Origin of the sequence: Mucilaginibacter sp. CAU 1740 (genome assembly GCF_039839285.1) — a bacterium.
Classification (GTDB): domain Bacteria; phylum Bacteroidota; class Bacteroidia; order Sphingobacteriales; family Sphingobacteriaceae; genus Mucilaginibacter.
On the sequence record NZ_JBDOQS010000015.1, the window covers coordinates 57672 to 115342 of the forward strand.

53 protein-coding genes, 1 tRNA gene and 1 riboswitch (2 of these 55 cut by a window edge) are annotated in these 57671 nt (G+C 42.5%); of the genes, 36 read left to right on the forward strand and 18 right to left on the reverse strand.

From position 1 onward, the window contains the following. Nucleotides 1–1768 carry the 5' portion of a glycoside hydrolase family 15 protein gene (locus AAFN85_RS26325; protein ID WP_347530850.1) on the reverse strand. Its footprint begins 62 nt before the window's first position, so 1768 of the gene's 1830 nt are visible here — the first part of the coding sequence; the start codon lies at nucleotides 1766–1768; its stop codon lies off the left edge, out of view. A 116-nt stretch (nucleotides 1769–1884) separates the two neighbouring features. Here AAFN85_RS26325 and AAFN85_RS26330 point away from each other — a divergent pair, with 116 nt between their 5' ends. After that, entirely contained in the window at nucleotides 1885–2217 is a 333-nt protein-coding gene (locus AAFN85_RS26330; protein ID WP_347530852.1) for a DUF2185 domain-containing protein, read from the forward strand. A 6-nt stretch (nucleotides 2218–2223) separates the two neighbouring features. On the opposite strand, the gene AAFN85_RS26335 is transcribed toward AAFN85_RS26330, so the two are convergent. Together AAFN85_RS26335 and metE are read right to left on the reverse strand one after the other, a co-directional pair. Next, nucleotides 2224–2469: a cysteine-rich CWC family protein gene (locus tag AAFN85_RS26335; RefSeq protein WP_347530854.1), complete on the reverse strand. Its 246-nt coding sequence runs from the start codon at nucleotides 2467–2469 to the stop codon at nucleotides 2224–2226. A 54-nt stretch (nucleotides 2470–2523) separates the two neighbouring features. Beyond that, entirely contained in the window at nucleotides 2524–4848 is a 2325-nt protein-coding gene (gene metE / locus AAFN85_RS26340; protein ID WP_347530856.1) for a 5-methyltetrahydropteroyltriglutamate--homocysteine S-methyltransferase, read from the reverse strand. Between the two features lie 180 nt (nucleotides 4849–5028). After that, a riboswitch (cobalamin riboswitch) is annotated at nucleotides 5029–5221 on the reverse strand. A gap of 798 nt (nucleotides 5222–6019) precedes the next feature. Here metE and AAFN85_RS26345 point away from each other — a divergent pair. Further along, nucleotides 6020–6298 (forward strand): hypothetical protein, encoded by a 279-nt coding sequence (locus AAFN85_RS26345; RefSeq protein WP_347530857.1) that lies wholly within the window; start codon nucleotides 6020–6022, stop codon nucleotides 6296–6298. 12 nt (nucleotides 6299–6310) lie between these two features. Here AAFN85_RS26345 and AAFN85_RS26350 read toward each other — a convergent pair whose 3' ends face one another. After that, the gene (locus AAFN85_RS26350) at nucleotides 6311–6703 is read right to left on the reverse strand and encodes a hypothetical protein (RefSeq protein ID WP_347530858.1); all 393 of its coding nucleotides are present in this window, start codon (nucleotides 6701–6703) and stop codon (nucleotides 6311–6313) included. Between the two features lie 87 nt (nucleotides 6704–6790). Then, nucleotides 6791–7327, reverse strand: coding sequence for a UpxY family transcription antiterminator (locus AAFN85_RS26355; protein ID WP_347530859.1), 537 nt, complete (start codon nucleotides 7325–7327; stop codon nucleotides 6791–6793). A gap of 743 nt (nucleotides 7328–8070) precedes the next feature. Here AAFN85_RS26355 and AAFN85_RS26360 point away from each other — a divergent pair. The 20 genes from AAFN85_RS26360 (at nucleotide 8071) to AAFN85_RS26455 (ending at nucleotide 31416) form a co-directional block, all read left to right on the forward strand. Beyond that, nucleotides 8071–8814 (forward strand): polysaccharide biosynthesis/export family protein, encoded by a 744-nt coding sequence (locus AAFN85_RS26360; RefSeq protein ID WP_347530860.1) that lies wholly within the window; start codon nucleotides 8071–8073, stop codon nucleotides 8812–8814. 4 nt (nucleotides 8815–8818) lie between these two features. Further along, entirely contained in the window at nucleotides 8819–11155 is a 2337-nt protein-coding gene (locus AAFN85_RS26365; protein ID WP_347530861.1) for a polysaccharide biosynthesis tyrosine autokinase, read from the forward strand. A 95-nt stretch (nucleotides 11156–11250) separates the two neighbouring features. Further along, the gene (locus tag AAFN85_RS26370) at nucleotides 11251–12549 is read left to right on the forward strand and encodes a polysaccharide biosynthesis protein (RefSeq protein WP_347530862.1); all 1299 of its coding nucleotides are present in this window, start codon (nucleotides 11251–11253) and stop codon (nucleotides 12547–12549) included. 4 nt (nucleotides 12550–12553) lie between these two features. Further along, a complete protein-coding gene (locus tag AAFN85_RS26375; RefSeq protein ID WP_347530863.1) occupies nucleotides 12554–13543 on the forward strand; it encodes a glycosyltransferase family 2 protein in 990 nt (329 codons plus the stop codon). 33 nt (nucleotides 13544–13576) lie between these two features. Next, a complete protein-coding gene (locus AAFN85_RS26380; RefSeq protein WP_347530864.1) occupies nucleotides 13577–14719 on the forward strand; it encodes a glycosyltransferase in 1143 nt (380 codons plus the stop codon). Nucleotides 14720–14769: 50 nt separating this feature from the next. Then, the gene (locus AAFN85_RS26385; protein ID WP_347530865.1) at nucleotides 14770–15873 is read left to right on the forward strand and encodes a glycosyltransferase; all 1104 of its coding nucleotides are present in this window, start codon (nucleotides 14770–14772) and stop codon (nucleotides 15871–15873) included. Further along, entirely contained in the window at nucleotides 15870–16805 is a 936-nt protein-coding gene (locus tag AAFN85_RS26390) for an NAD(P)-dependent oxidoreductase (protein ID WP_347530867.1), read from the forward strand. The genes AAFN85_RS26385 and AAFN85_RS26390 overlap by 4 nt, the downstream gene beginning before the upstream one ends. 68 nt (nucleotides 16806–16873) lie before the next feature. Next, complete coding sequence (locus tag AAFN85_RS26395) at nucleotides 16874–18046, forward strand: acyltransferase (RefSeq protein ID WP_347530868.1); 1173 nt, start codon at nucleotides 16874–16876, stop codon at nucleotides 18044–18046. A 34-nt stretch (nucleotides 18047–18080) separates the two neighbouring features. After that, on the forward strand, nucleotides 18081–19193 hold the full coding sequence (locus AAFN85_RS26400) for a hypothetical protein (RefSeq protein WP_347530869.1): 1113 nt from the start codon (nucleotides 18081–18083) through the stop codon (nucleotides 19191–19193). Between the two features lie 42 nt (nucleotides 19194–19235). After that, the gene (locus AAFN85_RS26405) at nucleotides 19236–20477 is read left to right on the forward strand and encodes a glycosyltransferase (protein WP_347530870.1); all 1242 of its coding nucleotides are present in this window, start codon (nucleotides 19236–19238) and stop codon (nucleotides 20475–20477) included. Between the two features lie 27 nt (nucleotides 20478–20504). Next, a complete protein-coding gene (locus AAFN85_RS26410) occupies nucleotides 20505–21935 on the forward strand; it encodes a hypothetical protein (protein ID WP_347530871.1) in 1431 nt (476 codons plus the stop codon). 18 nt (nucleotides 21936–21953) lie between these two features. Then, nucleotides 21954–22544, forward strand: coding sequence for an SIS domain-containing protein (locus tag AAFN85_RS26415; protein ID WP_347530872.1), 591 nt, complete (start codon nucleotides 21954–21956; stop codon nucleotides 22542–22544). 13 nt (nucleotides 22545–22557) lie between these two features. After that, entirely contained in the window at nucleotides 22558–23565 is a 1008-nt protein-coding gene (locus AAFN85_RS26420; RefSeq protein WP_347530873.1) for a PfkB family carbohydrate kinase, read from the forward strand. A 22-nt stretch (nucleotides 23566–23587) separates the two neighbouring features. Then, nucleotides 23588–24685 (forward strand): glycosyltransferase family 9 protein, encoded by a 1098-nt coding sequence (locus AAFN85_RS26425; protein WP_347530874.1) that lies wholly within the window; start codon nucleotides 23588–23590, stop codon nucleotides 24683–24685. A gap of 2 nt (nucleotides 24686–24687) precedes the next feature. After that, entirely contained in the window at nucleotides 24688–25896 is a 1209-nt protein-coding gene (locus AAFN85_RS26430) for a glycosyltransferase (protein WP_347530875.1), read from the forward strand. A 40-nt stretch (nucleotides 25897–25936) separates the two neighbouring features. Beyond that, nucleotides 25937–26548: a putative colanic acid biosynthesis acetyltransferase gene (locus tag AAFN85_RS26435; protein ID WP_347530876.1), complete on the forward strand. Its 612-nt coding sequence runs from the start codon at nucleotides 25937–25939 to the stop codon at nucleotides 26546–26548. Further along, the gene (locus tag AAFN85_RS26440; protein ID WP_347530877.1) at nucleotides 26517–28214 is read left to right on the forward strand and encodes a GMC oxidoreductase; all 1698 of its coding nucleotides are present in this window, start codon (nucleotides 26517–26519) and stop codon (nucleotides 28212–28214) included. The genes AAFN85_RS26435 and AAFN85_RS26440 overlap by 32 nt, the downstream gene beginning before the upstream one ends. A 1-nt stretch (nucleotide 28215) precedes the next feature. Further along, the gene (locus AAFN85_RS26445; RefSeq protein WP_347530879.1) at nucleotides 28216–29115 is read left to right on the forward strand and encodes a glycosyltransferase family 2 protein; all 900 of its coding nucleotides are present in this window, start codon (nucleotides 28216–28218) and stop codon (nucleotides 29113–29115) included. Nucleotides 29116–29166: 51 nt separating this feature from the next. Continuing rightward, a complete protein-coding gene (locus AAFN85_RS26450; protein WP_347530880.1) occupies nucleotides 29167–30054 on the forward strand; it encodes a class I SAM-dependent methyltransferase in 888 nt (295 codons plus the stop codon). Nucleotides 30055–30111: 57 nt separating this feature from the next. After that, nucleotides 30112–31416 carry a WcaI family glycosyltransferase gene (locus AAFN85_RS26455; RefSeq protein WP_347530881.1) on the forward strand — a complete coding sequence of 435 codons (1305 nt, stop codon included), beginning with the start codon at nucleotides 30112–30114 and terminating at the stop codon, nucleotides 31414–31416. A gap of 21 nt (nucleotides 31417–31437) precedes the next feature. On the opposite strand, the gene AAFN85_RS26460 is transcribed toward AAFN85_RS26455, so the two are convergent. Beyond that, nucleotides 31438–31698: a hypothetical protein gene (locus AAFN85_RS26460; RefSeq protein ID WP_347530883.1), complete on the reverse strand. Its 261-nt coding sequence runs from the start codon at nucleotides 31696–31698 to the stop codon at nucleotides 31438–31440. Between the two features lie 168 nt (nucleotides 31699–31866). Between AAFN85_RS26460 and gmd the strand changes: the two genes are divergently transcribed. Genes gmd through rfaE2 form a run of 3 tightly spaced genes read left to right on the forward strand, consistent with a single transcriptional unit; the run spans nucleotide 31867 to nucleotide 33939 of the window. Next, a complete protein-coding gene (gmd, locus tag AAFN85_RS26465; RefSeq protein WP_347530885.1) occupies nucleotides 31867–32982 on the forward strand; it encodes a GDP-mannose 4,6-dehydratase in 1116 nt (371 codons plus the stop codon). A gap of 36 nt (nucleotides 32983–33018) precedes the next feature. Further along, nucleotides 33019–33426 (forward strand): response regulator, encoded by a 408-nt coding sequence (locus AAFN85_RS26470; RefSeq protein WP_347530887.1) that lies wholly within the window; start codon nucleotides 33019–33021, stop codon nucleotides 33424–33426. Between the two features lie 12 nt (nucleotides 33427–33438). Further along, entirely contained in the window at nucleotides 33439–33939 is a 501-nt protein-coding gene (rfaE2, locus tag AAFN85_RS26475) for a D-glycero-beta-D-manno-heptose 1-phosphate adenylyltransferase (RefSeq protein ID WP_347530888.1), read from the forward strand. A gap of 96 nt (nucleotides 33940–34035) precedes the next feature. Here rfaE2 and AAFN85_RS26480 read toward each other — a convergent pair whose 3' ends face one another. From AAFN85_RS26480 to AAFN85_RS26495, 4 genes are read right to left on the reverse strand one after another with little or no spacing between them, the layout of a single operon-like run. Then, complete coding sequence (locus AAFN85_RS26480; RefSeq protein WP_347530890.1) at nucleotides 34036–34449, reverse strand: SRPBCC family protein; 414 nt, start codon at nucleotides 34447–34449, stop codon at nucleotides 34036–34038. Nucleotides 34450–34451: 2 nt separating this feature from the next. Next, nucleotides 34452–34955 (reverse strand): SRPBCC domain-containing protein, encoded by a 504-nt coding sequence (locus AAFN85_RS26485; RefSeq protein ID WP_347530892.1) that lies wholly within the window; start codon nucleotides 34953–34955, stop codon nucleotides 34452–34454. After that, the gene (locus tag AAFN85_RS26490; protein ID WP_347530894.1) at nucleotides 34955–35272 is read right to left on the reverse strand and encodes a metalloregulator ArsR/SmtB family transcription factor; all 318 of its coding nucleotides are present in this window, start codon (nucleotides 35270–35272) and stop codon (nucleotides 34955–34957) included. The genes AAFN85_RS26485 and AAFN85_RS26490 overlap by 1 nt, the downstream gene beginning before the upstream one ends. Before the next feature lie 53 nt (nucleotides 35273–35325). Beyond that, nucleotides 35326–35706: a DoxX family protein gene (locus AAFN85_RS26495; RefSeq protein ID WP_347530896.1), complete on the reverse strand. Its 381-nt coding sequence runs from the start codon at nucleotides 35704–35706 to the stop codon at nucleotides 35326–35328. 230 nt (nucleotides 35707–35936) lie between these two features. Here AAFN85_RS26495 and AAFN85_RS26500 point away from each other — a divergent pair, with 230 nt between their 5' ends. The 4 genes from AAFN85_RS26500 to AAFN85_RS26515 all read left to right on the forward strand — a co-directional run bounded on the left by AAFN85_RS26500 (nucleotide 35937) and on the right by AAFN85_RS26515 (nucleotide 40357). Then, nucleotides 35937–36308: a hypothetical protein gene (locus tag AAFN85_RS26500; protein ID WP_347530898.1), complete on the forward strand. Its 372-nt coding sequence runs from the start codon at nucleotides 35937–35939 to the stop codon at nucleotides 36306–36308. Nucleotides 36309–36413: 105 nt separating this feature from the next. Then, nucleotides 36414–37211 (forward strand): polysaccharide deacetylase family protein, encoded by a 798-nt coding sequence (locus AAFN85_RS26505; RefSeq protein WP_347530899.1) that lies wholly within the window; start codon nucleotides 36414–36416, stop codon nucleotides 37209–37211. 19 nt (nucleotides 37212–37230) lie between these two features. Continuing rightward, nucleotides 37231–38583, forward strand: a complete 1353-nt coding sequence (locus AAFN85_RS26510) for an alkaline phosphatase family protein (RefSeq protein WP_347530900.1) — start codon at nucleotides 37231–37233, stop codon at nucleotides 38581–38583. After that, a complete protein-coding gene (locus tag AAFN85_RS26515) occupies nucleotides 38567–40357 on the forward strand; it encodes a cytochrome c peroxidase (RefSeq protein ID WP_347530901.1) in 1791 nt (596 codons plus the stop codon). The genes AAFN85_RS26510 and AAFN85_RS26515 overlap by 17 nt, the downstream gene beginning before the upstream one ends. Before the next feature lie 91 nt (nucleotides 40358–40448). Here AAFN85_RS26515 and AAFN85_RS26520 read toward each other — a convergent pair whose 3' ends face one another. The 7 genes from AAFN85_RS26520 to AAFN85_RS26550 all read right to left on the reverse strand — a co-directional run bounded on the left by AAFN85_RS26520 (nucleotide 40449) and on the right by AAFN85_RS26550 (nucleotide 48601). After that, the gene (locus AAFN85_RS26520; protein ID WP_347530903.1) at nucleotides 40449–41330 is read right to left on the reverse strand and encodes a pirin-like C-terminal cupin domain-containing protein; all 882 of its coding nucleotides are present in this window, start codon (nucleotides 41328–41330) and stop codon (nucleotides 40449–40451) included. Further along, nucleotides 41327–41788 (reverse strand): DoxX family protein, encoded by a 462-nt coding sequence (locus AAFN85_RS26525; RefSeq protein WP_347530905.1) that lies wholly within the window; start codon nucleotides 41786–41788, stop codon nucleotides 41327–41329. The genes AAFN85_RS26520 and AAFN85_RS26525 overlap by 4 nt, the downstream gene beginning before the upstream one ends. Before the next feature lie 89 nt (nucleotides 41789–41877). Next, nucleotides 41878–42456, reverse strand: coding sequence for a Crp/Fnr family transcriptional regulator (locus AAFN85_RS26530; RefSeq protein WP_347530906.1), 579 nt, complete (start codon nucleotides 42454–42456; stop codon nucleotides 41878–41880). Nucleotides 42457–42540: 84 nt separating this feature from the next. After that, on the reverse strand, nucleotides 42541–44961 hold the full coding sequence (locus tag AAFN85_RS26535) for a TonB-dependent receptor (RefSeq protein ID WP_347530908.1): 2421 nt from the start codon (nucleotides 44959–44961) through the stop codon (nucleotides 42541–42543). After that, a complete protein-coding gene (locus tag AAFN85_RS26540) occupies nucleotides 44958–46313 on the reverse strand; it encodes an HTTM domain-containing protein (protein ID WP_347530910.1) in 1356 nt (451 codons plus the stop codon). The genes AAFN85_RS26535 and AAFN85_RS26540 overlap by 4 nt, the downstream gene beginning before the upstream one ends. A 9-nt stretch (nucleotides 46314–46322) precedes the next feature. Then, complete coding sequence (locus tag AAFN85_RS26545; protein WP_347530912.1) at nucleotides 46323–47411, reverse strand: imelysin family protein; 1089 nt, start codon at nucleotides 47409–47411, stop codon at nucleotides 46323–46325. Between the two features lie 89 nt (nucleotides 47412–47500). Beyond that, nucleotides 47501–48601, reverse strand: a complete 1101-nt coding sequence (locus AAFN85_RS26550; protein ID WP_347530914.1) for a DUF4856 domain-containing protein — start codon at nucleotides 48599–48601, stop codon at nucleotides 47501–47503. A gap of 126 nt (nucleotides 48602–48727) precedes the next feature. On the opposite strand from AAFN85_RS26550, the gene AAFN85_RS26555 reads away from it, so the two are divergent. The 6 genes from AAFN85_RS26555 (at nucleotide 48728) to AAFN85_RS26580 (ending at nucleotide 55862) form a co-directional block, all read left to right on the forward strand. Then, on the forward strand, nucleotides 48728–49402 hold the full coding sequence (locus AAFN85_RS26555) for a response regulator transcription factor (RefSeq protein ID WP_347530915.1): 675 nt from the start codon (nucleotides 48728–48730) through the stop codon (nucleotides 49400–49402). Then, nucleotides 49402–50637 (forward strand): HAMP domain-containing sensor histidine kinase, encoded by a 1236-nt coding sequence (locus AAFN85_RS26560; protein WP_347530916.1) that lies wholly within the window; start codon nucleotides 49402–49404, stop codon nucleotides 50635–50637. The genes AAFN85_RS26555 and AAFN85_RS26560 overlap by 1 nt, the downstream gene beginning before the upstream one ends. Before the next feature lie 224 nt (nucleotides 50638–50861). Then, nucleotides 50862–53468, forward strand: coding sequence for a DUF5686 family protein (locus AAFN85_RS26565; RefSeq protein ID WP_347530917.1), 2607 nt, complete (start codon nucleotides 50862–50864; stop codon nucleotides 53466–53468). 235 nt (nucleotides 53469–53703) lie between these two features. Continuing rightward, nucleotides 53704–53793 (forward strand) — tRNA-Ser (locus AAFN85_RS26570). 245 nt (nucleotides 53794–54038) lie between these two features. After that, nucleotides 54039–55250, forward strand: coding sequence for a site-specific integrase (locus AAFN85_RS26575; protein ID WP_347530919.1), 1212 nt, complete (start codon nucleotides 54039–54041; stop codon nucleotides 55248–55250). Between the two features lie 75 nt (nucleotides 55251–55325). Beyond that, entirely contained in the window at nucleotides 55326–55862 is a 537-nt protein-coding gene (locus AAFN85_RS26580; protein ID WP_347530921.1) for an ORF6N domain-containing protein, read from the forward strand. Between the two features lie 73 nt (nucleotides 55863–55935). Here the strand turns inward: AAFN85_RS26580 and AAFN85_RS26585 are convergent, their stop codons facing one another. After that, complete coding sequence (locus tag AAFN85_RS26585; RefSeq protein ID WP_347530923.1) at nucleotides 55936–56340, reverse strand: hypothetical protein; 405 nt, start codon at nucleotides 56338–56340, stop codon at nucleotides 55936–55938. Between the two features lie 272 nt (nucleotides 56341–56612). Between AAFN85_RS26585 and istA the strand changes: the two genes are divergently transcribed. Beyond that, nucleotides 56613–57671, forward strand: the 5' portion of a protein-coding gene (gene istA / locus AAFN85_RS26590; RefSeq protein ID WP_347530924.1) for an IS21 family transposase. Its footprint extends 474 nt past the window's final position; 1059 of the gene's 1533 nt are visible here — the first part of the coding sequence; the start codon lies at nucleotides 56613–56615; the stop codon falls past the right edge of the window.

The following is a 57671-nucleotide window of genomic DNA, read 5'->3' on the forward strand; positions in this document are numbered from 1 at the left end:
AAGCAAGGTGCGTAAAGGCCTGAGGAAAATTACCAAGGTGCTCTCCTTTTTTGCCAAGCTCCTCGCTAAACAGGCCAAGGTGATTGGCGTAACCCATCATTTTTTCAAAGCTTTCTACCGCCCTGTCAATCTCGCCGCTTTTGGCAAGCGCTTCGATGTACCAAAAGGAGCACATATTAAAAGTACCCTCCTCTCCTTCCAGTCCGTCTACCTTTTCTATGCTGTTTTGGTACCGGCTCACCAACACATCCAGCTTTAGCTCTTTATCTATTACTTTCATGGTTGAAAGCCACCTTGGTTCAAGGGGCGAAATGTAATGTGTTAACGGCATTAGCAAGGCGCTGGCATCAACATGACTACTGCCCTTATATTGCACCCAGGCTCCTACCTCATCGTTCCAGAAATTATTGTAGATATCTTTATAGATCTCATCACGTACCGAACGCCATTCTGCCTCCGGATATGGGAACGATCGATGTTCAGCAATTTTAATGGCCCGGTCCATAGCCACCCAACACATCAGGCGGGTATGCAGAAACTCCTTCTTCTCGTTCCTGATCTCCCAGATTCCATGATCGGGCAGTTGCCAGTCGTTAATCACACATTCAACTTGTTTGCTTATCAGCTGCCAAAATTCATAAGTTATGGGCTTGTGGGTTTTATCATATATGTATATGGTATCAATCAGCTCGCCGTAAATATCAATTTGGGTTTGCTGTGCCGCACCGTTTCCTATCCTTACAGGCCTGGATGCTTTGTAGCCCTCAAGATGCTTTAACTCAACTTCTTTTACCCCACCTGTTCCGTCAATATGGTAAAGCAACTGCAATTTGGTTTCCTGGCAAAGATTAAAGATCCAATCTAAAAAAGCGGTAGCTTCATCATTCATGCCCAGTGCCAGGAAAGCATACATGGTAAACGCGGCGTCGCGGATCCAGGTAAAGCGATAGTCCCAATTACGGTTTCCGCCAATAGTTTCGGGCAAGCCAAATGTAGGAGCCGCCACTACCGAACCAAACTGCGCCGAAGTAAGTAGCTTAAGCGTGATGGCCGAGCGATAGATATGCTCGCTGTACCGTCCTTTATAACTGGTTTTATTAAGCCATGCACGCCAAAGGTGTATAGTTTCGAGGTAGGTTTGCTTTACATAATAGTCGATATCACTAAAAGCCTGTTCGCTCTCCTCCTCCATCGATTCGAGCACAATGTGGGCTACTTCGCCTTCCTCTAAAGTAAATTCGGCGTATCCATCCGTCTTTTTTAGTTTCAGGGGGATATCGGCCATTAGCTTAAGTTTGGCATTGCCATCATTAATACTACGGAAAACGATGCCATTTTTCTTCAATTCGGCCTCGTGCTTTGCCGCTGCATAATCAAAGCGCGGTACACAATTCATTTTAAATTTAATTTTGCCGCGCACCGGCGTTACTTTCCTTACAATGGCGCATACCGAAACTCCGGCAGTGTTGGGTAAAGGCATATAATCTGTAATCTCGGCAATGCCACCGTCGGCAAAAAAACGGGTTAGTAATATGGCCGTACCAGGGATATAAAGTTGCTTGGTTGTAGCATCGTCCAGTTGAGGTTCAACAGAAAAATAGCCGCCCTTTTTCGAATCGAGCATGGAAGCGAAAATAGTAGGCGAGTCAAACCGCGGGAACGACATAAAATCGATAGATCCGGTGAGCGATACCAAGGCCACTGTTTGTAAATTACCTATAATACCATAATTTTCAATGGATTGATATTGTCGTTCCTGGTGTTTCATGTGAGGTTAACAAGCTTGGTCGAAACTTGTTTATATTCGATATACAACCCAATAATATAGGCAACCAGGAAATTTGCCATTAACATCTCTTAACTTAGTGCCATGCTAATTGGCTTATGAGTAAAAACTTCAAACTTAAACCCGAAGAAATAAAACAACTAATAAATCCTATGTGTGGCTGCCTTGCAACAGATAAAATTACAGTTGACGGCCTTGCAGTTGATTACATGTACCGCGAAGAAGCCCACAATGAACTTGATAGTGGCTGGAGATTTTTCTCGGGCACTGAAGATCAGGCTTATGTTGATGACCCGGATAATACTTCTGTTTATGATGTAAACACTATAGCCAATTATGATAAGGCGATTATTCCGTACCTACAACTACCCATAGGTGCCGAGTTGGAACGCATACGCGGAACAGATGAGTTCAACCTGATAGCAGGATAAGTTGCACTAAGTTTTCTTTTTGATCGCTCCAAGTATTGTATTCATTTTTTCCTGAACAGCACTCGTGCTTATTTCATGCTTTACTATCTGTAAACATTTACGGCATAAGCAATCATGATAATTTAAGCGGATGTAATCCCATTCATGTTCTGTAAAAGCTATGCCGTTACACTGGCATAGTAAAATACTACCCACCTTACATTCAAAAGCTGCATTGCAACGCGGGCAGTTTTTATTTTCATGATTAGCCATAACACAGATTAAAATAGCTGTGCGCCTGCTATACAGCGCACAGCTTTAAAATAATTACAAAACCACGTCGGTCGTTACGCTTTCACGGATAGCTTTGGCCGCTTCAACCATTTCGATAAGCGCGCGTTTGGTTTCGTCCCATCCACGGGTTTTTAAGCCGCAATCGGGATTTACCCAAAGCTGGGCATCAGGTATAACTGCCTGCGCTTTTTTCAACAGATGGATCATCTCTTTTCGATCGGGCACTCGTGGCGAATGGATATCGTAAACGCCTGGGCCAATCTCATTAGGATATTTAAAATCGGCAAAAACATCCAGCAGTTCCATTTGTGAGCGTGATGTTTCTATGGTGATAACATCGGCATCCATATCAGCTATATTTTTAATAATATCGTTAAACTCCGAATAGCACATATGGGTATGGATCTGCGTGGTATCCTGAACGCCGCTGGCCGAGATGCGGAAGGCTGTAACCGCCCAATTCAGGTATTTATCCCAGTCGGCGCGTCGCAGCGGAAGGCCTTCACGTATGGCTGGCTCATCTATTTGGATAATTTTAATACCTGCCGCTTCCAGATCGCAAACTTCATCACGAATAGCCAGCGCTATTTGGGTGCAGGTTTCAGAACGAGGTTGGTCATTCCTTACAAACGACCATTGCAATATAGTCACCGGCCCCGTCAACATCCCCTTCATCCATTTTTGCGTTAAAAACTGGGCATAAGCCGACCATTTAACCGTCATAGCTTCCGGGCGCGATACATCGCCATAAATAATAGGTGGCTTAACACAACGGCTGCCATAGCTTTGCACCCAACCATTGGCTGTAAAAGTAAAGCCTGCCAGTTGCTCGCCAAAGTACTCAACCATGTCGTTTCGTTCAAACTCGCCGTGAACCAGTACATCAAGGCCAATTTCTTCCTGCCATCTAACAGCTTTTTCAGTTTCGGCGGCTATCAGTTTATCATATTCCTTTTCGGTGATCGCTCCTTTTTTAAGCTGGGCGCGCCAGCTCCTTACTTCGGCTGTTTGCGGGAAAGAACCAATAGTTGTGGTAGCAAATAACGGCAGGTTAAGCACTTGTTGTTGTTGTGCTTTACGGACAGGGAAATCACTTACGCGTTTTGCATCATTTTCGGTTATGGCATTTACCCGTGCCTTTACCACCTGGTTATGGATCAGGGCCGAGGTGCGGCGGGCTTCATTGGCTTCCCTGTTTTTAGCCAACTGGTGCAAACTACCATCGCTCACATTGGCTTCGGATAGTTTGCTCAGCAATACCACTTCGCTTATTTTTTGACGGGCAAAGGCCAGCCATTGTTTAATTTCTGCGGTGAGCACATCCTCATTTGTTTCGTTCTGCAGATCGCATGGCGAGTGGATAAGCGAACATGAAGGAGCTATCCATACCCTATCCTCTCCTATTTTATCAATCGCTTTTTTGATAACGCCAAGCGAGTTTACGAAATCGTTTTTCCAAATATTACGTCCGTCAACCACTCCTAACGATAAGATGGTTGTTTTTGGCAAATGCGCTATTACCTCATCCAATTGCTGCGGCGCGCGTACCAGATCAATATGCAAAGCATCCACAGGCAATGAGGTTGCTAAAGCGGTATTATCGCCAAGCTTTTCGAAATAAGTTGCCAGTATGATCTTTATTGAAGGGAATTCTTTCTTTAAAGCCTTGTATGTATCTTTTAAAACCCGTTCCGTTTTTTCATCAATATCAAGCGCCAGAAATGGCTCATCAAATTGGATCCATTCGGCACCAAGGGCTTTTAACTTATTGAGGATATCGAAATAAACGGGCAATAAGTTTTTTATCAGATCGATACGATTAAAGCCCTCCTCTTTTTCTTTTCCTAATAACAAGTACGATACAGGGCCAATTAGCACCGGTTTACTGAGGATACCTAATTGTTTGGCCTCATAAAACTCGTCGATAATTTTGGTAGAGAAAAGTTTAAACTGCTGATCTTTATAAAATTCGGGTACTATGTAATGATAATTGGTATCAAACCATTTGGTCATCTCCATGGCTACTACATCCAGCCCCTCCTTTTGATAGCCACGTGCCATGGCGAAATAAAGGTCGAGTTCGGTGTTTCCGCTCTGATTTATCACTTCATGATAGCGTTTGGGGATAGCACCGAACATAAAAGAATGATCGAGTACCTGATCATAAAACGAAAAATCGTTTGATGGGATCAGATCGACACCGGCTTCTTTTTGCAATAACCAGTTTTCTTCCCTGATGTACTTACCTACCGTAAGCACGTTTTTTAGGCCGGTTTTGCCTGCCCAATAGTTTTCGCAAACTTTTTTTAATTCGCGTCGGCTACCAATGCGCGGGTAGCCTAAGTTTTGCGTTAGCATGTCTTTTAATTGATTAAATGAATAAATCGGTTAAAAGCCCTTTAAGGTAAGCTTCGCAATGTTTGTTAATATGAAAAGGAGAGAAAGGAATATATGGCAATACCATATCACAGGGCACGATAAACCCGGCAAAACAAGTAAAATCAAAACACCTCGACCTAAGCTTCATACCGCGAAAGCATTGTCAATTCAGTATTAGGCAGGTCTCCTGACTTGTAACATTTTTACCACCCTTCCCATTCCGACAAGCGGAACAGTGGGTATTTATTGGTAAAAACTTGTTGTGTTACTTACAGTTGCGCGACAGTTCGTGATTTACACACGATTCCCTATTAATTTACAATTAAGTAAAACCTATACCGGTTGATGAAGTAAAGTAAAGAACTATATCTGCGCAAATATAGCGATACAGGCTATCGGTTGTAGTTAGTGTTGTTTATTAATTTCCACATACATCACAAAAAGCCGTGTGTTTTAAAACTTTTCCAAGCATTCCCAACTGGACGACCCGGTGCTTTATTTTTCAAATAACACTGATAATCAATTAATTAAATTCAAGTTTCAAGCATAACATCACGCTGTTTTTAACGGGTACAAATAGTGGCATAAAATTCGTACATTTTATGTAACCAATTAATTTGCTTTATCGTATAAGGTTTAGTATCGCAAAAAGAAGTAATTTAAATAACACTGTAAGTCCAATTATTATTTTTGATTGTCCGGCATATTAATATTGCATTTTTGATTTAATTTCCGGGTAATTATTATATTAAAAACAATTTAAATAGTTGAAAATCGTGGCTGCTTGCCTTTAAAAGCCAATATTTTGCTTAACAATATTGTTACAGTGTTTAAATGTCTTTTTGCCTACACAACCTTCTGCTATAAAAAATAACCACCAACAGTGCATTTCATTCAACAGTTCGGGTATAAATATCCACAGTGGGCAAATTAATACACATTAAAATTATTAATTTTTTTAACTATAAAAAAACTTTTGTTTTGGTTTGATTCAATCTAAAACAAAAAAAAACAACCAAGTACGAAACTTTTTAAATAACTCTCCGTAAAAACAGTTCAGTAACTATTCCTAAAGGTTGTTTCCAAAAACTAACCCGCGGGCTTTACTAAATTTATTTATACAAGTAATTTAAATCACATTAGAGTGAAAATGGTAGCCGAAAGAAAACACCTTGCTGATGACAGAACTGTAACTGTAAACGGGATCAGTTTTGAATTAAATTCTGTTGAATTTAAAGAGTTCCTGGAGCACTGTGCTACCTTTATGGATATCAGTAAAGATGGATTTGGATTAATGATAGATTCGATCTCCGATTCGGTTATTGACAACGAAAACCCGGAGATGACCTTAGAGACTATACGCCCACAGCTTAAATTTATGAGAGAATTAAGCCTTTTTTTAAAAACTATATATACTTCAAATCTTTAAATAGCAACCAGGCTAAGCAGGCCCACTGCTACCTTCGCCTGGTTTTGCATCCCAACCCACAACCGCGGTTTTGATTAAAAGCTCGTTGTATTTTTCAAGCACTTCCAGGTATTTATTTTTCCAATATTCCTGCATCTGTTGTTCGCCAGCTAACTCAGCGGCCGATTTTTTTTCAGTTCTATCTTGCTCGAAATCTTCACTCTTAAATAAATGCGGAAATTCGACAGAAAAATCGTGCTTTAAGCACAATCCTATTTGATAAATAATGTCTTTTTTAAGGTATTGCTGATCAAACCAGTAATAAACAGACCGGCGGTTAACTTTAACAAACCGCGCAACTTCGCTTATGCTATACCCCTTCCGCCTTATCGTTCGTTCAATTATCTGACCGTAATGCAACTCCATATAGAGGAAAAGTTTAGTGTTTTTTTGGGATTTTATGATCACAAAGCTTTAACTCTGCAATTATAAAACGGTTAATTTTATCAAAATTTAGCTGGCTTCGTTTAAAGCAAGTTGCTCAAGACCCACTTTTATTACCAGGGCACAATCTAATGATTCGATGGTCATTAAAACCAATTTACCCATTACACGGCTTACAACACCCTCTACATTTAAAAGAGAACCTTCTTTTATCTTAACCCTATCCCCTACATTTAAATTGCTTAGTTGCACAACCTCTACTTCTGCGTAGGTTTCGGTAATTTTCCTTATGCGTTCAATTTCATGTTCGCTTACGGTTACTGGCTTTTGACAATGCGAAACAAAGCTCAAAACTCCCGAAGTACTTTTAACCTTTTGATATTCGTACTGGCTTACATTTACAAACAGATATGAGGCAAAAAGAGGTGTTTCGACTATTTTAATTCTATCAGCCCATTTGTTTTTCGACCTCATTACAGGGCAAAAAGACATAATGTTTTGATCTTTTAAATTCTTGTCGATTTTTTTCTCGAACCGGGATCGTGTATAAACCACCATCCATTGCTTGGCCGAAGTGCTTTTGATTTTTAACAATTTATTCTCCACGGTTAGGTTTTTTATAAATTGTAATACAAATTATCGTACCATTAAATTCCGCGGCTGTCATTTTTACACATTTCAAAACCACACACGCCATTCACCAAAAAACCGAGGCTGCTAAATAAATATTAATTCACATATTAAAAACACTAAAAATAAAACATATTTAATAATATAGAATAAGTAACAATATCTTATCAAATCACTACTAAACTTACGGCAACAAGCTATCCTTCGCTTTTAAAATGAAGGTGATTTTAAAAAACGTACCTCCAATCAAAAAAAGTAGTTCAAAGCTCCTTTATATAATGAGAAGAAAATAAACGAGAGCACCTAAATAAATAAAAATAACTGAAAATCAATTAATTGTAAATTAATTAATAAAAACATGATGCTTAAAATCATTCATTTTATTGAAGACACAATACAAAGTGTGAAATTTTTGCACACTGCTTCACACATTTGTAGCAGTTTTCAATTTAAATGCCAAAAACGCAATTATTCATCTACTTTTATGGCATTGTTATCGGTTAAAACAATTTAGTTGCAAACGATTATCAATAAACAGCTTGTTTTTTTATCAAAGAAACACAATTACTGTAAGTGAAATGGCGAAGCTTTATAAAGTACTCCCATTTACTCGTTAAAACCTCTCTTTTCTCCGCTTAGGCAACGTTAAACAATAACGCACCAGATTATTAAACTACTTTTTAAATACTCCAAATACATCTAATAACAAAGATTTACACATGAAAATATATTCAATGGTAAACCGTCTCCTTTTTGCATTGGCGGCAATGGTAATTTGCACTTCCTGCAACTCGTATAAAAATGTACCTTATTTTCAAGACCTGAAAAGATCAGATAAGATAAGTGATAACGTCGATAACTTTTCACCGATTACTATCCAGTCGCAAGATATACTTAGTATAAGTGTAAGCAGCCTTAATCCCGAGGCCTGGAAAGACGATAACAATAAAGGCGGCTACCTGGTTGATCTGGATGGGAATATCCAGTTACCATTAATTGGAACTGTTAAAGTAGCCGGCTTAACAACCAATGTTGTACAACAGCAGATACGAAAAAAGCTAACTACCTATTTAAAAGAGCCGACTGCAAATGTGCGGATCATGAATTTTAAAATTTCGGTTATTGGCGATGTTGCCAGGCCAAATGTTTATCCGGTTGCCAACGAGCGGATAACTGTAACTGAAGCCTTAGGTCTTGCCGGCGATCTTAATATAACCGGCATACGTAACAACGTGCTCCTGATCCGTGAAATTGACAATAAACGTCAGTACATCAACCTGGATCTTACATCGGCAGAGATTTTCAAATCGCCGTATTATTACCTTAAAAATAACGACGTGATCTATGTTCAGCCCGATAAAACCAAAACCAACTCGGGCGATAGAAGCTACCGTACTGTTAGCCTTGTACTATCAGCGCTATCAGTTATTACAATTGTCCTTACCAGTGTACTAAAAAATTAACCACATGAAAAACGAGCGCCTGTTCCTGACATCGTCTTTTGAAGACCAGGAAGAAAATCCACCAAAAGACGTCCGCGGAATATTTTACAAGTACCTGCACCGCTGGCCATTATTTGTTATCAGCTTTGCCATTGCCATTGGCATAGCCTGGTTTTATGTAAAAAACATTAAACCGGTTTATGATATTAAAGCAAAACTTGCAGTAAAGGACGATACCAAGGCAGATAACGCCAAGGAAGCCCTTGCCGAGATAGATCTGGCCGGCCAATCAAAAGATATTGAAACGGAGCTGGAAATGATCAAATCGCGCCCGCTTATACGTGAAGTGGTGAACAACTTGCAATTGTGGACAAGCTACCGCGAGACCGATGCTTATAAAAGCAGGGATATTTATGTATCTACCCCTGTTACCTTTAAACTGATCCGCTCTGGCGGGTCTGCTTTGAAAGAGCAGACATTATCAATAGTTATAAAGGATACCAGCTCGTTCACTATTAAAACCGAGAACAGCGAGTCGCAGCCATATGAGTTCAATAAAACGTTAACTAACAGCATAGGTACATGGCAATTAGTTAAAACGCCTTATTTTAAGGATTACATTGGCCGTACTGTTAACATCGGGCTTCAAAATCCCGAAGATGTGGTAACCATGTATCAAAATGGCGTTGTTGTTTCCTTAAACAAAGAGGCCCCCATTATTGAAATGGAACTGGAAGACGAGATACCAGAACGCGGCAAGCAGTTTTTAACTCAATTAATAAAAGTTTATAAAATTTCGAGTATTGAGGATAAGAACAAGGTAACTCAAAGCACCATTAAGTTTATCGACGATAGGCTTTCATCGGTTGCCGGAGAGTTGAACAGCGTTGAAAAAGATGTTGAGGGTTTTAAAAGCAGCAATGGGCTTACCGATATCTCTTCCAAATCGAAGTTTTATCTTGATAACGTTCAAAGCAACGATGTTCGCTTAAACGATGTTAACGTACAGCTTAATGTGATTGAAGGCATTGAACGCTATGTAAACTCAAGCAGCAATTCGGAAAGTGTACCGGCTACCCTTGGCATTTCTGATCCAACACTTACCAGTTTGGTTGATCAACTATCTAAACTGCAATTGCAGCGTGACAGAATGCTAGCCACTACACCTGAACAGAACCCGATATTTGAACCTTTAAACAGGCAGATCCGTTCGATAAAAACATCTATTAAAGAAACCATAGCCGGCATTAAGCAATCGCTAACCTCAGTTCAGCGCGAATTGAAAAATAACAATTCGGGCTTCGAAGCATCTATTAAAAATATTCCGGGACAGGAGCGCCAATACGTTGGCTTTAAACGCCACCAGGGTATTAAAGAAAACCTTTATATCTACCTGTTACAAAAAAGAGAGGAACTTTCATTAAGCTACGCTTCAACAATTACCAGTATCCGTACCATAGAAGAACCGTATTACGTATCGCCAAAATCAAAAAAACAGGTACCTTATGTACTTGCTTTTCTGCTGGGACTTGGTATTCCGGCTTCACTGATCTATGGTCTCGAAGTGCTTAAAAACAAGGTAATTAACCGTACCGAAATAGAAAAGGCAACCGGCGCCCAGATCATTGGCGAACTGATTCAACAAAAAGACAAAGACAATATTATTGTGGTGCTTGATAAAGAAGCATCGGCCATTGGCGAGCAGTTCAGGGCCTTACGTACCAATTTGCAAATCCTATTCAACGAGCAGCAAAGTGGTAGGGTAACCATGTTTACATCAAGCATTGCAGGCGAAGGTAAAAGCTTTGTAACCAGTAATATGGGTGTGGCATTGGCTGCGACAAGCCGCAGGGTTGTTATCCTTGAGCTGGATATGCGCCGCCCTAAAATATCAAGCATCTTCAAGCTATCGGAAACCCATCCGGGTATGAGCGAGTTTTTAAAAGGCGAAAAACAATTAAATGAAATTGTTCAGCCTTCGGGAGTACATGCCAACCTAAGTATTGTAGGTGCAGGTGCAATACCTGAAAACCCATCAGAATTGCTTGATAGCTTTATGTTGGATAAAGCAATACAACAATTACGTACAGAGTATGATGATATTTTAATTGATACCCCACCCCTGCACCTGGTTACAGATGCTATGATATTATCAAGGGTTTGTAACGTTACGCTTTACTTGGTAAAACAAGGCTATACCGATAAATCTGAACTGAAATTTATTAAGCAAACTGTCAAAGAAAACAAATTACCAAATCTCAATATCATTTTTAACGGAATACAACGCACCAAGTATGGCTACGGCTATAAGTACGATGGCAGCTACTACTCCGAACGAAAAGTTAAAAAAATAAGGGCTTAAACAAGCTTCAGTTCATAGTTTAAATAGAGCATGGCTTCGGTGATTGGGCCATGCTTTTTACAACCTAAACATAAAGCCTTCAACGGGCAAAAGCAATGGAAGCAGCAACGCAAAAAATACCATTAACAACCAAATACGCTAAAATTATTGAATGGGGTAAGCTTATCACAGTAACCGGATCAGCACAACTCATTGTACAGGTAATAGGTTTTTTAAGCGCAATTGTGGTGATCAGACACCTACCTACCGGTGAATACGCTTTATACACGCTGGCCAACACCATGCTTGGTACCATGATATTACTTGCCGATGGCGGTATCTCTACCGGTGTAATGTCGCAAGGCGGAAAGATCTGGAAAGATCGCCAGAAGCTGGGCCTTGTAATTGCCACCGGGCTTGATTTAAGGCGCAAATTTGCCGTAGGAAGCTTAATGGTTGCTATACCAATTTTATTGTACCTGTTATTACATCATGGTGCAAGCTGGTTAACATCTGTACTGATTGTGATATCGCTTATTCCGGCATTTTTCACATCGCTATCGGGTACATTGCTTGAAGTTGCGCCCAAGCTTACGCAAGATATCACCCCGCTGCAAAAAATACAGGTTGGCAACAATGCCATGCGTTTGGCCCTCATAGGCATTACCATATTTTCATTTCCATGGGCCTATGTGGCTATACTGGCTGCAGGTTTACCACAAATATGGGCAAATCTGCGTTTAAGAAAAATATCATCAAAGTATGCGGATTTTAATCAACCGGCCGATCCTGAGATCAGGAAAAACATCCTGACCTTTGTAAGGCGTATTTTACCGGGATCCATCTATTACTGCGCCTCGGGCCAGATCACTGTTTGGCTTATATCTATATTTGGCTCAACCACTGCGGTAGCACAGGTTGGGGCTTTAGGTCGCCTGGTAATGGTGTTGAATTTATTTAATGTTATATTTTCAACCCTGATATCACCAAGGTTTGCACGCCTGCCCGACAATAGAAAAACGCTTCTTGTTAATTATCTCAGGATCCAGGTATTGCTATTTATAGTAATGGGTGCAATAGTAGGCGTAGTTTGGTTGTTTCCCGCTCAAATATTGTGGGTGCTCGGTTATTCATATGCTAACTTACAACATGAGGTAGTGCTTAACATAGCCGGTAGTTGCCTCGGATTGATTGCCGGATGCTCATTCTCACTATATACACACCGCGGTTGGGCTATCAAACCTATCATACTTATTCCATTAAGCATAGCTGCCATAGCAGCCTGCGCCCTTTTCCTTGATATTTCAACTTTGCATGGTGTATTGCTGATGAATATATACGTTGCCGCCTTTGAAATGGTGATGCATATCCTTTACAGCCTTGTGATGATCAATAAAGTTAAAACAGCTCAATAAAGCTATGTCGCTACTTAAATTATTGCCCGAAGTTGCAGGTAAGCATGGTTGGCCCTGGACTGACGAAGTTGCCGAAAACAGCTATCAATCAACAACTGAATGGCCTAAAATATCTATAGTTACCCCGAGTTATAACCAAGGGCATTTTATTGAAGAAACCATCCGCTCTATCCTGTTACAAAACTATCCCAACCTTGAGTATATCATTATGGATGGTGGTAGTACCGACAATACTGTGGAGATCATAAAAAAGTACGAGCCTTGGATAACATTATGGGTAAGCGAAAAAGATAAAGGCCAGGCTAACGCGATAAACAAAGGGGTTGATAAATGCACGGGCGAGATCTTTAACTGGATAAACAGCGACGATTACCTGGCTCCGGACGCCCTGCTTCATGTAGCAAACTCCTTTACAAAAGGAGGTACCGTAGCTGGCAAGGTTTTTAATTTTTATGATGATGACGCTACTTTTAAGGATGTTGTTGAAAATAAAGATCTATCACCACAGCAATTCATCTCGCTGAAGGCTACCTTTCATCAACCGGGTGTTTGGTGCGATCTGCAAAACATCAGGACTACCGGCCAGTTTTCTGAAAATTCATCATACTATTTCGATAGAATTTTCTTTACCCGGTACTTTATGCAGTTTAGCCAAGTGGTTTACACCAACAATATCCTTGTGTATTTCAGGTATCATGAAAGTTCAAAAACCATTGTGATACGCGATAGCAAGGCTGATGAATTAATCGATTATTATTTGCTGCTGTTGAAAGATCCATTATTTGAAAGTGTAAGAAAAGAGTTAACCTCAGCATTAAAATACCAGCTTTTGCCCGAAAAGCACATAAGCGAATGGGAGTACGAAAATTCGCGCAAAGATTTCAGCAGCAGGTTAACAAGTTATTTTGCACTGATGATGAAAAAACCCGAGTTATTACAGTCGCGGCATTTTTTCACTAAGCTAAAACGAAGCGTACTACATAACATCACATAAAAACACTAAGCGCTACAGAGTACTGATCACAATATGAAAATGGTTTTTATTTGCAGCTCGCTCGAGCCCGGACGCGATGGTGTTGGCGATTATGTGAGACGCCTGGCTTGCGAACTTATTGCAAATAACCACAGGGTAATTGCAATAGCCTTACAGGATAGTTTTTTAACAGATATAAAAAACGAAGAGCAGGAATTTAACGGAATAAAATTACCCGTACTTCGCATCCCCGCGCAACAAAGCACCGCATACAGATACGGTTACCTGCAAACACGGTTAAAGTTTTTCAAGCCCAATTTTATTAGTTTACAGTATGTAGGGTTTGGCTTTAACAAATACGGTTTACCAGTTGATATGCTGCTAAACCTACGTAAGGCCACCGGCGAGGTTAAACTGCACATTATGCTGCATGAACTTTGGTGCGGCATGGCGGCAAGCGCCGGTTACAAAGAGAAAGTACTGGGCTTATCACAGAAAGTGTTTTTAAAAATGCTGATAGCCAATTTAAAGCCGCACGCAATTTTTACAAGTGTTGAACCTTATCGTTTGTATTTAAAGCAGATAGGTGTTAAAGCCTCTGTGATCCCAATTTTTGGCAATATCCCAACAACTGATACAGGCAGTGAAAAAGACTGGCAAAAACTAATTGAAACTGTCAATCTATCGGCAATAATACACTGCCCTCAAAATTGGTTAGTATTAGGTTTTTTTGGCACCACCTACAATTGTCCCGGTTTAGAAACCATGATAAACCAGGCTAATAATGCCGCTAAACAGGCTGGATTAAAATTAGGGATATTAGCTATCGGAAACAGCCGCGGTGTTGATGTAGCAGAATTAATAAAAACGTTAGATGGCGTTGTTTACTGGCAAACCGGTCCGCTTTCTGCAGGTACGCTTAATCGGGTTTTACAATTGGCAGATATCGGTGTAGTTACCAGCCCCGTTGATGGCATAAATAAAAGCGGCGCGGCAGTTGCATGGATGGAACGAGGCATCCCGGTTATCATATCCGCAGCCGATAAAACTTACCACGAAGATGAAATGATAGGGCTTGGCGTTTACCAGGCGCACTCGGCAAATGAAGTACTTAAAGCGTACAAGGCTAAAGGCAAAATAAAGCCGCAAAACAATCTCACCAAAGCGGCTATAGCCTACACCATGGACGCGGTGTAACAGGCAAATAAAATGGATGCTATCAACATCCATTAAAACAAAAATCTACCATGCCAAAAAAAATATTATTAATGGGCCATACAGATGGTTTAGGTGGAGCGCAAACCGCTTACCGCGAGCTATTTGATTTTGTGCAACAGGAAGGTCACGAACTAAAGATCATTAATATTACCGATAGAAAAGTGAGCCAGCAACCGTTTGGAAGCAGTGCCTTGCTGGGGTGTATTGAACACAAAGTTTCGGGCATATTTAAAAAAGCAAAAAAATATGTTTCGCTTTTACAAGCGGGCTCTAAAGCTAAATCATTTGATCCTGATGTATTTGTGAGTATTGGGCTATCAAACTCGGCTATATTTATCACCAAATACCTGGGCAAAAACTGTTTTAAAATAGCGCAGGATTTTATTGCCAATCGGTCGGAGCATGAAGAGATCTGGATTCAAAGTAGAGATACCTTTAATGGGATAGCAGTACAGGCTCCATCAATGCTTAAATACTGGCAATCAGTACTTTCCGATCCATCGGCTGTTAACTGGCTCCCCTGCTTTCCTCAACCACCTGTTGCAGGCGTTATCAAAGCTCCAGGCAACAGATCGGCCCCAAACATTAAACTTGGTTACTTTGGCCGCCTGGCTGGCAACAAAGGTTTACCACTGTTATTCAAAGCCCTGGCAGATTTGCCCGCTCCCGAAACCCTAACCCTCGATTTATGGGGAAAAGGCGAAAAAGAGGCCGAATTGAAAAAATTAGCTAACGAACTCAAAATAACATCGCGAGTTAATTTTTTAGGTGGATATCCTGATCAAAAGGAAGGTGCCGAACTCATGGCCTCATACGATGCATTGGTTTTAACCTCTACAGAAATGGAAGGCTTACCATTGGTGCTGCTCGAGTCGATGGCTTACGGCTTGCCATTTATGGCTACAGATATTGGTGCAATAGCAGATTGCTGTATCAACAACCCCGATACTGTATTGGTGAAGCCAACACAAGAAAACATAACAATAGGCCTGGCGGTGCTGATCCATCATATTCAAACCGGGCAATTTGATCCCGACAGGTTACATCAATATTACGAAGACAATTTTTCGGCACATGTAATGGCCTCACGATGGCGCGAATGCCTGGATAACCCTAAGATCTTTTTCTCATGAATCAGCAAAAAACAATATTAATAACAGGCGCGTCGGGCTTTTTAGGCACCTGGCTGGCCGATGAGGCCGCAAAAGCCGGGTACAAGTTGTTGGGGATTGATCTACGTGTGCCTCTTCGCCCCCATTTATGGTCGGGATTTGCTACCTCATCTCTTGAAACTGCCGATCTGGATAATTTACTTAGCGGCCACGAGATAGCAGCAGTTTGCCATTTAGCTGGCGGCGCTTCGGTAGCATCATCAGTAAGCGACCCTTTTGGCGATTTTTCGAGTCTGTTGCCCGGTACTTCCCGTTTGGCTTTACATCTCATTAAAGCACATCCGCAGGCAAGGATCTTCTTTTTCTCGAGCGCTGCTGTTTACGGTAACCCTGAAACATTGCCAATAACAGAATGCACACCACTACAACCCATATCGCCCTACGGCATCCATAAAGCAACAGCCGAAACACTGCTAACCTATTATGCAAAGGCATTTGGATTAAAAACAACCGTGTTCCGCATATTTTCGGTGTATGGGCCAGGTTTGCGCAAGCAGCTAATTTACGATGTATGCCAACGGGCCACACAGGCCGCGGCACTTGGCCAAAAAGAAATAAGGTTGTTTGGAACCGGGAACGAAAGCCGCGATTTTTTATACATAGAGGATCTTTGCCAGGCAGTTTTAGCGGTTTTGCAACACGACAGTAAAGAGCGATGCAATGTTTACAACCTTGCATCTGGCACAGAGAATACGGTAGCCCAGGTTGCAGAGTGCATTATTAAACATCTGGATATAGATGTAAAAATCACATTCGACGGTAATGTACCCAAAGGCGACCCGGCTAACTGGCGTGCCGATGTAAATAAGCTATCGCTACTAAATTTTAAAACCAAATACTCACTACATGATGGATTAAAACAAGTAGTTACCTGGGCTAAAGTAAATGCCTGATGGTATAGCCGATACAAGTGTTGTAAGATAAATAAACGTTCACCCCCTGCGTTAATCACAACAACAAAATGAAACATAACCCACAGCTCGATGCCATGCGTGCCGTTGCTGCCTTTGCCATAATTGCCCATCACTATTTACTTTTTCCAGCCGGTTGGATCGGCGTTCAGTTCTTTTTCGTGTTATCGGGCTTCCTGATCTCCGGTATCATCATTAAAGGGAAAGAACAATATAAAAAAGCCGGTATAGTCGCCTTTTTCAAAAACTTTTATCAACGTAGGATACTAAGGTTATTCCCGCTTTATTATGGTTACGTTTTTATACTCGGTCTGTTCTACATCTTTGTAAAAAAGCCCGAAGCATTTAATATCGAATGGCCCTGGATCCTTACCTATTCACTCAATTTCAGATGGCTGTTCCATAACTATTCGTTCCACATGGTATATGGCCATTTGTGGAGCCTATCTGCCGAGTGGCAATTTTATTTGGTATGGCCGCTATTTTTATGGTATCTGCCTAAAAAATATACAAACAGGTGGTTGTTATGTCTAATCCCCATAGCAATGCTGATACGGATAGCCGTTTACCTGGTATGTAACCACCTCAATTACCTGGTAGGCTTTAATGGTAGTGCCGAGTCTGAAGCACTGGCCCCTTACGTGTTGCCGTTTTCACACCTCGACGCTTTTGTTTTCGGGACGCTGTTGTGCAACTCGAAGTTTAGAAAAGCAATAAGCAGGCCGGTTGTTGTTTACTCATGCATAGCGATAACAGTAACAGCGGGCTTCACGCTTGTTTGGTTATTACCATCGTACCCAATAGCCTCATTAGGCTGGCCAAGCAACTTACCGCTGGCTTACCAGTGGGTTTGGGGTTACTCGCTACTAAATATTACAAGTGCCGCCATCATAGCGGCGTTGGTAGAAGGTAAAGGAGCACGCTTTTTTGAGTTTACCAATATTACCGGGTTGCAATACTTAGGCAAAATTTCATACGGTATATATGTTTACCATCCGCTGCTAATATTCGCAGCACTTAATTATAGAGATAAACTTCCCTCCTTCCCGGGCAAGAGCATAGTCGAATTGATTTTTATTGTGATGATCACATCAGTAATTGCCCATTTTTCCTATAAATATTGGGAGAAACCGTTTCTTAAAAAGAGTAAGAAACAAACAGCTGCGCCTGAAGACTTAATACCTGAGCCGAAACCAGACCTGAAACCAGAAATGATCCACTAACCAAATTGAGAAGCTTACAAATTTATCATGTTACATGAACAGCAGTATTAACAGGCAATTAATTATTATTGCCCCAACCTGCCCGCCCGGAGTTTGTGGAGTAAGCGACCACGCTTATAAAACAGCCCTGGCATTAGGCAAATATTATGGCTCGGTAAAAATAGGGGTCGAATATTTCCCCTCATTAATTCCGGATACACCGTTACCCATAACAACAGCCTATTGGCACCAACTATTAGATCAATTAAAAAAGAGTAACATACCGGCTGATGTTTTACTCAATTACACACCAACCAGCTACGCGCGATCGGGCTTTCCCCTTAAATTGCTCAGCGCGCTGAAAAAGTTAAAAAAAGCATCGGCAAATAACCACCTGTTTGTTTTTATTCACGAAACGTGGGATGGCAGCAGTAACCTAAAAATGCACCACAGGTTACGCAACCTCTTTATAAAAAACACCATAAAACAAATAAGTGAAATTGCTGACGGGATAACGGTAGTAACTAACGAACAAAAGCAAAAAATTGAAGCCATAACCTTCAAACCCAAAATACGGCTTAGCCTGGTGGGTGCGAATATATTGCCCTTTGATAAAGCTTACGGACTTAACAGTACCCGCACCCCTGGCGACTGGCTGATATTTGGCCTGGCACATACAAGGCTTTGGACATTACAACAACACTTAAATTTAATAAAGGAGCTACAAAGCAAAGGAGTAATTAAGCGCATTTACGCTATAGGCCCTAAAGACAACACTTTTTCAGATCAGGAACAGGCGCTGGCCAATAGCAAGTTCGGTCCGGGATTTTTAATACAGATGGGTACTCTTGTACCTGAAGAAGTATCAAAAATGATGCTTAACGCCGAGGCGGCACTGGTTGGACAAACGGCAGATAGTTTACGTAAATCTGGTACGTTCGCAGCTTTATCGGCACATGCGGTACCAGTAATATGCGAAGCGCCTATTACGCTTGATGAGCCACCTGGTTATGCCATTATCCGCCCTGATGAACTGCGTGGCAATACGGAGTTAATATCAAGTACCGAAGGCGAAAAACGCCGTCAACTTTTACACCAGTGGTTTTGGCTTACCCGCAGTTGGGAAGCAATTGCGCTGGATATGCACACCTGGATCAGGGCTAATTAAATCTACAGCTTTTTATACGGCTTAAGTTTTACAAAGGTTTCGATGAAAAAAATAATTTTATCACATCCCACCGGCAACCGCAATGTAAGAGCGGTAATGACCAGTCTTAATAATGCGGGAATGTTGGAGAAATTTAACACTACCCTTGCTGCCGATGCCGGATCCTTCTGGTTAAAGCTATTGCCTGCGGGTATCCGTGCCGAGTGGTTGAGAAGGGCCTATCCTGTTCCATCAAAAAACCTGCACACCCGCCCCTCGCTCGAGCTTGCGCGCATTGCGCTACCTAAATTAGGATTTAGCAGCTGTATTGAACATGAAAAAGGCTGGGCCTGTATAGATGCTGTTTACCATGATCTGGACAAAGCCGGTGCTAAACAGCTTAAAAGCATAAAAGGTGATATAGATGCGGTTTACGCATACGAAGATGGAGCTTTGGAAACCTTTCGCCAGGCAAAAAAAATGGGCGTTAAATGTATTTACGATCTGCCGATAGCCTACTGGCAAACCGTGCAAAAGCTGTTAGGCCATGAGGCCGAACGCATGCCGCAGTGGGCTGTTACTTTAGGTGGAGGCATAAATGATTCGGAAGCTAAGCTTGAGCGGAAAACCAAAGAACTTGAATTAGCCGATGTGGTAGTTGGCCCCGGATCATTTGTGATGGATTCTATCCCGCTTTGGTCAAACAAAGAGGTGATCATGTCGCCTTTTGGTTCACCCGAATTAAGCGCACTGCCGGTAGCTGATCAGCAAAAACAAAAAGACGCACCTCTTCGCGTACTATTTGCAGGCTCGATGGGTCAGCGCAAAGGCCTGGGCGATTTGTTCAACGCAGTAAAAATGCTGAACACGTCCAATGTTGAACTGGTGGTGATGGGCGCCTTATTAACCGATATGGATTTTTATCGTAGTCAGTTGCCCAATTTCACTTACGAACCAGGCCGTTCGCACGATAAGGTTTTAGAATTGATGCGGTCATGCGATGTATTCTGCCTGCCATCAATTGTTGAAGGCAGGGCATTGGTAATGCAAGAGGCCATGAGCCAGGGCTTACCTATCATCATTACCCCAAATACCGGCGGTGCCGATTTGATAGACGAAGGCAAAACAGGCTTTTTAGTTCCCACACAATCGCCCGAATTAATTGCCGAAAAAATAGCCTGGTTTTTAGATAACCGCAACCAAATTCCATATATGGGCGAGATGGCCCGCCAAAAAGCCGCCGGTTATACTTGGGACAACTATGGTGACCATATCGTTCAATCGCTTAACAAATATTTAAGTTAATATGCCTTATGGCTTTTAAAAATCACTATGGCTGCAAATGAACTTCCAACCATAATACAACTTGAAGCGCCGCGCCGCAAAAGAATCCATATAGCTAAGCCTGTCAAGAAAAAAGACCCTAACCTGTTGCTTAAACGTGGCATATGGGCTTATTTTCTGTTGCTCATTTTTGAGGGGGCCTTACGTAAATGGGTGCTACCGGGTTTATCAACACCACTATTGGTTGTTCGCGACCCTTTAGCATTATGGCTGGTGTTATTGGCATGGAAACGTAACCTTTTACCATCAAACCTATATGTTAATGGGATGATGATAATCGGTGCCATAGCCATTATAACGGCTTTAGCATTTGGGCATGGCAATTTCGCGGTAGCCATATACGGTGCCCGCATCCTGATGTTCCACTGGCCGCTAATGTTTGTGATAGGTAAAGTGTTTGATCGTTACGATGTAATCAAAATTGGCCAGGCAACCATGTGGATCACCATACCTATGGCCATGTTGATAACGGCTCAGTTTTACAGTCCGCAATCAGCATTTGTAAACCGGGGAGTAGGCGGCGACATGAAAGGCGGTGGTTTTGACGGTGCGATGGGCTTTTTCAGACCACCTGCAACGTTTTCGTTTACCAACGGTACAGCTTTATTTTTTGGGTTTGCAGCGGCTTATGTTTGCTACTTCTGGCTCACACCAAAAAGTATAAATAGGCTGGTACTTTTAGGCGCAACATTAGGCGTTTTGATGGCTATTCCCCTATCTATAAGCCGTAGTTTATTATCATTAGTACTGGCAGCAATACTATTTTCATTTATAGGCATCTCACGCAATCCCAAATACATTGGCAAGGTAATGGTAGCCGTGGTGGCCTTAGTTGTGATATTTGCGGTGCTAAGCCAGTTTAGCTTTTTTGCTACCCCGCTCGAGGTGTTCACGCACCGCTTCACAAGCGCCAACGAAACCGAAGGTGGTGTATCCGGCGTGTTTGTCGATCGCTTTTTAGGCGGCATGGTTGGCGCCATCATCGAATCGGCACAGAAACCATTTTTCGGCTATGGCATAGGAATGGGTACCAGCGTAGGCAGTATGCTGATAGCCGGCGACCATACGGTGTACCTGATCTCGGAAGGTGAATGGGGCCGTTTAATTGGTGAAATGGGCATTCTTATGGGCTTTGCGGTGATCATTATCCGCGTAGTATTTGTAGTGAACTTAGGCTGGAATAGTTTTAAACGGGTAGCCAAAGATGATTTTTTACCATGGATGATCTGTAGCATCGGCATTCTTGCTATTATGCAGGGCCAGTGGGCACAACCAACTTCGTTAGGCTTTGATGTTATCCTCGGCGGTATTACGCTTGCTGCATTACGCAAACCTAACCGTAAGCTGTACCTGGTAAAAACAATTGAAGAAGGCGATGAGATCCCTGCTTCCCTCAATATCAACAAATTCAATCATTAACATTTATACCCCTATTATATGTTGTTACAAAACCTGGTATCCTCGTCATTTACCGAATCGGTTGATGAGCTGATTGATGTACTGTACTCAAGCAAGCAACTTGAACATAACGTCCTGTCTGCCGGTTCGGCAATTAAGCAGGCCATTTTAAATGGAGGTAAATTACTAACCTGTGGAAACGGTGGCAGCGCTGCTGATGCCCTGCACCTTGCCGAAGAACTTGTTGGCCGCTACAAACTGGAGCGCCGCAGCTTGCCCGCCATCTGCCTCAACGCCGATGTAACAGCCATCACCTGCATAGGTAATGATTACGGGTTTGATCATATTTATTCAAGGCAGGTTCATGGCCTGGGTAAACCCGGCGATGTGCTTGTTGGGTTTAGCACCAGTGGCAACAGCCCCAATGTGATTAACGCGTTTGAGCAAGCCAATAAGCAAGGCATTACCACAATCTATCTTGGCGGTAAAGATGGCGGAAAATTAAAAGGACTTTGTAACCACGAGATCATCGTGCCAAGTAATACCACCGCGCGCATTCAGGAAATACATACCGTGGTATTGCACCAATGGCTTGAAGAGTTAGATATCACCGACTGGAGTTCACTATAAAATACCCCTTATCATGAATTTACCTTATTTACTTACCCAACTTGGCACAGTTAAAATATTGGTTTTGGGCGATCTGATGCTCGACCATTACATATGGGGCAATGTTCACCGCATTTCGCCCGAGGCACCAGTGCCTGTAGTACAGGTTGCCAGGGATACCTACACTGCCGGTGGCGCGGCAAACGTTGCGCTTAACCTAAGTAATCTTGGTGTAAGAACAAAGGTAATGGGCCATGTTACTCAGGATGATGCGGGACGGCGCTTACAGGAAATCCTTTCTGATAAACGCGTTAAATACATCTCGCCCGAGTTGCTTTTTCAGGCACCTACCATTATCAAAACACGGGTAATTGTACACTCGCAGCAACTTTGCCGTATTGACAGGGAAGAAACCCGCGAGTGCTACAGCATTGATTCATCGCCTAAGTTTGAGGTATTGTTGGAGAAAGTATTGTCGGAAGTTGACGCGGTTATTTTATCTGATTATGCCAAAGGCGTTATCACCCAAACGCTGGTTGATTCGGTTTTAAAAATAGCAAAAAAGCTTCCTAATTTATTGGTAGCTGTTGATCCGAAACCGGCCCGCAGGTTATCGTTTAAAGGGGTTGGCTTACTAACCCCCAACCGCCACGAAGCGTTGGAATTAGCAGAGTTACCAGAACCATTGGCTGGCGAAAAATATCCGCTCGAAGAAATATGCAAGCGGATCCACGAGATCTACAGCCCTGAAATTTTAATAGTAACCCTTGGTGCAGATGGTATGGCCATCAGTCATAAAGGCGAGGTTACAGAACATCTTCCTACCGTTGCGCGCCAGGTATTTGATGTGTCGGGCGCGGGCGATACGGTTATAGCAACCTTAACCGCGGCACTGGCCAGCGGCGCTACCGCTGCCGAAGCTGCACGCTTAGCAAATGCCGCCGCAGGTTGCGTAGTAGCCCATGTAGGTACAGCCCCTGTGTTATATAACGAACTTAATGATTGGCTGCAAAAAGCCGATTTGGATTATCAAAACAAGTGATCAGATCTTATCTGTTGACGATATGAGTGCTTCAAAAAACAAAAACGTTCTTATTTACAGGCTTGGTAGCCTTGGCGATACCATAATGGCATTGCCGTGCTTCCACAAAATAAAGGATTCGTTTCCCGATGCAGATATTACGCTGTTAACCAATAAACCGGTAATGGCAAAGGCTGCCGCTATCGAAGCCATTTTGGGAACAGGTTACTTTTTTGATCGCACCATTAACTACCCGGTAGGCACCCGCGATTGGAAAGTATTACTCGATCTCATTAAACAGATCCGTGCGTTGAAAATTGATACGGTAGTTAATATAACCCCGGTACGTTCAAAAAAAGCCATTCTGCGGGATAAGTTATTTTTTATGGCCGCAGGTGTGAAACGCCTGATAGGTTTTGATGTATTAGAAGAAGATATAAACGTAGTAACCGACCCGCAAACGGGTGTTAACGAATGGGAAGCGAAACGCCTTGCCCGCCGTATTAAAGTTTTAGGAGATATTGACCTTGAAGCCCCCCAAAACTGGGACATGCGCCTCACTCCTGCCGAAACCAATGCTGCCAATACATATTTCGATCTGGTAGCACAGGGAAGCCCGGTTTTGGCTATATCATTAGGCACTAAAAACCAGGCTAATGATTGGGGACTGATCAACTGGCAGGCTTTACTTATCCAACTATCGGGCATACTGCTCAACTGGAAACTCATCATCATTGGCGCACCCGACGAAACCGTATTGGCCGATGCTTGCCTGGAATCGTGGGGCCGGGAAGGTATCAACCTCTGCGGAAAAACTACTCCGCGCATATCAGCTGCATTATTAAAAAGAGTTTCCCTTTTTATTGGGCATGATAGTGGACCACTGCATCTGGCAGCTTGTTCAGGCGTTCCATGTGTGGGTATTTACTCGGCCAGGAACATGCCGGGCCAATGGTTTCCGCGCGGAAAAAACAACCAATTGCTTTATAAACTGCCTGAATGTGCAGGCTGCGGCTTGGAAACATGCATCGAAAAACAAAAAAAATGTATCCTGTCTATCTCTGTAAATAATGTTCAGCAGGCTGCACTTAAAATAATCAACTCGGGTAAACCAAAAATATCGCCGGTTTTATATAACTAAATATGAAAGTACTTCACGTTATCAGCAGTATGGATCCTAAAATGGGTGGTGTATGCGAGGCTGTGCGAATCACCGCTGTCGGCCTGCAAACCTTAGGTATTCATAACGAGGTTGTCTGCGTTGACGAAGAAACATATCATCAAGATACTACTTATACACAGCATAACCTTGGGCCATCAAAAAATCCATGGTACTATAGCAATCGGCTATTACCATGGCTTAACGAAAATATAGGCCGGTTTGATGCGGTTATTGTACATGGGCTTTGGCTTTATCATGGTTACGCGGCTAATAAAGCTTTCCAAAATCTAAAGAAAAAAGGAGGCAGTAGCTTAAAAACCAAACTATTTGTAATGCCACATGGCATGCTCGACCCATATTTTCAGCGGGCTAAAACACGCCGTTTAAAAGCTTTACGCAATGTTATTTACTGGGGACTTATCGAAAAACACATTATAAATAACGCTGATGAGCTACTGTTTACATGCCAAACAGAGCTTCAGCTTGCACGTGAGCCTTTCTGGCCGTATAAACCTAAACGTGAAACTGTTGTTGGCCTCGGGGTTGAAGCGCCCCCAGCCTACAACGCAAGCATGCTTAGCGTTTTTGAAGAAAAAATTCCTGCTGTAAAAGGCAGCCCATATTTACTTTTTTTAAGCCGTATCCACGAAAAAAAGGGTGTGGATATGCTGCTGCACTCTTATACAAAAATTATTGAGCAGCAAACTTCAGATGCAGGCCAACAGGATCTAACCAATGTTCCAAAGCTTGTTATTGCAGGACCAGGTTTAGAAAGTGATTATGGGTTACAACTTAAAGAAACAGTAGATAATTCTGAATTGCTGAGTAAGCTGGTACACTTTCCGGGGATGTTAACCGGCGAGGCTAAATGGGGAGCTTTTTACGGCTGCGAGGCATTTGTGCTGCCAAGCCATCAGGAAAACTTTGGGATAGCGGTAGTTGAAGCGCTTACCTGTAATAAACCCGTTTTAATATCAAACCAGGTAAACATATGGCCCGAAATTGAGCAAGCCGGTGGGGCCATTGTTGCCGACGATACCCTAATCGGCACCTTCGAAATGCTTGATAAATGGAGCGGCTTAGCATCAACAGATAAAGATAAAATGGCTGCCGGTGCACGCCATTGTTATGAAAAACACTTCGCGATAGATGCGGTGATCAACAATTTTTATCAAATACTTAAAAACTGAATTACAGATAGTTATCTATTAAACACATAAGTAAAATTTTATGCTTTCATACCACAGCAAGGATAGTGCAGACGGATATTTGCGCCCGGTATTTTCATTTAAAAACAAACTAAAACGAGCGTGCTGGAACGTAACCTGGCTTTTGTTATGCCGATGGACGCCAAAACCTATGCACCGCTGGCGCGCGTTTATTGTAAAAGCCTTTGGTGCCAAACTTGGTAAAAGAAATGTGATCTATCCAGATTGTATTATATGGGCACCCTGGTTGCTTGAAACTGAAGATATCGTAACCATAGGCCCCGGTGTTGAAATTTACAATCCGGGCGGTGTTTATCTGGGTCACCATTCTATACTTTCGCAAAATTCATTTTTATGTGGGGCCACGCACGATTATAACACTGCCGATTTTACCTATATCATGAAGCAGATAGTTATTGAGCCTTATGCGTGGATCTGCTCAAAAGCCATTGTACTACCCGGCGTATGCTGCATGGAAGGTAGTGTACTTGGCGCTGCTTCAGTAACATCCCGCGACCTTGCCCCCTGGACGGTATATGGCGGTCATCCGGCAAAAGCACTAAAAAAACGAACCAATTTCTTAAACCTAACTCCTGCACATCATGAATACGAACAACCTGCTGCCATTATATGATATCTGTGTTGTGGGCAGCGGCCCGGCCGGCATCATATTAGCCCTTGAATATGCGGACCTTAACCCCAACAAAAGCGTTTTACTGGTTGAGTATGGATCACCATCGCAACCTGCACAAAACAATCTCGATAACTCTATAACGGTTAACAACGCCGTTAATCATCACCTACCGGCTGATTGTACTAACAAAGGCCTTGGCGGTACATCTGCAACCTGGGGTGGCCGTTGTGTTTTGTACGATGATGTTGATTTTATTGACAGGCCGGTACTAAAGGGTGGTTGTACATGGGATGAGCGGATATTTGCAGATGTTAAAGAACATACTCCCGTTGCCGCTAAATATTTTGAATGTGGTGAGGCTGTATTTGATTTGAAAGATGCGAAAGCGGTAAAACCAATAGCCGAAGGCTTTAAGCAGGGTGTTGTTACCGATACGGCTATTGAGCGGTATAGTATGCCAACCCGGTTTGGAAAACGCTATCAGGCCGATATCGAGGCAAAAAAGAATATCACGGTATTGCAGGGATACGAAGCAAGAAGTTTTTCGGAACCGGATGAAAATGGTAAGGTTCAATTTCTGACGATAAGGGAGGTAGCTTCCCAAACAATTAAAGCAGTTGCAGCCGGTAAGTTTGTACTTGCCGCCGGAGCGCAGGAAAGCACACGTATTTTACTACGTAATAAACAAATATTTAAAAACACCGGTGCCCCCGCCGCTCTCGGTAAATTTTACCAGGGACATTTATCGGGCAAAATAGCATCGGTAAAGTTTTATGGCGATCCTAAAAAAACAGACTACTATTTTATAAAAGGTAAAGACGGCAGCTATTCAAGGAGGCGTTTTCAGTTCAGCACACAATATCTTAAGGATAACGATTTGCTGAATACGGCCATCTGGCTTGATAATCCGCTTTACTTCGATCCAAAACATAAAAGCGGTGCCATGTCTATGATGTACCTGGCCATGATCACCCCTGTACTGGGCAAAAAACTGGCACCACCGGCTATAGCGCATTCCATAACCAAGGGAAAAGTAAACAAAGTAACTACGCACCTTGGCAATATAGTTAAAGGATTGCCCGGTTCGCTCACTAAACCCGCCTCGATATTTTACAAAAGATATTGCATGGCCCGCAAACTACCGGGAATTTTCCTTTATAGTCCGCAAAATACCTACGCGCTCCATTTTCATGCCGAGCAGGTACCTTTTGAAGGTAACAGCATGCAGCTTGGAGCCGATGGCGAAAGCCTTAATATTAACTATACACTTACCGATGCCGATGTACAATCAGTAGTTAAACTTCACCACACCCTGGATAAGTGGTTGAGAGATTGCGGTTGCGGCGAGCTACAGTATTGGTTTGATGAGGACAAACTACCCGAGGCCATAAGGCAAATGAGTAAAGATGGTTTGCACCAATCTGGCACAACAAGGATAGCCGATAGCGCTGATTTGGGTGTGGTTGACAGAAACCTAAAAGTTTGGGGAACGGAGAATGTGTATGTATGCAGCAGTTCGGTGTTCCCAACATCAGGCCAGGCAAACCCAACCTTTATGTTAGGAGCTTTCGCGGTAAGGCTGGCAAATCATTTAACGTGGCCCGCCAAAAACACGCCCCCGTTACAACAACAAGAAGTTAGTACTCCTATTAATTTAACCACATAAGATGATCTCAGTTATTATTCTCACTAAAAACGAAGAAGCTGATCTTCCAAAATGCTTAAATTCTTTAAGCTGGACAGACGATGTGCATGTGCTTGATTCGTTAAGCACAGATGATACCTGCGAAATTGCGATGGCCTATGGTGCAAAAGTTACCATAAACCCCTTTGTAAGCTTTGGCAAACAACGCAATTTCGCCCTCGAAAATATTGAAACCAAATACAATTGGATCCTTTTTCTGGATGCAGATGAGGTTGCCACTCCCGAGTTTGCCGCATGCCTGCTAAGCAACGTAAAAAACGCTGACGCTAACACAGCAGGTTTTTATTGCTGCTGGAAAATGATGCTTGAAAACAGGTGGTTAAAAAATTCGGACAATTTCCCGAAATGGCAGCTACGGGTGGTTAACAAAGGAAAAGTTACTTACACCGATTTTGGGCACGGACAAAAAGAGGATGAAGTTTTAGGTAGCGTTGGATATTTGAAAGTGCCCTACCTTCATTACGGTTTTTCAAAAGGCTGGTCGCATTGGATAGAGCGCCATAACCGCTATTCAACTTTAGAGGCCATAGCCCGGCTGGATAACATCCCTCCTTTTAAAAACATTTTTAGTAAACACGGCAGCACCCGTAACCCTGCATTAAAATCGTGGCTTATTAAAGTACCGGGTTGGCCAATATTAAGGTTTATTCATGCCTATGTTTTTAACCTTGGCTTTATTGAAGGGACTCCTGGTTTAACTTACTGTATTAACCTTTCATTTTATGAGCATATGATCAAGATAAAAATGAGGGAGATCGAACTGGCCAGAAAAAATACGATCAAAGCCAACACAACTGATACTCCCCGTCTTGATCTTAATGAAAAGCAAGCCATGGGCTTGTTGCACAAAGAATTATCATAGCCGCCCCTCGGTTACCTCCAAGTACATATCAATCTAAACCAATAATATACTATGGAAACCATTTATGAACAACCAGTTAAACAATTTGTAAAAAACGGAACTCAATTCTACAAAAAAGGTAAATACATTGAATTTGCCATTGAAGATGAAACTGAAGCTATTAAAGCCAACGCTTTTTACTTTAACAACCCCGAGTGGGCCGAAGAGTATCTCACCTACTGTCACCGCAGCGATTCATTCAAAAAAAGATGGCTTGCGGCAATGGGAAGCTGGGACAATAAAGTTGTAGTAGATATTGGCTGCGGTCCGGGCAATATTTTTGCAACCCTTGGCGGCAAACCTAAAGTACTTATCGGTATTGATGTGGCGCCTACCTCGCTCGAACTGGCCGAAGCATTAGGATATACCAGCGTACTTGCCGATGCCACAAAACTTCCGTTTGTATCGGGCTTCGCGGATATCGTAACGCTGAATGCAGCATTGCACCATTGCGAAGATATGGGCGCTGTATTGGCTGAGGCCGCACGGATATTGAAACCAGGAGGCTTACTGGTAACAGATCATGATCCGCAGTTAAGCGCCTGGGATTATAAAGGTGTTGCCAAGCTTTTGTGGAACAGCCGTAAACTGATATACAGATTAACCGGACGTGGTTTTCATAAAACATCAAGTCAGCAATTTTGGGGACTTGCCTGCGAAATTCACCATAAACCCGGGCACGGCGTAACCGAGAATTTTTTCAAGGGCATACTCGAGCCACTTGGCTTTAAGGTAAATGTTTACCCCCATAACCACGAGCTTGGCGAAGAGGTTTTGGAAGGAAAAAAAGGCAAGCCTGAATTTAAATACCAAATGGGTAACCTGCTTTCGGGCCGAAACCCGTTTGCCGGCAAAAGCGCACTAACCCTAATGTGCGTAGCTACAAAAAATAATATCTGAAGTATCGATTTTAATACCCCTATTTAAATCCCCTTAACACTTTTAAGACTATTGACTATGTTAGATCCAGCTAAAAAAAGTGTACTTATCATTGGCATAAACTTTTCGCCCGAGCTTACCGGCATTGGTAAATACACTGGCGAAATGGTTGATTGGTTAACAGAAAACAACTTTAAATGTAATGTTGTAACCTCTTTTCCGTATTATCCATATTGGAAAGTGCAAAAGCCCTACAAAAACAGGTTTTACACGCGTGAAACTTTGAAAAATGGCAAACTGAACATTTATCGCTGCCCCATGTACGTGCCTAAACAACCGAGCGGTTTAAAGCGATTAATTCACGAATTTACTTTCTTTTTATCGGCTTTGGTAATGGTTACATACCTTTTGTTCAAGCCTAAAAAAGATTATATTTTTTGCATGGCCCCACCTTTCCATTTAGGTTTTTTGGGAATGTATTATCGCTTTTTTAAAGGCGGTAAAATAGTTTACCACATCCAGGATCTACAGATTGAGGCCGCACGCGATTTACAGATGATCAAATCGAAAGCCGTGTTTAAAGTGCTTTTTGGCATGGAGAAAAGAATTATGCGAAGCGTGAATTATGTTAGTACAATCTCCAGTGGCATGCTCAAAAAAATATCGAACAAAACGGATAAAAACGTATTGTTTTTTCCTAACTGGGTTGATACAACGGCTTACTGTCCTCTGTATGATAGCGCCGAGCTTAAAATACTATGGGGTTTTCACCAGGATGATAAAATTGTACTGTACTCGGGTAGTATTGGTGAAAAACAGGGGCTTGATGCTATTTTAACCGTAGCTAAGCAATTGCAGGAATCGAGCTTTATCAAATTTGTGATATGCGGCACCGGCCCTTATAAAGAAAAACTGATAGCCAGCGCCCGCGACCAAAAACTGAATAACGTACACTTTTTACCGTTGCAGGAGCCTAACATGTTCAATAACTTTTTGAATATGGCCGATGTGCACCTTATAATTCAGAAAAAAAGTGCCGGCGATTTAGTGATGCCTTCAAAGCTTACTACCATATTGGCTGTTGGAGGTTTAGCGCTCATTACCGCCGAACCAGGCACAAACCTGTTTGAAGTGGTGAATGATAACCAAATGGGGATCATCATTCCGTCAGAAAACTCGAGTTCGTTAAAAGATGCTATATATTCATGCTGTACCCGCGATAATAGCTCGGTAAAATTAAACGGAAGGATCTATGCTGAAAATCATCTTAACAAGAACAGCATTCTTAAAAAAATAATGAATATTTTGGAAAACCGCCCGCCTTCTGTTGATCTTGATGAAGAGAAGGGCGCACCGATAGATTACCTTGAATTGAAGAACTAATAACCGCCTCCTTTAACGCCGTCAAACTTTCTCGATGTGGAGTTTATTTTTAGGGCGAGACAAGGAAATCTCAGGCTCAGAAAACAAATAATTGGATGAGGAATATTCGTAAACCTTAACATCGGTTAAAGTAATCTTTAACGTATTGCCCACTTCTTCAAACACCGACACTGTTCCGGAATAAGTAAGATCATATTCCATATCAGTTACATACATATTACCTAAAGCAGATTCGGCCATTACAGAAGTGCTGTTCAAAGTTATGTGAAGGTACTGTTCCAATTTGTTTTTTCTTATTTATACGGGTCTGATTGTTAATAGTTTTACTTTTTCATCACTTATTTCATTTTTTTTATAAAAAAACTTCTACCCCAAATATCCATAACCTACAATAGTGCAGCCGCTTGCTAATACGCTGCTTTTTAAAGCAAAAACTTATTCACCATTATCATGAAAAAAATAGCCCTTATTACAGGTATCACCGGCCAGGACGGTGCTTACCTTGCCGAATTGTTGTTATCAAAAAATTATGTTGTTCATGGTATAAAAAGGCGTAGCTCGCTTTTAAACACCGAGCGTATCGATCATCTTTACCAGGATCCGCACGATGAAAACCGCAATTTTATTATGCACTATGGCGATCTTTCTGATTCAACCAACCTGATCAGGATCATACAACAGGTACAGCCTGATGAGATCTATAATCTGGGGGCCATGTCGCACGTAAAGGTTAGTTTTGACACGCCTGAGTACACAGCCAATGCCGATGGTATAGGTACCCTGCGTTTGTTAGAAGCCATAAGAATATTGCAGCTTAACAAAAAAACTAAAATATACCAGGCCTCAACCTCCGAACTTTATGGTTTGGTACAGGCTGTTCCGCAATCAGAAACTACACCTTTTTACCCGCGCTCGCCATACGCTGTTGCTAAGCTTTATGCTTATTGGATAACTGTTAACTATCGCGAAGCATACGGTATGTTTGCGTGTAATGGTATTCTTTTTAACCACGAAAGCCCTTTACGCGGTGAAACCTTTGTAACCCGTAAAATAACCCGTGGCGCTGTGAAGATAGCCCTTGGTTTGCAGGATAAATTATACCTGGGCAACCTTGATGCACGCCGCGACTGGGGCCATGCTAAAGATTATGTTGAAGCCATGTGGTTGATCCTTCAGCAGGAAAAACCCGAAGACTTTGTTATAGCAACAGGTATTACCACGCCGGTTAGGGAATTTGTAAAAATGGCCTTTGCCGAGCTGGGTATAGAGGTTGAATTTACCGGCGAAGGAATAAATGAAAAGGGCTACGTAACATCATGCTCAAATCCTGATTACCTGATTGAGATAGGAAAAGAAGTAGTTGCCGTTGATGCAGCTTATTTCCGCCCTACCGAGGTTGATCTGCTAATTGGCGACCCAACCAAAGCCATTGAAAAACTGGGTTGGAAAATAAAATACGATCTAAAAATGCTGGTTAACGATATGGTTACATCCGACATTCATGTTTTCAGAAAAGAACGCATATTGAAAGAGTTGGGTTACGAAATTAAAAACCAGTACGAATAATCAGTACAAAACCCTAACCGCCTAAACCCCAAACAGGTGAAACTAATAATAATTGACGACGAACCCATCCAGCATTTTATTTTAGATAGGATGCTGGGGCGTTATTTTTCTTCGGAGAAAGATGGCACCATGCATAGTGATAGTGGAACGGTAATACTCGAGTTTTTAAATAAGCATAAAAATAATGCCGATGAACTGCCCGATATTATATTTCTCGACCTGCATATGCCCATAATGAACGGATGGGACTTTTTAGAGCGCTTTAAAAAGATAAGGAAAGATATTTCCAAGTCGATAAATATTTACGTTATAAGTTCGTCAATTGACCCAGTGGATATTTCGCGCTCAAAACGGTATTCGTTTGTTAAAGATTATATAGTTAAGCCGGTCACCTTGCCGATGTTGACCAAAATATTTGGCGATGGATTGCCGGTTAAAAATTAAATTCTATAATATATGAAAACCAGTATTGACGAAATTTGGTTAGGGAAAATTGACGAATTGCCCACTTTAAAGCAAAAAATTAAAAACTGGCAGTTGGAGGGCAACAAAGTTGTTTTTACCAACGGAGTGTTTGATCTGGTGCACATTGGTCATTTAAGCTATCTCGCCAAATCGGCCGAGCTTGGGCACAAACTGGTTGTAGGTGTTAACGCCGATAGTTCGGTAAAACGCATAAAAGGCGATGACCGCCCAATTAACCACCAAAACAGCCGTGTAGCCCTGCTGGCAGCTTTACTTTTTATTGATGCCGTTATTTTGTTTGACGAGGATACCCCTTTAAACCTTATTAAAGAGCTGATGCCCGATATATTGGTAAAAGGTGCCGATTATGCCATAGAAAACATTGTTGGCGGCAAAGAAGTTATAGCCAACGGCGGCGAAGTAAAAACCATCAATTTTATTGAGGGCTATTCATCAACCAATATCATCAAAAAAATAAGCGGGCAAATGTAAATTCACCAACTTTCTATTAAAGCTATCAAAAAGCAAAAGGCACTTTTAGGATTTAATCCTGAAAGTGCCTTTTTTATTTATATACAGTTTGATAATTTAATTATCCTCAGTGTAGTTTTTAAAACTATTCAAAATAGCTTGCCAGCCATTCTTCTGCATTTCGAGCGAATTTTGATTTTCGGGATCAAAAGTAACAGCTACATCAGTTTGATCGCCATTGCTTTTAAACGCCACACTTGCTTGCCTTCCGTTTGGCATGGTATAAGTAAACTTTTCTCCCTCAACTATCTCATCATAAGTAGCCTCAAAATCAAAACCGAAGCTACCATCTTTAGCTTCCATACGTGCCGAATATTTTCCGCCTACACGCATATCGTTAAAGGCTGAAGGGCACTGCCATGATGGATCCGCAAAGTTCCATTGCGTGATATGCTCTGGTTGGGTATAATAATCCCATGTTTTCTTTGCATCGGCATTTACCGTTGCGGTTACTGTTATCTTTTCACTCATGTTTATTTTGTTAAGGTTAGTAATAGTTCGTCGAGTTTTTCGAGCGTGGCTATCATGCCTTGCTCCATGCCCATCTGGATAACCGTTTCCAGATCAGATAACGATTTGTAGGTTACAATGGTTTCCACCAGCGCGTTTTCATCCTTATCGGTAAAATTCACCAGCCATTCGGCACGGGGCAGCTCTTCGTTTATAGTACCTTCGGCGTTACTGAAGGCATCAAGGGCGGTGTAATAGTCAATCGGGGCTATTTTTACATACTCGGTTAAGCCCCAATATTCGGTGCCATTAGGCTCAACCATGGCGTAGTGCCAATGCCCGCCCTCACTAAAATCCATCGATTTTGTTTTGGTGGTTAAAGGCCTGGGGGCAAACCATTGGTCGAGCAGTTCGCTTTTGGTGTAGCAATCCCACACCAATTGCCTGCCGGCCAAAAATTCGCGCTTTATGGTAAGCGTATTTTTTTGTTTATCGGCAATAAAATCAAACTGCAAATTGTGCTTCATTAGTTTTGTTTTTTTAAGGTTGATAAAAGGTCATCGAGCTGTGAGAAACGCGTTTCCCAAATTTTGCGGAACTGCTCCAGCCATTTGTCTACCTCCTTCATTTTATCAATTTCAAGCTGATAGTAGATCTCCCTACCCTGCTGCTCCTGCTTTAAAAGCTGGCACTCGGTTAAAACTTTTAAATGTTTTGAAATGGCCTGTCGCGTACTGTCAAAATGTTCGGCAATGGCATTGGGGGTCATGGCCTGTATGGCAATCAAGGCGATGATAGCCCTTCGCGTAGGGTCGGCAATGGCCTGAAAAATATCTCTTCTCACTGGTTCTCTTTATTTATACACATACCCTAATCAATCGGGCTAAAAACTTCAAATTATTTCCTCACCATCGGCAGGTATTTTTGCCAATTTTCAATAATTGCCCAAAGCACAACAGCGGCCATAACCAATGAGATAGGCAAAGCCGACGGCGAGCTGCTGATGTTAGAAATAACAATACCCGTTAACACCGGCACAAGCACCACTGCACCTAATGCCCTTGTTACGGGGATGATGAGCAATAAACCGCCAATAACTTCTGCCGCGCCTACAAGCGGCATTAACCAACCAATGGTAGCGTATGCCTGCATTAACTTCATCATGCTCTCGGGCATATCTTTAGGCATGGGCATGTAGTTAAAAAATTTATTCAACCCGGCGTTGATGAACATCAAGCCCGTTAACAGGCAAAGCACAAACAAAATTTTACTTTTCATAATTGTTTAAGTTTAAATTGGAAACTGATTAGTTGCAAATATATACGCAACCAATCAGTTTCACAAGGTTTTTACAGAATAAATTTCATTAAGAAATAAGATCATTCCAAAATCAAATATCACCGGCAAAGCGATGAACGGGACACCAATTGTCGCAATCCTGATACGTTATTTGTTTTGTGGGCAACTTAGCTTAATATTGCAATGTTCGTTACAGGCAACTAATTCAAATGAACAGAAAAACGGTAAATATTTTGGTTTTCAGTATCGGGGTAATGATGCTCCTGTTACGGCCATATCTAATTTACCAACTTACGAGCGGCGATAACCTAAAAAAGAACCCGGTTAAAACAAGCCTTCTGCAACGCCTCATCAAGAAAAAAGACGATTATTTTGGCTGGCATGATAAAGCTACGGTTGAAGAACGCGCCCCTGCTCATGATTTCCGGTTGCCGGTAAAACGGCTTTCTACCATTTATGCACAATACCAGTCGCAATTACCGGCAGGCTACTTGGCATTTTTACTGACAACTACTGCTATCGCCTTATTTTACAGAAAGGCCAATAGTACTCCTTCCCTATTATCCTGTTTCAGGATCTGAATTGTATCTTGAACTTGCATAAAGCATCCCGATGCAGCAAGTTTTGGTTACCCTGAGATAATTTTAAATTAACAAACATTACGTTTCTTCGATGTTTAGAATAATATGAAAACTATTCTATCAATAATTCTTTTAATTGCAAGCATGGCCGTAAACGCGCAGGTTTCCGTTAAGTGGCCTGATGATAAAAAAGCAACCATCATTCTTACGTATGATGATGCTCTGCCATCGCAATTAAAAACGGCTGTTCCGCAATTAAAGGCCGCTAAGTTAAATGCCACTTTTTTTCTCACCAGCGATATCGACAGTGTTTCTATACCCCAATGGCGTGCACTTGCAAAAAGTGGTTTTGAATTGGGCAACCATACCGTATTTCATCCATGCGCGGGCACGGATGATAATCCAGTTCCGTCAGATCATTATACCGCCTACCAGATCATCCGCGAGATAGAAGTAATGGACCGCTTTTTATATGCGGTAGATGGTAAAACCAAGCGAACTTTCGCCTATCCCTGTGCTGAAACTATTGTAGGTGGTAAAGACTATGTCGACTCACTCCGAAAATATACCTTAGTTAAATACGCCCGTGCAGGCGGGGATTCGACAGCGTTTATTACAGATTTCGAGCATCTTGACCCCTTCCGTGTTCCTTCTTACGGATTGGAAGGCGGCGAAAGCGGCGAGCAACTAATAGCCTTTGTAAAGAAAGTACAAAAAAGCGGCGGTTTAGGAATCATTATGCTTCATGGCATAGGTGGCGATTATATCACCATCTCGGCCGAAGCCCACCAGGAGTTGATCAAATACCTGCAAACTCAGAAAAAAGAAATATGGATGCCAACCTTTCAGCAAGGCATGGACTATATCAATAAACAGATCCCCTTAAAAGCTCAAAAAATTTAAACTATACATCATCAAACAAATGAAAAAAAGATCGATAAATAGAAGGCTTCTTTTTGTTCCGGTAGCGCTGGCCGCTGTTACCAGCCTCGGTATTTCGGCATGGCGTTATCCTGAACCCGAACCCAAAGGAATTGAAAAGGTAAAGCATGTGGTTATAATTTACATGGAAAACCACAGTTTCGATAACCTATGGGGGCAATTTAAAGGTGCCGACGGTTTGGCACAGGCTAAGCCTGAGAACGTTATCCAACTGGATGCCGAAGGTAAACCATACACTACTTTGCCGCCCGTACCACGCAGTACAGCGTTCCCAACCAACTTGCCAAACAATTATTACAACATTGATCAGTACGTTGCTGCCGATCAGGCCACGCCCGATGTAACCCACGCTTTTTACCAGGAGCAAATGCAGATAAATGGTGGAAAGATGGACAAGTTTGCCTTGTACAATTATACCAAAGGCTTAACAATGGGCTACTATACCACAGCCAATTTGCCATTGTACGATCTGGCGAAAAAATATACCCTTTGCGATCATTTTTTTCACAGCGCTTTCGGCGGATCATTCCTGAATCACCAGTGGCTTGTAGCCGCAGCTTCTCCTGAGTTTCGCAACGCTCCCGAAAACATCAAAGCACAGGTAGATGCATCCGGCAAGTTGATAAAAGATGGTTCGGTTACTCCTGATGGTTACGCGGTTAATACATCAAACTCGGTAAACCTGCACCCTAAAGGCGCTAACCCGGCAACTTTAGTACCCAACCAAACCAACCCAACAATCGGCGACCGCCTTTCGGATAAAGGTGTTAACTGGACATGGTATTCAGGAGGTTGGAACGATGCCGCGGCAGGAAAAGCTGATCCAACGTTTGCTTTTCATCACCAGCCTTTTGCTTATTTCACCCGCTATGCAGAGGGAACAGAAGAAAGGAAAAAACACCTGCGTGACGAGACCGAGTTTTTTGAAGCAGCGCAAAAAGGCACCTTACCTGCGGTATCTTTTGTTAAACCTTTAGGATTGGAAAACGAACATCCGGGCGGCTCCACAGTTACAGCCGGAGAAAGCCATGCTGTTAAGCTGATCAATGCGGTGTTAAACGGCCCTAACGGTAAAGATGCCGTGATCATTTTAACCTATGATGAAAACGGAGGCTTTTGGGACCATGTAGCCCCACCTAAAATAGATAAATGGGGACCAGGCACACGTATCCCTGCCATCATTATTTCGCCATTTGCTAAAAAAGGATTTGTTGACCATACCAGTTACGAAACGGTGAGTATCCTATCATTTATTGAAAAAAGATGGGGGCTAAAACCGCTTAACAGCCGCGATCAGCATGCTGATCCACTAAGTAATGCGTTCAACTTTTAAAGCAATTACAGCAGGCTTGCTGGCCATAGTTGGCTGCGGCCTGCTGAGTTTTCATGCTCCGCCCGCATCGGTATCTGAGGCCGTTCGCGAAAAACTGGTACTACAGGCCGACAGCTTTATAACAGCGGTAAAAAGCTTGCAAAAGGCTGTTGACCAAACCGGTGATAAGCGGGTGCTGCAACAACGATTCAGATCGGCGCGCCTTGCTTATAAGCGAATAGAATGGGCTACCGAATATTTTGATCCGCTTACCGCGCGACAAGTGAATGGCCCGCCTGTACCCGAAACTGAACTAAGCGGACAGGTGATCCAGCCCGAGGGCTTGCAACTACTTGAGGGATTAATCTTCCCGCAGGTTACCCCATCTTCCAAAAAACAACAAAAAGCTTTAGTAAGCAAACTTGCATCAAACGCCCAGGAGTTCAGGGATTATTTTAATCATGCCACCCCGCAGGATTGGCAAATAATGGATGCCATTAAGTTTGAAGTATTCAGGATTGAAGCTTTGGGCTTAAATGATTTTGATGATCCACTTGCCCGGCAATGTTTTAAAGAATCTGCCGCGGCACTGAATAGTGCGGGTGAAGTCACCCTACGTTACGCCAAAGATGATAATGGCCCATTGAATGGACTTTTTAAAAAGGCTACCCAATACCTCTCGCGCAAAGTAGCTTTTAATAGCTTTAACCGCGCGGAATTTATTACCAGATATGCCAATCCACTTACTACAGAACTAACTCGCCTGCACAAATCGCTAAACCTGCCAGACATCCGCTACAACCGCTTATTGAACCAGGATGCGGCTACGCTTTTTGATGTTAACGCATTTAATCGCAACGCATATATAAACGCGCCCGAAGATTCTGCCACTGTACAAAAAATAGCCCTCGGCAAGAAACTATTTTTTGATACGCAATTATCCGGTACCATGACACGGAGCTGTGCTTCATGCCATCAACCAGAAAAAGCTTTTACCGATGGTTTGGCCAAAAACATTGATGTCACCGGTAAAAAAACTATCTTCAGAAATACTCCAACGTTGATTAACGCGGCGTTGCAACCGGCTCAGTTTTATGATCTCCGCGCCGCCTCGTTAGAAGATCAAGCGGTTGATGTATTGAGCAATAAAGATGAGATGCATGGCGATATCAAACTCTCGGCAAAAAAACTATGGAAGGATAAAACTTACCAGACCTTATTTGCCGAGGCTTTCCCGCTCAAAAACCGCTCGGCTATTGATACCGCCGAGATCAAGAACGCCCTCGCCAGTTACATACGCAGCTTAACCGCGCTTAACAGCCGGTTTGATTTGTATATGCGGGGCGATAAAGCAAAACTTAACCAAGCCGAGGTTAATGGTTTTAATTTGTTTATGGGGAAAGCCCGTTGCTCCACCTGCCATTACATGCCGCTGTTTAACAGTACGCTACCGCCACGGTATATGCAGATGGAAGCCGAGGTAATAGGCGTGCCCAAAAGCCCGAAAAGCAAAATTATCGACCCTGATCCAGGTTTGTTTGCTATCCAGCCGCATCAATTCAATCATTACGCGTTTAAGGTAACCACGGTGCGGAATGCTGATAAAACAGCCCCCTACATGCACAATGGAATTTATAAAACGCTTGATGAAGTGATTGATTTTTACGATCAGGGCGGCGGTGCCGGCAAGGGGCTGAATGTTCCAAATCAAACCTTATCGCCAGATAAATTACAACTCACAAAAAAAGAGAAACAGGAGTTGATCGATTTTTTGAAAGCTTTAAACAGCCAGTAGTTTACAGGAGGGACTTATTTATTTACAAAAAAAGCAGAGGGCAGTTGTTTAACCAGTCCTCTGCTTTTTTTGTTTAATTCAAGGCTACCGATTAGTCAACAGGCAAGGTAACAATCCTCTCTGTGCCTTTAACCTTAACAAAACCCATCTTGCCATGCTTATAGGCCTCCATAGTATCTGAAAGTTCGGCGGCAGAACTCATGGCAAAACTACCTGCCTGGTATATTGGCTCATGGATCGCTTTTCCGCTGATAAAGAGGAGTTGGCTTTCGCGGATACCCTCAAAACTGATCGTCTCATCTGCCAATGCCCCTCCCATCGCAACAACGTCTCCTTCATTTAGTAACCGCTCACCGGCCTTATTACTTAACTTCAACTGTCCCGTAACTAAGTAAACTGTTCCGTTCCAACCGGCAGGTAAAGCGTGTTTATATGAACTACCCGCGGGCAAAAACATATCCAGAAACGTTAAAGGTTCGGGAGTAGCGGCTTCATTTATGGTATTTCCCGTACTGCCAGATACAACCCTTACCCTCGCACCGTTTTCATTTATCTCCGGAATTGTATCACTGTGAATATGATAACTGGCCGGCACCATCTGCTTTTTGGCCGATGGTATATTGATAAAAAGCTGAAGGCCATTAATGTGCTGTCCGTCAATTTCGGGAAACTCATTATGAACTACTCCCCTGCCGGCAAATGTCCATTGCAGGCTTCCGGGCTGGATCACAAGGTTTGTACCTATCGAATCGAGGTTTCTGAAAGGTGCGGAATCTTCAAACAAATAAGTTATTGCCGACATCCCGGCATGTGGGTGCGGACCGAAAACATCACTTGATAATTGAAAATGATCAAAACCTATAATGGGATCTAAAAGGCCATCTAACTGTTGACCAGAGATTCGCTTAGCAGTGAATACGTTATTGCCGCTAAGCAAAGCGCTAACAACCGGCGACATTTTTAAATCACTCATGATACTTTCTCCTCACGGCTAATGAACCTATCAATGCTGAGTTTGCCACCGCCCATAATTAGCAATGTTACGGCAATGCCTATCAGCAATAAATGGTATTCAAAGCCTTCGCCTTTTTGGTTGCCCATCCAATTCATGAAAAAGCCGCTTGGCAGGTGTACCTTGATGATCATGCCCAGGAAAAGTATAATAAAGGCGATAGCGAATGGACGGGTAAACAAGCCTAAAAGAATGAAGATAGTCCCGAAAAATAAAAGGAAAATGGTTAAGAAGCTGATAATTGCCGATAAGCCCTGCTGCTCAAAATATCCCATCGACGCGCTGAAACCATACCCGCCAAATAGCCCGGCAAATAATTGCGCACCATGCGGCCAAAGTACAAGGGCCAATGTTATACGTAAAATTAAGGCAGAACTTTGTGCCTCTGTTTGTGTGATCTGTTTAATTAGTGCTTTCATTGTTATAAATTATGAAAGCAAAATTACAGGGCAGTTCAAACCCTTTTCATGAAGTAGTTTATGAAATAATCTTAAACAAGTACAAGATTTCAGCGCTTTGCAATGCGGGCTTTGATCTTGCTTAAAAACTCGGGGGTAACGCCCAAATAGGATGCTATAAGGTATTGCGGCAACCTGTTTTCAAGTGCCGGGTATTTTTTAATAAACCGGATATAACGCTCATCGGCTGTGGTGCTGATCACGTTGAGCAAGCGCTCGTTGAGCGCGACAATGGAGTTTTGATACAATTTACGGAAATAGATATTGAGCGCGGGGATGGTTTCAAATAACTCATCTAACTTGTCCTTTCGCAATACCAGAATCTCGCCGTCTTCCAGGGCTTCCAGATGATACTTGGCAGGTTCGCCGGTAAAAAAGCTTCCGAGATCGGTTATCCACCAGCCTTCGGCAGCAAAGGCCAGGGTATGTTCCACACCCTCAGGGTCAAGAAAATATAACCTCAAACATCCCTTTACTATAAAATTCTCGCTGTTACAATAATCTGGAGGTTCAATTAACAGTTGGTTTTTGCGGGTCTTTTTAACCTGCATGGCCGCGCATATCTGGTCGGCTTCGGCATCGGTTAGTTCGATATGGTTTTTAATACTTTGAATTAGCAATTCAAACATAAACAGGGAGCTAAAATCCAAAACTAATCATTAAACCCCATAATGAAAAAGCCCGCCAATAATAACAATGGCGGGCTTTGATCATCAATATTTAAGCTGAAGCGTTAGGTAATACCCCCGCGGATCGGAAGGTAAAATACCCGGTCCGGGGTAACCATCGGCACGGCGGGTAAAGTATCTCTTATTCGCCAGGTTATTGATACTACCCAACAGGGTGATCCAACGCCAGTTATAACTCGCGCTTAAATCCATTACCTTGTAGGCAGGAACAACGCCGTCAACCGCCCTTGGCGAAAATTCGGCATTGGTAGCATCAGAATATTGCTTGCCTACCTGCGAAAACTGGTACGAGATATCAAACTGCTTATTACCGAACGAGATCCCGGTGCGGAACAACACCGGCGGAACAAACTCCACCAGGTTATCTTTTTTAACCGATGCATCCTCGCTGCTGATGTAACGGGCGTCTATCAGCGCAAGATTGGTGTAGATGTTTAACTTATATTTGCTTGTCCCTGGCGAGATCGCTTTTAAAATATCTGCCTCAATTAAACTTTCAAAGCCTATGTTGCGGCTATCACCTATATTTTTGCGTAAACGGTAGGTTTCCAAACCATCGGGACTTTTTACGTTTACCGATCCTATACGGCTGTTATATTTTAAATAAAACAAACTGAGGTCATAACGCATCCAACGGCCTAAATTGCCACGGATACCACCATCAATGGTATAACCTTTTTCATCCTTCAGGGTCGAATCGACCCGGGCGTTTGGATTAAGCACCCTAATATCGTTAAAATTTACACTGCGATAGTTCTGCGAGATATTGGCATACAACTCAATGCCAGTCACAGGTTTATACGAAGTACCTACACCAAAAAACATAAACGAGCGGTTGTTCTGTTTTTTTTCGGGATGTTGGATGTAGTAAAAATCTGGATATGGGCTTGACCTCGTGGTATAGTAGCCATCTGCCTTAGTTGAGATAAATTCAAACCTCGCGCCAGGTGTTACGCTCCATTTATCTGTTAGCTGAAAAATATTCTCGGTAAACAACGCCACATTAGTTCCCGGGAAACGGTAGCTTGAGCTGCTCGGAAAATCGCCCGTATATTTAAAATCCGGACCGCTGCCGTCATTGGCATTGCCCTGGTTACGCAGCGTAAGGCCTTTATAAACACGCACACCAGCTAAAAAGGTACTGGTTTGTTTATTACTCAATTGATATTGATGCAGCAAGCGCAATTCCGATCCGTAGTTTTTATAGGTATCATCTAAAAGGTCACGCGCGCCTCCGGGATCAGGGCGATCAATATAGCTCAGGATGCCCAATGCTTTACGGCTGGCGTGTAAGGTATAGATACGCCAGTTAATTTTTGTATTATCATTCAATTGGTAATCGAGGGTAAGGGCACCCAGGTTCCAATTAACTTTAAACCAGTTTCGCGACCTTACCGAAATAGATGGATCGATGACAAAATCGGCATCTGTTAAACCGCCAGGCAATTTAGCCAGGTAATCCATATAAGTGTACTCGCCGGTTATCTTCAGTTTATTGGTTAACTGGTAATCGAGATGCACGTAAGTGCCGTGCTGATCAAAATGACTGTTTGGCCGCCAGCCATCACCTTTTTTATACTGATAATAGGCATAGTAGTTCAACTTTTTATGCGTACCACCAATGCTGTTAAACGAATTAAAAAAGCCGAACGATCCGCCGGTTTGCCTGCTCGTGATCTCGAAAGGCTTATTGGCAGGCCCCTTCTTCATCAGAAAATTGATCAAGCCACCAAACTGCGTTCCGTACTGCAAACTCGCCGCACCACGAATGATCTCGATCCGCTCCAATGCCTCGGCCGATGGTGTGTAGTAGCTTTCGGGATACCCAAGCGCATCTGCACTGATATCGTAACCATTTTGGCGGGTATTAAAGTTGGATACCCGGCTCGGGTTTAAGCCACGGCCACCAATACCCAGTTGCAGGCCTCCCCCATCATACTCAATAATATTGATACCAGCTACCCGGCTGTAGATCTGCCTTGTGTTATTGGTAGCTAGGTTAGCATTAAGTTTAGTTATGTTTACTACTTCGGTTTTCTTTCCTGCGTATATAGCCGTACCCTCTACCTGCTTTAAATTGCCCGAGGCATGGGTTGAGCTTATATCATTAATGCTTACCTCATCCAGTAGGTTTGCATCGGCAGCCTCGAGTTTTATATGGAGGATAATATCCTGCGTAGTTAAGTTAACATGCTGCCTGTAAGTTTTGGCGGTTAAAAAACTTATAATTATTTCATATTTGCCGGGCTTCAGATTACTAAACTGAAAGTGGCCTTTTTCATCACTTATTGCTTTGCTGTTTTGAGGCATTAAGCTTACCGTTGCACCAGCCACTAAATTATTATCAAAAGCGATATTGCCGCTTATGTTACCGGTTTGGGCAGATACGGCCAGGCCAAATAAGTTTAGCAAAACAGCCAATAGATAGCTTTTTTTATTCTTCATTTTAAATTATAGGGTAAAACCCAGTTATAATGTTGCCAGCTAAGCGGCTGCGAAGCCAGGTTAACTGTTGTATCAATAAACTGGCGCGAACGCCTGCCGTTAAGCGTCACATAACAATCGGCATACACTGCCGGTTGCTTGATGCCCCGCTTTTGATAAACCGAGGCCAGGTAATGCGCGTAACGCAATATCATATCGGGTTGGGTACTCATCATTTTATCCTGCAACGGGGTTAGGAACTCACTGTTATTTACCTCGAAGGTTTTTCCGGTAGATGGCTCTTTTACATAGAAAAATGTATTGCCCGATTTTTCCATCAGCATTACCCGCCAGGAAAAGCGGTAGCCTTCTTCGTTCCAGAATAAACTATCCGGATAGGCCAGGAAACGTAAAGGCACAATTACCTGTAACACTAAATAGGCCATGAACATCCACTTCAAACCGCTACTCGCATTCGCTTTATAATCATGGCTTGTTAAAGTATCAGCCTTGTTCCCTGCTATAAAATCGATAACCTTTTGATGAGTCACCGAGCTAAAAAACACGAGGCTGCTCAACATCATCACATAAGGGAACATGCCGATGGATGGAAAAAAGATAGCTGTACACACATGAAATCCGATCACCACAATGAATGCCCATGGCCGGCTGCGATGGTTGGCCATAAAAAAGACAATGAACAGATCATAAACTGCACCAAACCAGCTAAAAAAGTAGGCAACCCAGTCTTTATACATCAACTCGCCTACAATAGGTAAATGGCTTTTGGCGGGCAACCAGATCTTCATGGGGATAGCATCCAGCATCCAGTCGACATTGAGCTTGGCCAAACCGGCAAAAAAGTACACCACACCCAGTTGTAGGCGGATAATGCCAACCATCCAAAGCGGCACATATGGTACTTTCTGTTTGGGCTTAAGCCTGGCATCAACAGAAAACATACCGGCCGCAGGTAGCCAGATCATTAAAAAAGCTACCAGGCTTATAAAGTAATAATGATTAAGATAGTTGGTAACGTCTATCAGTTCGATATAGGTAAACGATAAAAAGAATACCACAATAGCCACCCGGTAAAACAGGCCGATTGCAACCAATACTGTTGCCAACAGCATCACCCCAAAAAGCAAATGCATCCCAGTGTTACCGAGCGGGCGTACCCACTCAAAGCCCATATAGCTAAAATAAAAGCCGGGTTTTACGTACAGGTCGTCGATCCAGCCGTTGAGCCAAAACCTTATGGTACCCGCAAGCATCATCAACCCAAAAAGCACCCTGAATGTGGCGAGCGGTGCCGCTGATACAGGTTGCTGAAGATGCTTAGCTTTCGCCTTAAAAAACGCCGAAATATTCATTGCCAATGTTTAATCCCCGTCGGTATCCTGGTAAGTGATCCTTACACCTGTTGCTGATGCTACGTCTGTTTTTATCAGCGTTAACAATATTTGTATTTCGCGGTAAGCGGCATCCACTTGTGTTTTATTATTGAACAGGGCACTTGAAAGCGGATCAGGAATCGCTTTTAAGCTATTAATGGCCACATCAAATTGCTTCAATACATCTGTGCTTAACTGCTGCTTATTCAACGCTATCAAGTAATCAGACATACCTTTGCCACTCCCCCCGCTATTAAACATGGCCTTCAAATTGGTTAAATTTTCAACTGCCAGCGCTACTGATATCCCGGCCTCATACCCCTCGGTATTTTGCGGGTATTGCGTACCGCCCGATTGTTTGCCATATGGCCAGCCAATACGAGGGCCTTTCATTTGATCCATCTCGAAGGCAAACTGGTTGATCATGAAAGCGATCGGGCTGCCCGCGTCGGATTTGGTATTGCCGGTAAACTCGGCCCTGTAAGTGGTTTTCCAGCTATTTAATACCGATGCGGTAAGAGTTTTCATTCTCGCAACTACGTCCCGCACGTATTTTTTATAGTTGGCACTGTTGGTAGCTGTTGCTTTTGAAACAGCATTAGCAGAAAACAACAGGTAATCTAAAGCTGGGAAGCCTTGTTGATTTATGGCAGAATTTATGCTGAGATCATAAGTGCCACGATTAATATTGCCATCAATCACCGCGTTATCGGTAGGGAAAGTATTCAGGAAATTGTTGAACAATACCCTCTCGGCAGGACCAAATTGATCTACACTTACTTTTTCAAATTGCAGGTAAGCCGTTTTAAAAACAGGCAAGAGCGCTTGTTGTGTCGTGGCAGATGGACTGTTCAGGAAGTCGTTTACGCCAGTTTCAAGCGCGTCGATCTGTTGTTGCAGGCCGGTGTAAGCTGGGATAATTAAATTATTGGCGTAGTTGCTAAGCATAGCCCCTTTATCAAAACCGTTCACGGTTGGCTGTGTATCGCCCGAACCTGATTTTTTTGAGCAGGCAATTACTAAGCCTATTGCCGTTACAATAACCAATGCACCGAGTCCTTTTTTTGTTGATATCATTTTGTGCTGATTTTTAAAATGATATAAGCCCCCTGCGGTATTTTCAACCACAGGGAGCTTACAATTAAGTATTTATATAAATGATTTGCTTAAAGCTTATAGGTTGCTTTTAATATAGTTTGCGCCTGAACCAGTTTGGTAAAATTGGTTTCGTTGATAAGCGTATAAAAATTTGTACCGATGATAGATTGCAGGGTCTGGAAATCGGCAGCAGATAGTTTGCTGCGTGTTGCGCGGTATTTGAAGCACGAAATGAAACCAAAACCTTCAGATAACGCGTGGAACTGGGTTGCCAGGTTACCAACGTTAACCGAACGGGTTGGGATAGTTACATACTCCAAAGCGGCAGCGGCAGCCAATTGCTCCCATTTATCCTGGATGATAGCGATCTGCTCTTTAACCACGGTATAATCTTTAGCACCTATAGCAGCACGGCCTTTCAAAAACGCGCCGAAAATAACGCCGCCAGCCTGGATGCCTTTACCTCGCTCGGCCAGGTAGCCACCCCATAACAATGGGCGATCAAGATCGGCAGCGGTATAAACTTTAGTAGTATCGTAGTTTTTAGGAACGCTCAGGTAACCAAAAGCTTCGTCCCAGTGGCGTTGCATAGCTGTAGTACCGTTAGTTACAGTAGTGTTATCATCATTAGGTACAGCGTTAAGGATATTAACGGCTTCTTTAAAAAACAAAGCGCCCATCATACCTTTAGCAACTGCCTGGTTGTATTCAAGGCCTGTAGCGCTAACCAACCTTTTGGTTGTACCGCTAACCACAATACCTGCCGAACCGTTAGTTGCTGTAACAGTGTTTTTAGTGCTGTTGTTAGCTTGCTCAGTAAAATAGCCTGTAAATACAGTCGCGTCGGCAGTTTTTGAAGCCAGGGTAATACCCGATGTATTTAAGGTAGCATCAGTAAAAGGCGCGTTAGTGTTGTTAAAATAGTCGCCTGCTTTTGTAGCAGTGATGGTAGCATTATTGGCCGAACCAAGGTAGGAGTTTAATTCAACACCCATTTTTACGCGTTGTGTAGATGTGGTATAATCTGCACCGGTAAAATCGTACGTGGTAGGTACGGTGTAAGGTTTAATAGTTTCGGGAGTGGTGTTTTTCTCTTTCGAGCAAGAACTTACCATAGCTACTCCGGCTACAAGGATCGTTGAATAAAGGAAATTTCTTTTCATCATCATTTGATTAATAGATAGTATTTATTTGTACTAAGTCTAAATAAAACTTATACTTGCAGCAAAAGTCTAAGTCGATTCTAAAGAAATTTTAAAGAATTGATTTTTCATGAAAAAAGCCTGCAAGCACCCATGAAAGTTTTATTTGTTGAAGATGAGCCAGTTTTGGCCGACGAGATGTTAGGTTACTTTTCATCACAGGGTTTCCTGTGCGAATCTGCCCCAACGTTTTCTGCCGCGTCCGAAAAAATTGAATCATACAATTACGATGTGGTTGTGATCGATATCGGTCTGCCTGATGGATCGGGCATGAACCTCATCCCCTGCGTATCTCGGCAAAATGAGGAAACGGGCATTATGATCGTATCGGCAAAAAACTCGCTCAACGATAAATTAGAGGGGCTTAACCTCGGCGCTGATGATTATCTCGCTAAACCTTTTTATGTAGAGGAGTTGAACGCGAGGTTGCATGCGCTATACCGCCGTAAAATGTTGAAAGGGAACAGGCAGATAGTGTTTGATGATTTTACGGTAGATCCGCAGTCTAAACTACTGTTCTTTAGGGGCAAAGAGATCAGCCTCACAAAAAAAGAATACCAACTACTGCTTTACTTCCTTGTAAATAAGGAACGTGTGGTAAGCAAGCCCTCTATAGCCGAACATATCTGGGGCGATTATTTTGACCAGGCCGATAATTTCGATACCGTATATGTGCATTTAATGAACCTGCGTAAAAAGTTAACCCAGGCCAGCGGAAAGGATTATATTAAAACTGTTTACGGCCTTGGTTACCGTTTTACCTGCTAATGAAACTGCTTGTTAAAACCAGCCTGTATTATTTTTACGCGAGCCTTGTATTGCTCATAGTTTTTGGCGGACTGCTATTTCTGATCCTTAAAAATGATATCTCCGACGAGATCCGCGAGCAGCTTGATTTGCAGGTAGAGATGATCTCGTCCGAGCTAAAACAGGGAAATACAATCCGTTATCCCTTAACTACCATAGAAAAAACAACATCCGTACGCCCCGGGCATTTTAGGGATACCCTCATTTATGATCACTATCAAAAGCAAGTTGAAGATTATTACGCCTTCAGTACTACCAAACAAATAAAGGGGGAATATTATGTGATCACCGTAATGACAACCTATATTGGCTGGGAAGAATACTTTAAAACCATAGGCCTTGTATTTTTGATATTAGGGGTTTTGTTATTAACAACAGGTGTTACAGTCAATTTCTTTATCAGCCGTAAAATATGGCAGCCCTTTATCACTAACCTCGCTTCGTTAAAAAAACACGCGCTCTCTTCAAAAGAGGAACTGGTTTTGGTTAATACCCAAACAAAAGAGTTTGAAGAGCTGAATAACGTGTTGATGGATTTTGCCTTACGGGCGCAAAACGAGTACCAGGGCTTGCAGGAGTTTACAGAAAACTCATCGCACGAATTGCAAACACCTATCAGTATTATCCGTTCGAGGTTGGAAAATTTGGGGCAGATGGATCTTAATCCCGAGAACACAAGATACCTGCAAGAAGCCCGAGATGCGCTTGCACGCCTTACTAAAGTAAATAAAGGGCTGTTGTTATTGGCCAGGCTGTCAGGCACTCAATTTCCGGATGTGCAGCAGGTATCGCTTTCGGCATTGCTAACCAACCAGGTACAGCAGTTGGAAGAATTGTTTACCAGTCGGGATCTGCAATTACATACCAATATTACTGATTGTGTGGTTGATGCCAGTCCGCACCTTGTTGATATTTTACTATCCAACCTGCTTTCTAACCAGCTCAAATACGCCACTGAAGGGTCCGCGTTGCTTATCACGCTTAATAACAAAATGATTGATTTTCGTAACGAGGGACCTCCGCTCCCCTTCGCACAATCTGATATATTTAACCGCTTTACAAAAGGCGATCCGCGGAAATCGGGCGTTGGCCTGGGTCTATCTATCGTAAAAAAGATCTGCGATCTGCATCAGTGGGGCATCACTTACAGCTATGAATCGGGCGTACATATTTTCAGCATAAATTTCACCCGTTAAAAGCAACAAAACTGCATCGGCAAGCGTTTACCTGAAACTAATTGAAACAGAGCGTTTTGTTAAAATATGCTAAAACAACAGGCTTAATACAGATTTATGTGGTAAATTAGGACAAAATAGAAACACGATAATATAATTGAATGACTGTATAAATACCTGCTATATTTTTTCATCAATAATTATTTATTCAGTTGGCATTTATTTTCTGGGATCACTCTACCTTCTTGACTACAGTCATTCGGAATAGTATATCATTCCGTGGCTTTCATAAACTTAAAAAACTTGCTTTTTTATACCTGGTTTTGCTTTCGCTAAATGTGGCGGGGCAGGAACAAAACAGCGCTGCTACAGATAAAACCACGAAGGTAAGCGGTCGCGTTACTGATGCTTCATCTGGCGCTCCACTCCCATTTATTCGCGTTGGTTTCCAGGGAAGTTCTATCAGTACCAGTACCGATAATGATGGAAATTACACGTTGAGTGCACCTGGCTTGTTTAGCGAAGTTACGTTTTCATCAATGGGCTACATGCCTGAGCACCGTAAAATAAATCCGGGACAGACCAATGCTGTATCTTTAAAGCTGAGATACGCAGAAACGCAGCTAAAAGAAGTTAAAGTAACATCGGCTAAAAAGAAACGGTACCGCAATAAGGATAATCCCGCGGTTGAGCTTATTCAACAGGTTATTGATCATAAAGATCAAAACCGGATGCAAGCGTCAAATTACCTGCAATATGACCTGTACGAGCGGATAGCGCTTTCGTTTTTCAACCTATCGGAAAAATTTACGAACGGGCGCTTCTTCGCCAAGTATAAATTTATGCTGGATAGCACCTCAAAAATAAGCGGTAAAACACAGGTATCATTACCCGCATTATTTAGCGAGAAGCTTTCGAAAAATTACTACCGTAAAGACCCCTCTAAATCTATCCAGATCATTAACGCCCAAAAACAAACTAATATCCTAAAGTTTATCGATACTGCCGGTCTTGAGGTGTATCTAAACCGCTTATATGGTAACAACGTTGATATTTATACCAACAACATCTTTATTATCAATCGGCAGTTTCTAAGCCCGATTGCAGATCACGCGCCAAACTATTATAAGTTTTTTATCACCGATACCATTAAAACCGCGCCCGAAAAACTGATTGAGATAAGCTTTACTCCACGCGCCACCGGCGATATATTGTTTGAAGGTAAGCTGTATGTTACCATGGATGGTAATTACGCCGTTAAAGCCTGCGAGCTGAACGTAAACAAGGAGATCAACATCAACTTTATGCGCAGCCTTAAAATACGGCAGGATTTTAAACGTGATTCGGGCCGCTACTTCCTGGCGAAAAGTAATGTACAGGCCGATTTTGGTTTCCTTAAAGATAAAGGCATCGGCATATTTGGCGACCGAACGGCGGTGTTTACCAACTACAAACAAAACGCGCCCCAACCCGATACTTTCTACGACGGCAAAGACCAGCAGGTACTTGAAAACCCCAAACAAAACGATACCAGCTATTGGGCACATAACCGTCCGGATACGTTGACCCATCAACAAGCCACCGTTTATGCTCATATCACAAAATTGGAGAAACTGCCCGCCTTTAAGCGCGATACATGGATAGCCTCAACGCTTACAGGCGGTTATGCCAACTGGGGACCGGTACAGTTAGGGCCACTCGGTTCTACCTATGCCCATGATAGCCAGGAAGGGTCCCGCTTTCAAATAGGTGGCCGGACAACACCCGGCTTAAGTAAAATTATTTACCTTGATGATCATATTGGTTACGGTTTGAGAGATAAACAGTTAAAATACAATCTCAATACCTACATCTCATTAAACAAAGTATCACCATTTAAATACCCACGCGATTATTTCGAGGTTAGCTACCGTTACGACGCCGATTTGCCAGGCCGGAGCATGGCCGTTATCCCGGAGCAAGCGGCGCTTACATCGTTCAGCACCGGTAAAACTGATTATTGGCTGTATAACAAAACCTATACAATAGCCTACGCCAGGGATTTTGAAAATCATTTTTCGTTCAACGTAGCCCTCCGTAGCTGGAACCAGCAACCGGCTGCTTTTTTACAGTTCAAATCGAACAATGACAATGCTGCCCTGATCCGTAACTTAACCACCAGCGAGGTTGAATTAAACATGCGGTACGCTCCACACGAACAGATATTACAAGGTACCCAGGAACGCCATACTATCAAGAGCAGGTTTCCCATTCTTAATTTAAAATTGACCCATGCGTTTAAAGATGTGCTTAACAGCTCATACACTTACAATAAGATAGATGCCAATATTTACAAGCGATTCTATTTCTCGCAGTTAGGCTATGCCGATATTACGCTGATCGGTAATTTAACAACCGGCAAAGTACCGTTCCCGTTGCTTAGTATTTTAAATGCCAACCAATCAATAGCTTACGATGAGGACGCCTATAACAAAATGAATTACCTGGAGTTTGTGGCCGATCATTATGTTGGCATTAACTACACCCAGGCGCTTAATGGTTTTATTTTAAATAAGATTCCGCTTATCAGGAAATTAAAATGGCGTGAGTTTTTATCATTCAAAGTATTGTACGGCGGTATCCGCAATGAAAATAACCCGGCACTTTCAAAAAACCTGTACCTTTTCCCGGTAGGTGTGAACGGATCAAGCGGCACTTTTGCTTTGGGCAATGCCCCTTATGTTGAAGGAGGTGTTGGCATCGGCAACATCTTTAAATTTTTGAGGATAGATGTGATCAAGCGGTTCAACTATCTTGACCATCCGGGTGCTTCGCCATATGGAATCAAACTTGGTTTCCGTCCGCATTTATAGATAAAATTGAAAAAGTAAGCATCAAACAAGAAATTTCAGTACCATGATTTTTGGTTCAGTTTGCATTTTTTAGCTATAAAACAGCCTCATTTGAGTGCCTTTGAAAAAAATATTAAAAAAAATTACATTACTAACAGTTTGAGCAATAAAAGCTTACGTGCTATAAATATGCGCATGGCATTAAAATCTTAAAATCAAATTTGGCAATCCGCCCCGGATTTGTACTTTTGTCCCCGGAGAGTTGGCAGAGTGGTCGATTGCGGCAGTCTTGAAAACTGTTGAACTGTGAAAGGTTCCTGGGGTTCGAATCCCTAACTCTCCGCCAAGTATTATTCAATTAGGATCAAAAGCGCTGTAAATAAACCATTTACGGCGTTTTCTGTTTTTAGCCCATACCAAATTAAACCAATGAATCGCTTTGCCCCAGTGACCTGCCGGTGACCTTTTTTAAGGTATTTTTGCAGGTCACCGGAACGCTTATAAGTCACTGTTATTGAGCCTGTTTAATATTTAAACATCTTGATTACAGGAGGATATGTAACTAATTTTATTCACTTAAAAGCTTCAGCGATGAACAAATCTTTTAACCTCCTCTTTTACGTAAAGAGATCAAAAACAAATGCCGAAGGCCTCGCCCCCGTTTACCTGCGTATCACTATCGATGGCGTGCGCATCGAAGTCTCCTCTAAACGCTATGTTAATCCCGACAAATGGAATACAAACGGCCAGAAGTTAACCGGGAACAATGAGGATACAAAAAGCATCAATGCCTACCTGAAAACATTAGAACACCAGGTATACGATGTTCACCGAGATATGATAGAGCATAAATTACTAATTACTGCTTCCAACTTAAAAGACAGGCTCCTCGGCGGAAAACCCTCGCCCGGAAAAATGCTGGTGCCAATATTCCAGGAACATAACCGTCAGGTTGCAGCGCTTATTGGCAAAGAATATGCAAAGGGGACGCTTGACCGGTACGAAACAAGCCTGAAACACACACAGGCGTTTTTGCAATGGAAATTTAATTCATCAGATATTGACATCCGGGCGATTGATCATGAGTTTATTATGGCCTATGATTTTTATCTACGTTCGGAAAGGAGTTGCAACAATAACTCAACCGTTAAGTACCTAAAAAACTTTAAGAAGATCATTCTGATCTGTATTGCCAACGGCTGGCTTGAAAAAGATCCATTTGTCAAATACAAGCCGAAAGTTAAAGAGGTTAAAAGAGATTTCTTAAACGCTGAAGAACTGGAGGTGATGGCAAATAAGAAACTTGTCAGCGACCGGGTATCACAGGTAAGGGATATTTTTCTTTTCAGTTGCTACACAGGCTTAGCTTATGCGGATGTGAAGAAGTTAAAACGTTCAGAAATCGTAACCGGAATCGACGGACAGAAATGGGTTTATACAAGTCGCCAGAAAACAGATACTTCTTCCCGAATTCCTTTACTTCCCCAGGCAATGGAATTGATGGCAAAATATGAAGAGCATCCACAATGCGTAAATGATGGCTTATTGCTTCCTGTGTTGAGCAATCAAAAGATGAATAGCTATCTGAAGGAAATAGCTGATGCCTGTAGCATCAATAAAGAACTAACCTACCATATTGCACGCCATACCTTTGCAACAACCGTAACGCTTGCAAATGGCGTTTCTATCGAAAGCGTATCTAAAATGCTCGGTCATACGAACATCAAAACAACCCAGCACTACGCGAAAATCCTTGATATGAAAGTCGCCCAGGATATGTCTAAGCTAAGGCAGATTTATTAAAATACAAGCTATTCGATAACCATAGAACCAATTATGGCTCTATGGTTGATTATCAGATTTATAACCAACACATACATGGACAATACAAAATCAGTATCAGACGATATCATCATGACTAAAATCTACTATATCAGGGATCAGAAAGTAATGCTGGACAGCGACCTCGCGGAGCTTTATGGTGTAGAAACACGGCGTCTAAACGAACAGGTGACCAGAAACATCGACAGGTTCCCGGATGATTTTATGTTTAGATTGAATGAATCCGAATTTGAAAGTTTGATGTCGCAATTTGCGACATCAAAACGTGGAGGCAGGCGAAAACTTCCCTATGTTTTTACGGAGCATGGCGTATTGATGCTTTCGAGCGTGTTAAACAGCAAACAGGCTATCCAGGTCAACATTCAGGTTATGCGGATATTCAACCGGATAAGAAACATATATCTTGATAATACAGAGCTCCGGTTAGAATTTGAACAAATCAAAAGTAAGTTGGTCAGGCAGGACAAAAGTCTTGAGTTGGTATTTGGATATCTGGATGAACTTATTGAGAAAAAGTCGCAAGCAATGGAGAGAAAAAAAATTGGCTACATGCCGGATACAGATAGTTTCTAACCGACAGAAATTGGTACTACCTTATCTTTTCGAAGAATACCGGCATGGAAATCTATGCCGGTATTCATTCATCCTATACATTTAATGCTATCAATTTTCGGCTATCAAAACTTCTGTGTTCGTCCTGATGTACATATCCAAGCTGATTAGTTACCAGTTTAGTTTTTCCGATGCAGAACTCAGGAGTTCCATCGTGATGATGGCCATATATCCAATAGTCAACACCGCTTGCCTCAATAAAAGCATCCAGATCAGTTGCAAAAGCTTCATTTAAAACGCTGTCCAAATATTGCTTGGGATAATGCTGAAATGTAGGCACGTGATGCGAAACAACGATGTTTTTAACAAGTATCTTCTGATCGCCTTTGCCGATTCCTAAAGCAGTATTAAGAAAGGCCATGGAATCCGAATGCATCTGGTTATATTTTTCAACTGACAACCGTATCCCCTCATCCCTGATTACCCGGAAATCCATCATGCCACGTTCTATATACCGGGCTTTGTATTTCGATATTTTCGACCATAGTGTCGTAAAATGAATCCTGATCTGGTTTAATTCAATCGTACAATTGGAGATTATGATGAATGAGACCACACTATTTCGGCGCAAGCTGACCCACTGTTTCGGGGCAAACTGACCAGGGCATTTCGGGGCAAACTGACCCACCAAAACGCGTAGCAAATGCTGTAAAAGCAACCATCTTTTGAGGGCAAAAGACCCGTTCTAAGATGGCCAATTTGACAATCAGCATGAGTAAGATTAGAAAGATTTTAAGGATGAACAGCCAGGGTCGCAGTACGCGATTTATAGCTGCCCAGATTGATTCATCCCGGAATACCGTAAGAAAGTACCTGGCCGTCCTTAAGAAAAGCGGCTTTACCTTTGAAGAAGTTAATAACCTGAATGATAAGGAACTGGAAGACCTTTTCGGCAAGACCAGGGAAAACAACCAGCCAAGCAGCCGTATGCAATCCATGCTGCGCTGCTTTCCACACGTCGATAAAGAGCTTAAAAAGACTGGTATGAACCGGCAGATCTTGTGGGAAGCCTATATCAAGGAGTTTCCTGATGGCTATAAGTACACCCAATTTTGCACGTATTACAACCAGTGGAAGACCAAGGTCAATCCGACCATGCACATGGATCACAAGGCCGGGGACAAGCTGTACGTCGATTTTGCGGGTGAAAAGATGAGGTACACGGACAAGGAAACCGGTGAAGTCATTGAAGTAGAAGTCTTTGTAGCAATCCTTGGGGCCAGCCAGCTCACCTATGTAGAGGCTGTTATGAGCCAGCAAAAGGAAGACTTTATTGCAGCCTGCGAGAATACGCTGCACTTTATTGGCGGCGTTCCCGCCGCCATTGTGCCGGATAACCTGAAGGCTGCTGTAACCAAAAGCAGTCGCTATGAACCTACACTCAACGAAACGTTTGAGGACTTTGCCGATCATTACGGCACAACCATACTACCAGCTCGGGCGTACCGCCCTCGCGACAAGGCATTGGTAGAAGGTGCCGTTAAGATCATTTATACCAAGGTATACGCCCCTTTAAACAAGCAAGTCTACCATTCTTTAACAGAACTCAATACGGCGATCTGGCAGGCTCTGGAAGTCCATAACAGCCAGTTGCTCAAAGGCCGCAATTATAGCAGGATACTACAGTTTGAAGAGATAGAGCGCCAGACCCTGGCACCGCTGCCTGTATTGCGTTACCAGTTCAAAAAGCACTTCTATGCCAGGGTGATCAAGAACGGCCATGTCAATCTCGGCCCTGATAAACACTACTACAGCGTGCCTTACCGCTTT

Bases quoted from the DNA above. Each gene is read 5' to 3' on its own strand.
- AAFN85_RS26330 (WP_347530852.1), top strand. From the start codon at position 1,885: ATGAGTAAAAACTTCAAACTTAAACCCGAAGAAATAAAACAACTAATA.
- AAFN85_RS26335 (WP_347530854.1), bottom strand. From the start codon at position 2,469: ATGGCTAATCATGAAAATAAAAACTGCCCGCGTTGCAATGCAGCTTTT.
- metE (WP_347530856.1), bottom strand. From the start codon at position 4,848: ATGCTAACGCAAAACTTAGGCTACCCGCGCATTGGTAGCCGACGCGAA.
- AAFN85_RS26345 (WP_347530857.1), top strand. From the start codon at position 6,020: ATGGTAGCCGAAAGAAAACACCTTGCTGATGACAGAACTGTAACTGTA.
- AAFN85_RS26350 (WP_347530858.1), bottom strand. From the start codon at position 6,703: ATGGAGTTGCATTACGGTCAGATAATTGAACGAACGATAAGGCGGAAG.
- AAFN85_RS26360 (WP_347530860.1), top strand. From the start codon at position 8,071: ATGAAAATATATTCAATGGTAAACCGTCTCCTTTTTGCATTGGCGGCA.
- AAFN85_RS26365 (WP_347530861.1), top strand. From the start codon at position 8,819: ATGAAAAACGAGCGCCTGTTCCTGACATCGTCTTTTGAAGACCAGGAA.
- AAFN85_RS26370 (WP_347530862.1), top strand. From the start codon at position 11,251: ATGGAAGCAGCAACGCAAAAAATACCATTAACAACCAAATACGCTAAA.
- AAFN85_RS26375 (WP_347530863.1), top strand. From the start codon at position 12,554: ATGTCGCTACTTAAATTATTGCCCGAAGTTGCAGGTAAGCATGGTTGG.
- AAFN85_RS26380 (WP_347530864.1), top strand. From the start codon at position 13,577: ATGAAAATGGTTTTTATTTGCAGCTCGCTCGAGCCCGGACGCGATGGT.
- AAFN85_RS26385 (WP_347530865.1), top strand. From the start codon at position 14,770: ATGCCAAAAAAAATATTATTAATGGGCCATACAGATGGTTTAGGTGGA.
- AAFN85_RS26390 (WP_347530867.1), top strand. From the start codon at position 15,870: ATGAATCAGCAAAAAACAATATTAATAACAGGCGCGTCGGGCTTTTTA.
- AAFN85_RS26395 (WP_347530868.1), top strand. From the start codon at position 16,874: ATGAAACATAACCCACAGCTCGATGCCATGCGTGCCGTTGCTGCCTTT.
- AAFN85_RS26400 (WP_347530869.1), top strand. From the start codon at position 18,081: ATGAACAGCAGTATTAACAGGCAATTAATTATTATTGCCCCAACCTGC.
- AAFN85_RS26405 (WP_347530870.1), top strand. From the start codon at position 19,236: ATGAAAAAAATAATTTTATCACATCCCACCGGCAACCGCAATGTAAGA.
- AAFN85_RS26410 (WP_347530871.1), top strand. From the start codon at position 20,505: ATGGCTGCAAATGAACTTCCAACCATAATACAACTTGAAGCGCCGCGC.
- AAFN85_RS26415 (WP_347530872.1), top strand. From the start codon at position 21,954: ATGTTGTTACAAAACCTGGTATCCTCGTCATTTACCGAATCGGTTGAT.
- AAFN85_RS26420 (WP_347530873.1), top strand. From the start codon at position 22,558: ATGAATTTACCTTATTTACTTACCCAACTTGGCACAGTTAAAATATTG.
- AAFN85_RS26425 (WP_347530874.1), top strand. From the start codon at position 23,588: ATGAGTGCTTCAAAAAACAAAAACGTTCTTATTTACAGGCTTGGTAGC.
- AAFN85_RS26430 (WP_347530875.1), top strand. From the start codon at position 24,688: ATGAAAGTACTTCACGTTATCAGCAGTATGGATCCTAAAATGGGTGGT.
- AAFN85_RS26435 (WP_347530876.1), top strand. From the start codon at position 25,937: ATGCTTTCATACCACAGCAAGGATAGTGCAGACGGATATTTGCGCCCG.
- AAFN85_RS26440 (WP_347530877.1), top strand. From the start codon at position 26,517: ATGAATACGAACAACCTGCTGCCATTATATGATATCTGTGTTGTGGGC.
- AAFN85_RS26445 (WP_347530879.1), top strand. From the start codon at position 28,216: ATGATCTCAGTTATTATTCTCACTAAAAACGAAGAAGCTGATCTTCCA.
- AAFN85_RS26450 (WP_347530880.1), top strand. From the start codon at position 29,167: ATGGAAACCATTTATGAACAACCAGTTAAACAATTTGTAAAAAACGGA.
- AAFN85_RS26455 (WP_347530881.1), top strand. From the start codon at position 30,112: ATGTTAGATCCAGCTAAAAAAAGTGTACTTATCATTGGCATAAACTTT.
- gmd (WP_347530885.1), top strand. From the start codon at position 31,867: ATGAAAAAAATAGCCCTTATTACAGGTATCACCGGCCAGGACGGTGCT.
- rfaE2 (WP_347530888.1), top strand. From the start codon at position 33,439: ATGAAAACCAGTATTGACGAAATTTGGTTAGGGAAAATTGACGAATTG.
- AAFN85_RS26480 (WP_347530890.1), bottom strand. From the start codon at position 34,449: ATGAGTGAAAAGATAACAGTAACCGCAACGGTAAATGCCGATGCAAAG.
- AAFN85_RS26485 (WP_347530892.1), bottom strand. From the start codon at position 34,955: ATGAAGCACAATTTGCAGTTTGATTTTATTGCCGATAAACAAAAAAAT.
- AAFN85_RS26495 (WP_347530896.1), bottom strand. From the start codon at position 35,706: ATGAAAAGTAAAATTTTGTTTGTGCTTTGCCTGTTAACGGGCTTGATG.
- AAFN85_RS26500 (WP_347530898.1), top strand. From the start codon at position 35,937: ATGAACAGAAAAACGGTAAATATTTTGGTTTTCAGTATCGGGGTAATG.
- AAFN85_RS26505 (WP_347530899.1), top strand. From the start codon at position 36,414: ATGAAAACTATTCTATCAATAATTCTTTTAATTGCAAGCATGGCCGTA.
- AAFN85_RS26510 (WP_347530900.1), top strand. From the start codon at position 37,231: ATGAAAAAAAGATCGATAAATAGAAGGCTTCTTTTTGTTCCGGTAGCG.
- AAFN85_RS26515 (WP_347530901.1), top strand. From the start codon at position 38,567: ATGCGTTCAACTTTTAAAGCAATTACAGCAGGCTTGCTGGCCATAGTT.
- AAFN85_RS26520 (WP_347530903.1), bottom strand. From the start codon at position 41,330: ATGAGTGATTTAAAAATGTCGCCGGTTGTTAGCGCTTTGCTTAGCGGC.
- AAFN85_RS26525 (WP_347530905.1), bottom strand. From the start codon at position 41,788: ATGAAAGCACTAATTAAACAGATCACACAAACAGAGGCACAAAGTTCT.
- AAFN85_RS26530 (WP_347530906.1), bottom strand. From the start codon at position 42,456: ATGTTTGAATTGCTAATTCAAAGTATTAAAAACCATATCGAACTAACC.
- AAFN85_RS26535 (WP_347530908.1), bottom strand. From the start codon at position 44,961: ATGAAGAATAAAAAAAGCTATCTATTGGCTGTTTTGCTAAACTTATTT.
- AAFN85_RS26540 (WP_347530910.1), bottom strand. From the start codon at position 46,313: ATGAATATTTCGGCGTTTTTTAAGGCGAAAGCTAAGCATCTTCAGCAA.
- AAFN85_RS26545 (WP_347530912.1), bottom strand. From the start codon at position 47,411: ATGATATCAACAAAAAAAGGACTCGGTGCATTGGTTATTGTAACGGCA.
- AAFN85_RS26550 (WP_347530914.1), bottom strand. From the start codon at position 48,601: ATGATGATGAAAAGAAATTTCCTTTATTCAACGATCCTTGTAGCCGGA.
- AAFN85_RS26555 (WP_347530915.1), top strand. From the start codon at position 48,728: ATGAAAGTTTTATTTGTTGAAGATGAGCCAGTTTTGGCCGACGAGATG.
- AAFN85_RS26560 (WP_347530916.1), top strand. From the start codon at position 49,402: ATGAAACTGCTTGTTAAAACCAGCCTGTATTATTTTTACGCGAGCCTT.
- AAFN85_RS26575 (WP_347530919.1), top strand. From the start codon at position 54,039: ATGAACAAATCTTTTAACCTCCTCTTTTACGTAAAGAGATCAAAAACA.
- AAFN85_RS26580 (WP_347530921.1), top strand. From the start codon at position 55,326: ATGGACAATACAAAATCAGTATCAGACGATATCATCATGACTAAAATC.
- AAFN85_RS26585 (WP_347530923.1), bottom strand. From the start codon at position 56,340: ATGATGGATTTCCGGGTAATCAGGGATGAGGGGATACGGTTGTCAGTT.